This is a genomic window from Haloimpatiens lingqiaonensis (assembly GCF_901447495.1).
Classification (GTDB): Bacteria; Bacillota; Clostridia; order Clostridiales; family Clostridiaceae; genus Haloimpatiens; species Haloimpatiens lingqiaonensis.
Genome location: NZ_CABDWS010000004.1, coordinates 1 through 57,671, shown reverse-complemented (window position 1 = coordinate 57,671; position 57,671 = coordinate 1). Strand labels below are relative to the sequence as shown.

The 57,671-nt window shown below is 30.6% G+C and carries 45 protein-coding genes and 1 pseudogene; 12 read left to right on the top strand and 34 right to left on the bottom strand.

The genetic code is table 11. From position 1 onward, the window contains the following. Window positions 1–25 precede the first annotated feature (25 nt). The 3 genes from FGK85_RS01615 (at window position 26) to FGK85_RS01605 (ending at window position 2,040) form a co-directional block, all read left to right on the top strand. On the top strand, window positions 26–784 hold the full coding sequence (locus FGK85_RS01615; protein ID WP_138203131.1) for an ABC transporter ATP-binding protein: 759 nt from the start codon (window positions 26–28) through the stop codon (window positions 782–784). After that, the gene (locus FGK85_RS01610; protein ID WP_138203129.1) at window positions 781–1,581 is read left to right on the top strand and encodes an ABC transporter permease; all 801 of its coding nucleotides are present in this window, start codon (window positions 781–783) and stop codon (window positions 1,579–1,581) included. Before FGK85_RS01615 ends, FGK85_RS01610 begins: the two co-directional genes overlap by 4 nt. Window positions 1,582–1,689: 108 nt before the next feature. After that, on the top strand, window positions 1,690–2,040 hold the full coding sequence (locus FGK85_RS01605) for a tetratricopeptide repeat protein (protein ID WP_138203127.1): 351 nt from the start codon (window positions 1,690–1,692) through the stop codon (window positions 2,038–2,040). 301 nt (window positions 2,041–2,341) lie between these two features. On the opposite strand, the gene FGK85_RS01600 is transcribed toward FGK85_RS01605, so the two are convergent. From FGK85_RS01600 to FGK85_RS01585, 4 genes are all read right to left on the bottom strand, one after another. Next, the gene (locus tag FGK85_RS01600; protein WP_243122774.1) at window positions 2,342–3,562 is read right to left on the bottom strand and encodes a transglutaminase-like domain-containing protein; all 1,221 of its coding nucleotides are present in this window, start codon (window positions 3,560–3,562) and stop codon (window positions 2,342–2,344) included. A gap of 146 nt (window positions 3,563–3,708) precedes the next feature. Then, the gene (recX, locus tag FGK85_RS01595) at window positions 3,709–4,680 is read right to left on the bottom strand and encodes a recombination regulator RecX (RefSeq protein WP_138203123.1); all 972 of its coding nucleotides are present in this window, start codon (window positions 4,678–4,680) and stop codon (window positions 3,709–3,711) included. After that, window positions 4,680–5,927 carry a M16 family metallopeptidase gene (locus FGK85_RS01590; RefSeq protein ID WP_138203121.1) on the bottom strand — a complete coding sequence of 416 codons (1,248 nt, stop codon included), beginning with the start codon at window positions 5,925–5,927 and terminating at the stop codon, window positions 4,680–4,682. The genes recX and FGK85_RS01590 overlap by 1 nt, the downstream gene beginning before the upstream one ends. 244 nt (window positions 5,928–6,171) lie before the next feature. After that, on the bottom strand, window positions 6,172–6,471 hold the full coding sequence (locus FGK85_RS01585) for a hypothetical protein (RefSeq protein ID WP_138203120.1): 300 nt from the start codon (window positions 6,469–6,471) through the stop codon (window positions 6,172–6,174). A 162-nt stretch (window positions 6,472–6,633) separates the two neighbouring features. Here FGK85_RS01585 and FGK85_RS01580 point away from each other — a divergent pair, with 162 nt between their 5' ends. Continuing rightward, window positions 6,634–7,140, top strand: a complete 507-nt coding sequence (locus FGK85_RS01580) for a QueT transporter family protein (RefSeq protein WP_138203118.1) — start codon at window positions 6,634–6,636, stop codon at window positions 7,138–7,140. Between the two features lie 169 nt (window positions 7,141–7,309). Here the strand turns inward: FGK85_RS01580 and FGK85_RS01575 are convergent, their stop codons facing one another. From FGK85_RS01575 to FGK85_RS01560, 4 genes are all read right to left on the bottom strand, one after another. Beyond that, on the bottom strand, window positions 7,310–8,098 hold the full coding sequence (locus FGK85_RS01575; protein WP_138203116.1) for an ABC transporter ATP-binding protein: 789 nt from the start codon (window positions 8,096–8,098) through the stop codon (window positions 7,310–7,312). After that, window positions 8,064–8,996 (bottom strand): ABC transporter permease, encoded by a 933-nt coding sequence (locus tag FGK85_RS01570; protein ID WP_138203114.1) that lies wholly within the window; start codon window positions 8,994–8,996, stop codon window positions 8,064–8,066. The genes FGK85_RS01575 and FGK85_RS01570 overlap by 35 nt, the downstream gene beginning before the upstream one ends. Beyond that, a complete protein-coding gene (locus FGK85_RS01565; protein ID WP_138203112.1) occupies window positions 8,996–10,012 on the bottom strand; it encodes an ABC transporter substrate-binding protein in 1,017 nt (338 codons plus the stop codon). Before FGK85_RS01565 ends, FGK85_RS01570 begins: the two co-directional genes overlap by 1 nt. A gap of 458 nt (window positions 10,013–10,470) precedes the next feature. Continuing rightward, window positions 10,471–10,890 (bottom strand): HutP family protein, encoded by a 420-nt coding sequence (locus FGK85_RS01560; protein WP_138203110.1) that lies wholly within the window; start codon window positions 10,888–10,890, stop codon window positions 10,471–10,473. Between the two features lie 238 nt (window positions 10,891–11,128). On the opposite strand from FGK85_RS01560, the gene FGK85_RS01555 reads away from it, so the two are divergent. Next, window positions 11,129–11,836: a L,D-transpeptidase family protein gene (locus FGK85_RS01555; RefSeq protein ID WP_138203108.1), complete on the top strand. Its 708-nt coding sequence runs from the start codon at window positions 11,129–11,131 to the stop codon at window positions 11,834–11,836. A 60-nt stretch (window positions 11,837–11,896) separates the two neighbouring features. Here FGK85_RS01555 and FGK85_RS01550 read toward each other — a convergent pair whose 3' ends face one another. The 6 genes and pseudogenes from FGK85_RS01550 to FGK85_RS01525 all read right to left on the bottom strand — a co-directional run bounded on the left by FGK85_RS01550 (window position 11,897) and on the right by FGK85_RS01525 (window position 19,451). Next, complete coding sequence (locus tag FGK85_RS01550; RefSeq protein ID WP_138203106.1) at window positions 11,897–14,491, bottom strand: ABC transporter permease; 2,595 nt, start codon at window positions 14,489–14,491, stop codon at window positions 11,897–11,899. Continuing rightward, the gene (locus FGK85_RS01545) at window positions 14,491–15,171 is read right to left on the bottom strand and encodes an ABC transporter ATP-binding protein (RefSeq protein ID WP_138203104.1); all 681 of its coding nucleotides are present in this window, start codon (window positions 15,169–15,171) and stop codon (window positions 14,491–14,493) included. The genes FGK85_RS01550 and FGK85_RS01545 overlap by 1 nt, the downstream gene beginning before the upstream one ends. A gap of 593 nt (window positions 15,172–15,764) precedes the next feature. Beyond that, entirely contained in the window at window positions 15,765–17,015 is a 1,251-nt protein-coding gene (locus tag FGK85_RS01540) for a sensor histidine kinase (protein WP_171011297.1), read from the bottom strand. A gap of 39 nt (window positions 17,016–17,054) precedes the next feature. Further along, window positions 17,055–17,767 (bottom strand): annotated as a pseudogene (locus tag FGK85_RS01535) (response regulator transcription factor). A gap of 65 nt (window positions 17,768–17,832) precedes the next feature. Then, a complete protein-coding gene (locus tag FGK85_RS01530; RefSeq protein WP_138203100.1) occupies window positions 17,833–18,498 on the bottom strand; it encodes a helix-turn-helix transcriptional regulator in 666 nt (221 codons plus the stop codon). Window positions 18,499–19,073: 575 nt separating this feature from the next. After that, window positions 19,074–19,451 (bottom strand): RidA family protein, encoded by a 378-nt coding sequence (locus tag FGK85_RS01525; RefSeq protein ID WP_138203098.1) that lies wholly within the window; start codon window positions 19,449–19,451, stop codon window positions 19,074–19,076. Window positions 19,452–20,020: 569 nt separating this feature from the next. Between FGK85_RS01525 and FGK85_RS01520 the strand changes: the two genes are divergently transcribed. Continuing rightward, window positions 20,021–20,890 (top strand): YitT family protein, encoded by an 870-nt coding sequence (locus FGK85_RS01520; RefSeq protein ID WP_138203096.1) that lies wholly within the window; start codon window positions 20,021–20,023, stop codon window positions 20,888–20,890. A gap of 36 nt (window positions 20,891–20,926) precedes the next feature. Here the strand turns inward: FGK85_RS01520 and FGK85_RS01515 are convergent, their stop codons facing one another. The 9 genes from FGK85_RS01515 to map form a co-directional block, all read right to left on the bottom strand. Next, window positions 20,927–21,130, bottom strand: coding sequence for a heavy-metal-associated domain-containing protein (locus FGK85_RS01515; RefSeq protein WP_138203094.1), 204 nt, complete (start codon window positions 21,128–21,130; stop codon window positions 20,927–20,929). An 868-nt stretch (window positions 21,131–21,998) separates the two neighbouring features. Further along, window positions 21,999–22,424 carry a type II 3-dehydroquinate dehydratase gene (gene aroQ / locus FGK85_RS01510; protein ID WP_138203092.1) on the bottom strand — a complete coding sequence of 142 codons (426 nt, stop codon included), beginning with the start codon at window positions 22,422–22,424 and terminating at the stop codon, window positions 21,999–22,001. Between the two features lie 64 nt (window positions 22,425–22,488). Then, complete coding sequence (locus FGK85_RS01505; protein WP_138203090.1) at window positions 22,489–22,980, bottom strand: shikimate kinase; 492 nt, start codon at window positions 22,978–22,980, stop codon at window positions 22,489–22,491. 274 nt (window positions 22,981–23,254) lie between these two features. Next, window positions 23,255–24,352: a shikimate dehydrogenase gene (aroE, locus tag FGK85_RS01500; RefSeq protein WP_138203088.1), complete on the bottom strand. Its 1,098-nt coding sequence runs from the start codon at window positions 24,350–24,352 to the stop codon at window positions 23,255–23,257. A 291-nt stretch (window positions 24,353–24,643) separates the two neighbouring features. After that, the gene (gene larB, locus FGK85_RS01495; RefSeq protein ID WP_138203086.1) at window positions 24,644–25,390 is read right to left on the bottom strand and encodes a nickel pincer cofactor biosynthesis protein LarB; all 747 of its coding nucleotides are present in this window, start codon (window positions 25,388–25,390) and stop codon (window positions 24,644–24,646) included. A 20-nt stretch (window positions 25,391–25,410) separates the two neighbouring features. Further along, window positions 25,411–26,214, bottom strand: a complete 804-nt coding sequence (gene larE / locus FGK85_RS01490; RefSeq protein WP_138203084.1) for an ATP-dependent sacrificial sulfur transferase LarE — start codon at window positions 26,212–26,214, stop codon at window positions 25,411–25,413. Window positions 26,215–26,228: 14 nt separating this feature from the next. Continuing rightward, window positions 26,229–27,440 (bottom strand): nickel pincer cofactor biosynthesis protein LarC, encoded by a 1,212-nt coding sequence (gene larC, locus FGK85_RS01485; RefSeq protein WP_138203082.1) that lies wholly within the window; start codon window positions 27,438–27,440, stop codon window positions 26,229–26,231. A gap of 84 nt (window positions 27,441–27,524) precedes the next feature. After that, window positions 27,525–28,820 carry a hypothetical protein gene (locus FGK85_RS01480; protein ID WP_138203080.1) on the bottom strand — a complete coding sequence of 432 codons (1,296 nt, stop codon included), beginning with the start codon at window positions 28,818–28,820 and terminating at the stop codon, window positions 27,525–27,527. Window positions 28,821–28,882: 62 nt separating this feature from the next. After that, window positions 28,883–29,749, bottom strand: a complete 867-nt coding sequence (gene map / locus FGK85_RS01475) for a type I methionyl aminopeptidase (protein WP_138203078.1) — start codon at window positions 29,747–29,749, stop codon at window positions 28,883–28,885. Window positions 29,750–30,060: 311 nt separating this feature from the next. Between map and FGK85_RS01470 the strand changes: the two genes are divergently transcribed. Further along, complete coding sequence (locus FGK85_RS01470; protein ID WP_138203076.1) at window positions 30,061–31,407, top strand: MATE family efflux transporter; 1,347 nt, start codon at window positions 30,061–30,063, stop codon at window positions 31,405–31,407. A 959-nt stretch (window positions 31,408–32,366) separates the two neighbouring features. Here FGK85_RS01470 and FGK85_RS01465 read toward each other — a convergent pair. Both FGK85_RS01465 and FGK85_RS01460 read right to left on the bottom strand, forming a co-directional pair. Further along, a complete protein-coding gene (locus tag FGK85_RS01465) occupies window positions 32,367–33,308 on the bottom strand; it encodes an SPFH domain-containing protein (protein ID WP_138203075.1) in 942 nt (313 codons plus the stop codon). Window positions 33,309–33,365: 57 nt separating this feature from the next. Next, window positions 33,366–33,812 (bottom strand): NfeD family protein, encoded by a 447-nt coding sequence (locus FGK85_RS01460; RefSeq protein WP_138203073.1) that lies wholly within the window; start codon window positions 33,810–33,812, stop codon window positions 33,366–33,368. 1,067 nt (window positions 33,813–34,879) lie between these two features. On the opposite strand from FGK85_RS01460, the gene FGK85_RS01455 reads away from it, so the two are divergent. Further along, on the top strand, window positions 34,880–36,790 hold the full coding sequence (locus FGK85_RS01455; RefSeq protein WP_138203070.1) for an NAD(+) synthase: 1,911 nt from the start codon (window positions 34,880–34,882) through the stop codon (window positions 36,788–36,790). Between the two features lie 359 nt (window positions 36,791–37,149). Here FGK85_RS01455 and FGK85_RS01450 read toward each other — a convergent pair whose 3' ends face one another. Further along, complete coding sequence (locus tag FGK85_RS01450) at window positions 37,150–37,572, bottom strand: YaaR family protein (protein ID WP_138203068.1); 423 nt, start codon at window positions 37,570–37,572, stop codon at window positions 37,150–37,152. Between the two features lie 364 nt (window positions 37,573–37,936). Here FGK85_RS01450 and FGK85_RS01445 point away from each other — a divergent pair, with 364 nt between their 5' ends. After that, the gene (locus tag FGK85_RS01445; protein WP_138203066.1) at window positions 37,937–38,473 is read left to right on the top strand and encodes a chromate transporter; all 537 of its coding nucleotides are present in this window, start codon (window positions 37,937–37,939) and stop codon (window positions 38,471–38,473) included. Then, window positions 38,473–39,000, top strand: coding sequence for a chromate transporter (locus tag FGK85_RS01440; protein WP_138203065.1), 528 nt, complete (start codon window positions 38,473–38,475; stop codon window positions 38,998–39,000). Before FGK85_RS01445 ends, FGK85_RS01440 begins: the two co-directional genes overlap by 1 nt. Window positions 39,001–39,555: 555 nt before the next feature. Here FGK85_RS01440 and FGK85_RS15230 read toward each other — a convergent pair. Continuing rightward, the gene (locus FGK85_RS15230; RefSeq protein WP_171011296.1) at window positions 39,556–39,696 is read right to left on the bottom strand and encodes a hypothetical protein; all 141 of its coding nucleotides are present in this window, start codon (window positions 39,694–39,696) and stop codon (window positions 39,556–39,558) included. A 114-nt stretch (window positions 39,697–39,810) separates the two neighbouring features. Continuing rightward, window positions 39,811–41,133: an MFS transporter gene (locus FGK85_RS01435; RefSeq protein WP_138203064.1), complete on the bottom strand. Its 1,323-nt coding sequence runs from the start codon at window positions 41,131–41,133 to the stop codon at window positions 39,811–39,813. Between the two features lie 1,881 nt (window positions 41,134–43,014). Between FGK85_RS01435 and FGK85_RS01430 the strand changes: the two genes are divergently transcribed. Continuing rightward, a complete protein-coding gene (locus FGK85_RS01430) occupies window positions 43,015–45,672 on the top strand; it encodes a cation-translocating P-type ATPase (protein ID WP_138203063.1) in 2,658 nt (885 codons plus the stop codon). 320 nt (window positions 45,673–45,992) lie between these two features. On the opposite strand, the gene FGK85_RS01425 is transcribed toward FGK85_RS01430, so the two are convergent. The 5 genes from FGK85_RS01425 to FGK85_RS01405 all read right to left on the bottom strand — a co-directional run bounded on the left by FGK85_RS01425 (window position 45,993) and on the right by FGK85_RS01405 (window position 51,274). Beyond that, complete coding sequence (locus FGK85_RS01425; RefSeq protein WP_138203062.1) at window positions 45,993–46,481, bottom strand: GAF domain-containing protein; 489 nt, start codon at window positions 46,479–46,481, stop codon at window positions 45,993–45,995. 176 nt (window positions 46,482–46,657) lie between these two features. After that, window positions 46,658–47,161, bottom strand: a complete 504-nt coding sequence (locus FGK85_RS01420) for a gamma carbonic anhydrase family protein (protein ID WP_138203060.1) — start codon at window positions 47,159–47,161, stop codon at window positions 46,658–46,660. A gap of 265 nt (window positions 47,162–47,426) precedes the next feature. Then, window positions 47,427–48,782: an APC family permease gene (locus FGK85_RS01415; RefSeq protein WP_138203058.1), complete on the bottom strand. Its 1,356-nt coding sequence runs from the start codon at window positions 48,780–48,782 to the stop codon at window positions 47,427–47,429. A gap of 805 nt (window positions 48,783–49,587) precedes the next feature. Further along, a complete protein-coding gene (locus tag FGK85_RS01410; RefSeq protein WP_138203056.1) occupies window positions 49,588–50,016 on the bottom strand; it encodes an RrF2 family transcriptional regulator in 429 nt (142 codons plus the stop codon). Window positions 50,017–50,233: 217 nt separating this feature from the next. Further along, entirely contained in the window at window positions 50,234–51,274 is a 1,041-nt protein-coding gene (locus FGK85_RS01405; protein WP_138203054.1) for a hypothetical protein, read from the bottom strand. Between the two features lie 421 nt (window positions 51,275–51,695). Here FGK85_RS01405 and FGK85_RS01400 point away from each other — a divergent pair, with 421 nt between their 5' ends. After that, window positions 51,696–54,872 (top strand): vitamin B12-dependent ribonucleotide reductase, encoded by a 3,177-nt coding sequence (locus tag FGK85_RS01400; RefSeq protein ID WP_138203052.1) that lies wholly within the window; start codon window positions 51,696–51,698, stop codon window positions 54,870–54,872. 128 nt (window positions 54,873–55,000) lie between these two features. Here FGK85_RS01400 and FGK85_RS01395 read toward each other — a convergent pair whose 3' ends face one another. Beyond that, on the bottom strand, window positions 55,001–57,514 hold the full coding sequence (locus tag FGK85_RS01395) for an MBL fold metallo-hydrolase (RefSeq protein ID WP_138203050.1): 2,514 nt from the start codon (window positions 57,512–57,514) through the stop codon (window positions 55,001–55,003). Window positions 57,515–57,671: the final 157 nt, after the last annotated feature.

Genomic DNA, 57,671 nt, shown 5'->3' with positions numbered 1-57,671 from the left:
CTAAACTATGTAGGGGGTGTTATAAATGAGCAAATTGCAAATTCAAAATATATACATGAATTATCATACATTAGAAAATGAAACTAGTGCTTTAGTAGATATAAGTTTTAATATAGAAGAAGGAGAATTTCTAAGTATAGTAGGTCCCTCTGGTTGTGGTAAATCTACCTTATTAAACATAATATCCGGACTTCTTCCCCCTTCTTCTGGAAATGTACTAATTAATAATAAGTATATAAGTAAAGCGAAACCTCAAATAGGCTATATGTTTCAAAAGGATAATTTATTTGAATGGCTAACAGTGTGGGATAATGTTATTTTAGGTCTTAAAATTAAAAAAAACATCACAGAAGATAATCTAAAAAATGTAGAAAACCTTCTTCATAGCTATGGATTATGGGAATTTAGACATCATCATCCAAAACAACTTTCTGGAGGTATGAGGCAAAAGGTAGCACTTATAAGAACTCTAAGCATTAATCCTGAAGTTTTAATACTAGATGAACCTTTTTCAGCTATAGATTATCAAACCAGGTTAAATCTAAATGATGAGGTTTTTAAAATAATACACAAAGAAAAAAAGACTACTATAATGGTCACTCACGATTTATCAGAAGCTATTTCTATGTCTGATAGAATACTTATTCTATCCAAACGACCTGCAATAATTAAAGAAATTATTCCAGTAGAATTCGAAGAAAAATATAATTCTCCTCTTAAACGCAGGGAGGCACCTAATTTTAGATACTACTTCAATACTATATGGAAGGAGCTAAATTCATGATGGAATACAGTGATGAACACAAAAAATATATACAAGCCGTAAAAAAAAGAAAACATAAAATTATAATTGTAAGAATATTAATCCTAATTTTCTTTTTTGCCCTTTGGGAAATAGCTGGTGATTTAAGATGGGTTGATCCCTTTTTAACCAGCACCCCTTCTAGAATGGTAACTAGTTTAATAAAAATATTTAAAGAAGGTACTTTGTTTAAACACATGGGAGTAACTTGCCTCGAAACTATACTGGGTTTTATCTTTAGTACCGTACTAGGAACATTTATAGCTATTCTTCTCTGGTGGTCAGATTTTGCCTACAAGGTTCTAGACCCCTATTTAGTAGTTTTAAATGCTCTGCCTAAAGTTGCCCTTGCACCTATAATTATATTTTGGGCTGGAAATGGCTATGGTTCTATAATAGTAATTGCAATTTTAATATCCATAATAGTCACCATAATAAATGTATTGGTAGGCTTTAAATCCATTGATGAAGACAAAATCAAATTGCTCCAAACCTTTGGCGGAACTAAATTTCAAGTTTTAACAAATTTAATTCTTCCAGCTTCTGTACCAACTTTAGTTTCTTCCCTAAAAATAAATGTAGGGCTATCCTGGGTTGGTGTCATAATGGGTGAATTTCTAGTAGCTAAGGAAGGATTGGGCTTCTTAATAATTTATGGTGGGCAAGTTTCTCAACTGGATATGGTTATGATGAGTATTATAATCTTATGCATTCTTGCTTATGCCATGTACGAAGTGGTAGCTATTTTTGAAAAAAAACTCAACAAGAAAATTTATTAAATTATGTAAACAAATGAATATTTTTATAACCTCATGGATATTAATGTAATAACTAATATTCTAAAATTTAAATAGATTTTTTACAAAAGTATTCTAGGAGGTATATTAATGAACTACTTTCAAAAGGGTAATGAGCTCTACCATACCCAAAATTATAAAAAAGCCATAGATATGTATAAAAAATCTGCTAATGAAAAAATCAACGAAGCCTCTTCTTTATATAATGTAGCAGTATGTCTTATTAAATTAAAAAATTATAATAAGGCCATTTCATTTTTATGTTGTGCCATAGAAAAAGATGCTCAAAGTAAATATTTTTTTAATTTAGCCTACTGCCACTCAATGTTAAACAACAAACAAAAGGCTCTCCTATATTTTAATACCGCCTGGGCCTTAAATCCTGAAGATACCGACTGTGAAAAAGCCATAAATTTCATATTGAATCAATATAAAAAATAAACAGAGCTCTTAGCTTCAAATGGAGTTTTTACTCCATCTGAAGGTTAGAGATCGTTATCCAGGGACGTAGCTGCCGTTAACTCACACTTTGTTAGAAGTGGGAGTATTACGGCAGGTAGTCATCGGATAAAAAAATTAGTTGATCAGTTTTATCCCTTGAAACTATCAACTAATTTTCATTTTCCTTAATAATCCATCAACTGCCCCCTAATCGCTGGCACTCTAATATCTAGCACCCTGGACCTCTGGTCCCCTAGCCCTCTAGCACTCTAGCACTCTAGCCCACTGGCCCACTGGCCCACTAATTTTGCCATTCTCCTGCCACATTTGCATCTGCATGATCTATGGAAAATCTATTGCTATCAAAATAGTCCCCACCTTTAGCAAAAGTGGTATCTACATTTATCCATCTGCCCTCTTCCTTCAGATAAACTTGATTCCATGCATGTCCAACCCAACTTACTCCATTAAAGCCTCTGCCTGTTATCATTCTAACCTTAATGTTGTTTGCTCTGCACATGGCCACATATAAGCAAGAGTAATCAAAACATATGCCTTTTTTCGTATAATAGGTTGGTATGGCTCCAGACTTAATGTCGTATATATTCTTAAACACCTTTTCAGCCTTCTCATTATCATAAGCTATATTTTTTCCTATCCAGTTATAAATTTTTTGAGCCTTTTTCTCATCAGTACCATAGCCAGCAACTAAATTTCTGGCAAAATTATCTATATCCTCGTTAGATTTTATTCCTTCCTCCAATGTTATACCATTATAATATACTATTGTCTTACTAGTATTTTTTACATTTGAACTGTTGTATTTTTTGTCATCTGGACTATTATCATCTTTTATAACTATTTTAAAAGAATTATTAACTATATTAGGAAGCTTTTTTGCAACTTTAGAACTATTTATAGGTATTACTATAGCCTTACATATACTGTTATAGTATTTGGAATCTGCCAAATAGCTGTTTAAACCAGGCTTTATATTTACTATAGATAAAAAATTCAATAAGAAAGTCAAAAATATAACATAACATATAGCTCTAGGTATTTGAAATATTGCACCTAAAACTCTTCTAATTCCATTGCCCTTTTCCCTTATTTTCTTTTCTATGCCATCAAATATAGGATAAACAGTTATTTTATTTATTCCTACAATTATAAACATAAATAAATTGTGGATAATAAATACTGATATTGGAATTGCCACTAAATAAACCACTATGGGCTTTCTCATAACATACATTTTAGCTTCCTTAGGAATAAGCTCATATATACTTTTATATATTCCTTTATTGTGATTAAAAAATATATTTTTCATCCAATATATACCTAAAATTATGGATATTAAAAAAGAAACATTTGTTTCTACACCATTTACATCTTTTTTTAAATTCTTTGAAGAAAATTTCACTATGAAGCCTTTTAAAATAGGATATATAAAAATGGCAAGAAGTAATATATTTATAGGGTTAATATTCCTAATAAAATTTTGAAAAAACTCCCTATACACTCTATAACCTCCCATCCCGCCTGCTATAGTAAGCAGTATTCTATATATATTATTAATATTGATTCTTAACCACTCAACTTTCGCATATAAATTCTAAGCTCTACACTACACAAGGTAAAAAGTAAGGAGTATTACTTACAAAACCCCTAAACAATGTCACTTAATACTTTTTTTATTTCCTCATAAGAATATCCTCTTCTCATTAAATAGGAAGATAATCTTCTAAATATCTTAATATCATCACTTTCTGATTTACATATTATTTTATATCTTTTTAAAGCCAATTCTTTAAGCTCTTGATAACTTTCCTCCTCATCTTTTATAATTATATCCTGTTCTTCATTAAAGCTTTCCTCATTTGTAAATACATCTAGCCCTTTACTAAAATTCTTTTCACCTTTTATAATTCTATATTGTTCATTATTAAAATTTTCTTTTTCATTATCCTTTTGCAGATTTTTGTAACCATCTAAAATCTCTGAATTTCTCAATTGTTCTATTACACTATTTACCATATTATAATCAAACCCTCTTCTTATTAAGAAATCGCAGATTTTTTTATATATTTTATATATATTTTTTTCCACTTCTTTTTCTGTTTTAATTAAGGTTTTTAACTTCCCCTCTCCCAATGTATATGCTCTTTCATATTCATTTTGGCAGCTTATACTATATAATTTTTCAATTATGGAATCTTCATCTATACCCTTTTTTATAAGATCATATTTTATCTTATTCTTTCCGTATTTATTCATGCGATCTTTTATAAAAGCTTCAGTGTATTTATTATCATCTAAAAATTTATACTCTTTTAAAAAGCATATTATTCTATCTACAACCTTATCTCCATATTCCTTTTTATATAATTTATCCCTAATTTCTTTTTCTGTTTTATAGGTCTTTTCTATTACCTTTAGAGAGTAATTTTTGCCATTTAAATAGTTATCTTCCTCCACCACAGATTTCAAAAATTCTAAATCTACCTGCTTGCCTTTCTTTAAATCATAAGTATAAACTAATTCTGCATTACATCCAAAGGCAAATTCTTCATTAATATATATATTAACTCTATTTTTATCCCTTTTTTGTACTTCTATCTTTGTTATTACAGAATTCACTAATTCTCCTCCTCGCTTAATAAAACCTGCACCGTTGGATTATTAAACACTTCTCTGGCTACTCCATATATGTGTTCTTTAGATATATTATTTAATTCTTCTATATGTTTTTCAAACTCATAAATATCCTCTTCTTCAAGAACTTGTCCTAAAACATAGGAGCATAGTGCAGTGGAATCTTCTATAGTTGCTGCTATAGATGTCTTTAGTATTTTTCTCATTAAATCTATAGCTTTACCATCAAATATTATTTTTTCCTCTTTTACATCATTTATACATGAGTCAATTATTTTTAATGCTTCATCCACATCTTCTCTAGCTACAGATGTATATATGTATAGATTTTTTACTCCCTTGGTCAAATCTAAATTAGTATACACATCATATGCCAGTCCTCTTTTTTCTCTTAATTCTCTAAATAATATGGAATTTGAACTCTCACCAAATCTATGGTTTAAAATTTTTAAAACTAATTCTTTATTTTTTTCTAAATGGTGAAAAGTGTACAAATACATTATAGTACTTTGTTCCATATCATTTTTAATTACAAACTCCCTTATGGGATTATTTTCCTCTATAACTATTTCTTTCTTTTTTATACTTTTCCTTCTCCAACAGTTAAAATATTTTCCCACTAAATTTATTATTTCTTGGTGCTCATAGGAAGACACCACTACTATACAGCAATTATTTGGCACATAATAGCTTTTATAGTAATCTATAAGATTTTCTCTTGAAAAATTTTTTACAGTCTTTTCTTCACCAATAGTATCATATTTAAGTGGACTGTGCTTAAAAGCCGTATAATTTATAGCTCTAAAACTAAAGTCCTCTATATCATCGTTGCTTGTCCTTATTTCTGCTAATATAACTCCTCTTTCCTTTTCTAATTCCTCTCTATCAAAGTTAGAATTTATAGCCATATCAGATAAAAGCTCTACAGCTTTAGGTAACTCCTCACAAAGGGATGTTACTGTATAAACAGTACTTGTATAATCAGTATAGGCATTATACTCTCCACCTAACTGCTCTAATTCATCATTTAATTGTTCATTATTTCTATTATCAGTGCCCTTAAAAAGCATATGTTCTATGAAATGACTTAATCCTCTTTCCTTTTCCTCTTCATATAGTGAACCTATTTTAACTGCTAAATTAACACTGGCAATCCTAGTATTTTTCTTTATACTTATTAATTTTAGACCATTATCAAAAATAGTCTCCTTAGTATCGAAATATTTCTTCATACTTAAACTCTATTCTCCTTTTTATATACTTCTAAATAAAATCCTCACCAAATAGGTAAGGATACAACTATTATAATTTATATATACTCAAATTAAAAGGGATGAGCCACCAAAAGTTTTAGTGAAATCCGCCCTTTAATATTAAAGGTTAATTCAATTATAAACAGAGCTCTTTAAATTTACTTTATCACAATTTTATGAAAGTTAGCCATATTATAATAGTATAAATATTATTTGGTGAAGTTTAATCAACATTATTGCTTTTTCTATACTGATATTCATTACTTATTAAACTTACAAGATCATGGGTAAAATTAGATCCCCTAGAAATTAAAATTGCCGTCAATATTTTACCTACTCCATATCTCATATTTACACCAAAAAAATCAATAATGTCTATATTGCTCACAAATACTACCACCAAAGCTATAATGATAGTACCTACTCTATCTTTTGATACCTTTCCCTTAACCACAATATTTTTCAATGTTTCCCAGACACTTTCTATTATAAAAGCCATAACTATAAAAATATATCCATTCATTACTATCTTTCCTTTTACATTCTTATATATAATATATATTCAATTTGCGTAATAATATGAACTGTTGTTACTAGTTGACTTGAAAGATTTTCTGTGCTAAATTTATACGGGACAGTTCGTAGCGACCTGTCTAAAAACAAAACTACGGAGGTATTAATAATTATGAATTCATCAAAAAAAGTAAGAGGCCTTGTGTTCGCCTCAGTAATTGCTGCAATTTATGCAGTGCTTACCATATCATTATCTTTTATGTCCTTTGGAGTGGTTCAATATAGAATTGCTGAAGGGCTTACAGTTTTACCTTTCATAACACCCTATGCTATTCCTGGACTAACCATTGGATGTTTAATTTCCAATATTATTAGCCCTGTGGGCACTGTGGACATGGTTTTAGGAACCTTTGCCACATTAATCGCTGCTATAGCTACCTATTATATAGGTAAAACTAATTTTAAATACAATAAACTTTTAGCACCATTACCAGCGGTTATATCCAATGCAATAATTATAGGTCTTATGCTAAAATATCTATATGTACCGGATATGCCACTATGGCTTATATCCCTTGAAGTTGCCTGGGGTGAAGCCCTTTGTTGCTACGGATTGGGCCTTCCACTATTAGAAGTTTTTCAAAAGAATCCTGTATTGAAAAAGTTTATAGGTAAGTAAGAGTTAAGTACGAGGTAAGAACTAATAAGTAAGAGTTAATAAGTAAAAGTTAAGGATAAAACTCTAGGGGTTTTTATAATTAATTTGTAAGTAAGAGATACTGAAAAAAATTCAGCTTTGCTGAATTTTTTTCAGCACCTAGCACCTAATTCTACATACCATACCGTGTTTATGCAAACAAAACACTGTCGCTTATGGCATTTTCAAGTTTTTTAAATTCATCTAAAAGCTTATCTGCAGTTAAATTTTTCTTTTCATTTCCCCTTATATCCATAACCACCTGTCCCTTATGGATCATTATAAGCCTGTTTCCCATTTTTATGGCATCATTTAAATTATGAGTTACCATTAAAGTAGTTATTTTATTTTTTTCTACTATGTCACTTGTTATATCCATTATTATCTCTGAGGTTTTAGGGTCTATAGCAGCAGTGTGCTCATCTAGTAATAAAAGTTTAGGCTTTGCCATTACCGCCATTATAAGAGAAAGAGCTTGTCTTTGACCTCCAGATAAAAGTCCTACTTTATTGTGTAATTTGTTTTCTAAACCTATGTTTAATTTTGAAAGAGTTTCCTTAAACATATTTATGTTATTTTTATTTATAGCAAAGGAGAAATTAAATTTCTTTCCCTTATTATACGCCATGGACATGTTCTCTAATATAGTCATATTTGGTGATACACCTAGTGAAGGATTTTGAAATACCCTGCCTATTTGCTTAGTTCTTTTATATTCAGGTAATCTAGAAATTTCCGAACCATTTAATATTATGGAACCTTCAGTTAAATCTATATTTCCAGACACTATATTTAAAAGGGTTGATTTACCTGCCCCATTACTGCCTATTATACTTATAAAATCGCCCTCTTCTACCTTTAAGTTAAAATTATTAAATAATACATTTTCATTAACTGTCCCCTTATTAAACACTTTGTATAGATTTTTTATCTGAAGCACTAGAAGCACCTCCTTCTTTACACTTAAATGCCTTTATTAAGCTGAATCCTGCAAATCTTAAACTAAAATTTCTACAACTTATATTATTAAGGGATAAAGCTATTACTACAATAACAGCGGTAATTAGTTTTAAGTCTGTAGGTGGAAGTCCTAGTTTTAAAGCCAAGGCTATTACACCTTTATACAATACTGCACCAAGTATTGCCATGGTACTTCCCTTTACAAAATTAAATTTTTCTAAAATAGATTCTCCCATAATAACTGAGGCTAGTCCCATAACCACAATACCTGTACCCATACCTACATCTGAAAATCCCTGATATTGAGCAGTAACAGCACCACATAGGGACACTAATCCATTAGAAATCATAAGTCCTACAACCTTAATAAAATCCTTGTTTACCCCTAGCAAAGTTACTAATTGTTCATTATCCCCTGTAACTCTCAAAATAAATCCCAATTTAGTTTTTAAAAATAAATCCACTATAAGTTTAGTTGCCCCTGACAATATTAAAATTATAAATATAGGTGCTAACGATAAGTTAAATATAGTTTTTTGACCAAACAAAGGTATATTAGATTTCTCCATTATCCTCAAATTTATGGAATAAAGAGATATCATCACAAGTATTCCAGACAAAAGATTGGTAATTTTAAATTTCACATGAAGTATGCCTGTAACAGCCCCTGCCATAACTCCACCTAATGTAGCTAACGCACATGCTGCAAATGGATTCATGCCTTTAAGTATTGCCACTGCCGCTATGGCTGCTCCTAAAGGGAATGTGCCCTCTACAGAAAGATCTGGAAAATCTAAAATCTTATATGTTATATAAACACCTATGGATGCCATGGCAAATATAATGCCCTGCTCCAAAATATTTAATAAAAAGTCCATTAATGTACACCCCCAGTAACTATCTGAGCCTTTTCTTCAAGTTCTTTAGGTATACTGATATTAAGTTTTTCACATGCGTCTTTATTTATTACAGTACTAGTATCTTTAGATGTCTGTATAGACATTTCTTCTACATTTTTACCATTTATAATGTCCACTGCCATAATTCCTGTTTGAAAACCTAATTTATAATAATCTATTCCATTGGCAGCCACAGCTCCTGCCTTAACATGAGCGCTTTCCGCCCCTATAATAGGTATATTTCTTTTATAACATTCATTTACCACTAATGGCATAGAAGAAACTATTGTATTATCTGTTGGAACATATAATACATCTATCTTTCCCACTATTGAATTTAGCGACTGAGCCACTTCATTTACATTAGTTACTCCTGATGTTTTAATATTAAATCCAAATTTCTCTGCAGCTTTTTTAATATCTTTCACTTGAAGCTCTGAATTTTTTTCACTGGTATTATATACAACCCCAATGGTTTTTGCCCTTGGAATTATATCTTTTATAAGCTGTAGCTGTTTATCTATAGATACGCTATCTGAAGTACCTGTTACATTTGTTGAAGGTACCTCTAAAGATTTCACTAATCCAGATTGTACAGGATCTGTAACTGCAGTTATTAATATTGGTTTTTCTTTTATAACATTAAATGCTGATTGTGCACAAGGCGTCGCAATTGCAAAGATTAAATCTTCATTTTTAGACGCAAAATTTTGTGCTATGGTTTGAGTTGTTGCCATATCTCCTTGGGCATTTTGAAAATCCACTTTGATATTCTTATTTTCCTCATATCCCTTGGACTTCAATGCATCCATAAATCCCTTTCTAGCAGATTCCAAAGCTGGATGCTCCACAAATTGAGAAATGCCAATGTTTATAATCTTTTTATCCTTTAAAGTTTTTTGTGATTGAGAGGCGCCTATGTTTTTGCATCCTCCTAAAAATGACAGGCTCACCAAAAAAGCCATAAGACATGAAAGTTTTTTCTTTCCTACCATACTACCATCCTCCAAATATAAATTTTTTTATAAAAAAAACTCTCTATTAGAATTAGAGAGTTTATTTATCATATACAAACAAAACCCTATACTATAAGGGCTTAATTGCAATTTTTACACCTTACCATACCTACCTGCAACATTAATTTGCACATTAATTTCATGGTGACATTAATTTTATAGCGGTTTAATTACAATTCTAATAAAACAATAAATTCTCCTACAATACTACAATCCTACAATATTAATTTAATCCTACAAAATCTACTTTCTCCACAGGCTAATAAGAATTTATTCCTGAGAGAGCTACAATTCTAATTTTATATTTAATCCTTCATCCATTTGCTTCTGCTAAAGTGAAGACCTTTTAATTAAAAATTATGTTTATTATTCTATAATATTGTTTCAAAATTGTCAATATTATATTTTTGAACTCTACCATTGATAATATATTTTTACTACTCTTTTGGTATAGCTCTGTGCCCAAGTCCTATGGCTATTTCATTTAAATGCAAAAGTCCTATACTCATAAATATAGTGACACATAAGTGTTCTCCACTTCTTGCTATGCCAATTTTACCGCCCACATTCAATCCACTAGCCTTTTGAAGCACTTGAATTAGTGCTTCCTTAGTGGCACCTATTACGGCTCCGTCATATAGATGAGAATTTTCTGGAATCAAACCACCCTTTTTAGAAGCTACAAGAGCTCTCTCTATAATTTTAGACATGGTATTGTTTATATTACCACCAATATTTACAGCTGTAGTTAGTATATCTTTTTTTCTAAATATATCTTCCAGCTCTTTTTCTTCTTCCCTTTTAGATATGCTCATTTCAATAGCTGCCTTTGCCACATCCATACTATCTAAATCCATAAATTCAACCTCACAATTCTTTTTTAATCAAATTTCGTACATAAATTTTAAACTATATAATGTTTTTCAACTACGAAAGTTCAATTTATATTATAATCCAATAATACAATAAATCCTATGGTAATTTTATAACCTTTAAATAAATAACAAAATTTCACTTAAAATTTATATTACAAACTTAATTTAATTATAATTTTACTCTTTAACACCTCATATAATTATATGGGGGTGTTAAAGGGTGAAGAGATTTAAAGGTTATTTTGTATTTATAATTATAATATTAATTATAGTTTTATCTTTTTTTATATTTTTTAAGAAAAATTCTAAAAAAGTTTCTGGGGTAAATATAAAAGGTTATGAGTCTAAAAAACCTATAGTTATAGTGGTGGATTTAGAAGCTAATACTTTAGGGGTTTTTCAAAAGGATAAATTGTTGAAAACTTATACAGTAGCTGGCGGTAAACCCTCTACCCCATCTCCCATAGGTACTTGGACTATCATAAGTAAAGATACTTGGGGAGAAGGCTTTGGGGGGCGCTGGATGGGTTTCAATGTTCCCTGGGGTAAATATGGTATACATGGTACTGATAAACCAGGCTCCATAGGCTGGAGTTCCTCCCATGGATGTATAAGAATGAGAAACAACGATGTTAAGGAGCTTTATAAAATAACTCCTCACGGCACCAAAGTTATAATAAATGGTGGTCCTTATGGAAATTTTGGTTCCTATTTAAGGCCTTTAGAGCCTGGCATGAGAGGCTCCGATGTGTATGAAGTTCAAAAATATTTAAAGGAAAAAGGATACTATAATGGAAATCCTGATGGCGTTTACGGTGAGAGAATGAAAGCAATAGTCCATAAGTTTCAAAAGGACAATAAGCTTCCCATATCCAATATCATAAATGCTGCATTTTATAAAAAATTAGGCATAGAGCTTGAGGAATAACTAAAAAAACAATAAGTGGCTGTGGCACTAAAAATTAAATTCTTTAATGCCACAGCCCCGTTATTCTTCCATCCTTATATTTTCAATTAAACTTTCATTTTTTATACGTCTTAGAGGGAAATAAGATGAAATTAAAGCTATGAGCATAGCACCTGCTGCAGCTATACCTATGAATTTCCAAGGTATTGTCCACTGGAACCCTCTTATATTGCCTATCATTTTTCCTAGAGCATAACTTAAGCCGCTTCCTATGAAAGATCCTAGTATGGCACTTATAATACCATAAAGAACTCCCTCTAAATAAACCATCTTTTTCACTTGTTTTGCTGTCATTCCTATGGCTTCTAAGGCTGCAATTTCTCTTTTTCTAAGCATTAAATTAGTACTTATAGTATTGACTATATTTAAGCTGCTTATTAAAGCTATTACGGTTATAAAACCATATAAGAATATTTTCATTATCAAGTCTGATTTTCTCATATTCTCCAGCATTTCCTTTGTATCCATAAATGACACCCTTTTATCTGCTTTAACAAATTCTTTAAGGCTTTTTGTAACACTATCTCTATCAGCATTTTTATCTAAAATTATGTCCATAGAATGATAAGTATTGTCTTTTTTAATTTCTTTAAACAATTTTTCTGTAGTTATTACAACTATTCCTCCATCAGGCACAAATTTACCTATTGGACTCTCTTTTAATATTCCAACTACCTTTACCTTATTGGTATTATTTGAATTGGTTCCACCATATTTTCCTATTTCTATTTCATCTCCAACCTTAAAATCAGTAATATTAATCATAGAAGTTTTTTTAGCTTTTTCATCATATACCACTGAATTTTGTACTACTAATACTCCTCTTTCATCATTCATTATTTTTTCATCTATTTTTCCGCTAACTAATTTTTCCTTACAAAGTTTTAACTGTTCATTATCAAATCCCTTAAATGTTGTAAATACTTTAGCATTCTTTCCTTTTTCCTCTTGATCATGTCTATTATTTAAATAAATTTTATTTACTTTTTCTTTTGAAACTTCTGTAAAATAATTATTATCTTCAAATAATCTATATACTTTATCCACTCCAGTTATACTTTTTACCTTTTCATATTCCTTATCTGAAAATCCCTTATTAGTTGGCGCCTGTATAGATAATGTATAATCTTGATAAGAATGCTTTTTAAAACTGTTAAATTCTTCGCCAAAATCCAACATGCTACCAAATACTATGAATAAAACTATACTTATAATCATAGAACCTATGGTTACAATAAATCTTTTTCTATTTAATTTAATATTTTTATAGGCTATTTCACCTTCTACTTTAAATATCTTATTTACAAGAAAATTACTTTTTATCCTTCTTACTTTTCCCTTTTTATTGCCTAAATTGTTTCTTATAGCCTCTAGAGGCGATATTCTAGAAGCAGTTAAAGCTGGTTTAATTGATGATATATACACTGTTAGCAATGCAACTAATGAACTTATTATCAATACTTTAGGTGATACCACTGTTATAAACTCTATATTTATCATATCTCCTAAAATCATCTTAATTACTATAAACAATATTTTCATAGCAAATATTCCACTTATAAGTCCTATAGGAATAGATACTAAACTTAAAACCGATGCTTCCCTAAAAACAATCTTTCTTATTTGTTTAGGTGTAGCCCCCATAGATCTCAATATACCAAATTGCTTTATCCTCTCTATAACAGATATTTGAAAAATATTGTATATAACCAAGATAGTACATACAATTATTATAGAAACTATAAAAGCAACTATGGTAAACATGGATTTATTAATATTTTTATCCTTGCTTCTTCCTTCTAATGTCAACAAATAGTGATTATAATTTACTTTTTCATCCTCTTTTTCATCACTAGATAATTTTAAATTACTCATAATCTCTTTTACATATTTTTCAACATCTTTTTTCTTCTTTACTTGTGTAAACGCATTGTACTTTTTATCCTTTTGGTAATCATCAATAAAAGTTAATCCCCTGGCTCTTTCATTGTATTGTGAATAAAATTTATCACTTATTATACCTGTTAATATAAAATCTTTTTTAACCCCTTCTCTATACTCTCTTTCAATTGGAACTCCCTCTTCTTCTTTTGAAGGATTTTTCTTTTCAAGAAATCCACCCAAATCCAAAGTTATCTTATCTCCCACTTTTATCCCCTTTGGAAGATACTCTAAAGCCCACTCCTCAATAGCAATTTCATTTGAATTTTTAGGAATTCTTCCTTCTTTTAATTCAGTAGGCAGCATATTTAATGCTTCCTTATCAACTGCCTCAATTTCTATATATTTATATTGAGGCATTGCCTCTTCTTCAACTTCTTGTTTTGTAGCTTGATAAATTTTACTCTTTCCTAATTCTCCTACAATACCAACTTTATCTGTATCCACATGATTTTTTATCTTATTAATCTCATCATAACCTACATCTTTAAACATCACATGATAATCAGCTTCATTCTTTTTTATAGATTCTATTTCACTTTGCCTAAAACTAACTAAAAGCGTTCCCACTGCACATATTAAAGCCACTGAAAGTATTATTCCAACAGAGGTCAATATGGTTCTTTTCTTTTGATTTTTTAAATATCTTTTAGTTATGTCTAAATAACTCTTCATTACCTTACCACCTCATCTTTAACTATAACCCCATCTGCCATGTGGATAATTCTATCTGCTTGGGAAGCTATATTTAAATCATGAGTTATGATTATTAGGGTTTGATTATATTTTCTTACAGAAAATTTCAAAAGCTCTATAATTTCCTTAGAATTTTTACTATCTAAATTTCCAGTAGGCTCGTCCGCAAGTATTATAGAAGGCTTGTAGGCTAATGCTCTTCCTATGGACACCCTCTGCTGCTGCCCCCCTGATAATTCTGATGGCAAGTGATCCAATCTATCTCTTAATCCTAATATATCTATTAATTCATTCATATACTTTTCATCTGGCCTTTTATAATCCAATAAAAGTGGCATCATCATATTTTCCTCAGCTGTTAAAACAGGTATTAAATTATAAAACTGAAATATGAATCCAACCTTCCTTCTTCTAAATATAGCTAGCTTCTCTTCTTTAAGTTTAGAAATATTAACCCCATCTATAATAATTTCTCCTTCTGTTGGCTTATCTACTCCCCCAAGCATATGAAGAAGAGTACTCTTTCCAGAACCACTAGCCCCTACTACTGCTACAAATTCTCCCTTGTTTATGGTTATATTGGCATTTTTTAAGGCCTCTACTTTTATTTCCCCTTTTCCATAGGTCTTAGTAAGACCCTGTGTTTTTAAAATTTCCATGAATATTCCTCCTGCTCATTATTTTCTCTTAACCTTATGCTTCTATGATAACAGACATTTCTTACATATAAGTGAATTTATTTCTTACAATTTTGTAAGAAAGGGAATATGTTGTGAAGTAAGTGCCGTAGGAAAAAACTGCCTTTAATTCCGTGATAAAATTGAAATTTTGGACTGTGAACAGTACGCTAAGAACTAAGGAACAAGGGACAATTGAAAATTGACAATTGACAATGGACAATTGAGAATTAAGTAAGAAGTAAAAGATTAGGTACTGGGTACTGGGTACTAGGTACTAGGTGCTAGGGAAAATATAGAAATATCAAATATCAATTATCAATTAATGTTGAAATTCCTATGGAATTTCTTAAATTTAGAATTTATGGGGGAAGCACGAATTGACAATTGACAATTGACAATGGACAATGAAGGAAGTTTTTCTTACAGAAAAACTAAAATTTTAAAAGACCTAAACATAGAATTTATCTATATTTAGGTCTTTTTCTGTTTTTAATTTTAGTTTTGCATTAGCAAAACATCCATAATTGTCAATTGTCAATTGTCAATTATAAGAATGTTGCGTCGCAACATTCTTATATAGTTCCTTTAAGAAACATTATGGTAAATTCACTGCCTTCCCCCTCCTGGCTTCTAACCTGAATGCTTCCATCTTGCCCTTCTATAATACTCTTTGAGAGCGCAAGTCCTATGCCTACACTGTCACTATTCTTATTTCTCCTACCTTTGTAAAATCTTTCAAATATATGAGGCAAATCTTCCTTTGCTATTCCTGATCCGTTATCACTAATTACCAAGCTGGTATAGATGGGAGTTTCTGATGCTATTATGTTTATTTCTCCGCCCTCTTCAGTGTGCTCTATGCAATTTTTAACTATATTAGTTATACTTTCTGCCGTCCAATTAACGTCATGTTTAAGTTTTACATACCTATTTATATCTACATTTACCCTTTGATTTTTTGATTCCCACTTTACCTTTAATGGCTCCAAGGCCTTATTTACTGTAAGTAAAATAGGATTATATGTTTTTTCAAATTCCACAGCATTAGCTTCAATCTTGGCTATCTTCAATAAATTTTTAATAAGCCACTCCATTCTTTCCAATTGAATTTTACTTTTAATATAGAATTTATTTTTTTCTTCCTCACTTTTTATAGAACCCTCCAAAAAAAGTTCGTTAAAAAGCATAAGAGACGATAGGGGTGTTTTTAATTGATGGGATATATCAGAAATTATTTCCTTTAAAAAATTTTTATCTTTTTTTAGATTTTCTATGCTGTTTTCTAGTCTTACAGACATTTGATTAAACTGATGTGCTAATATATTAAATTCTCCTTCTTTGCCCTCTAATATTTTTACAGTAAAGTCACCCTCTACAACTTTTTCTGCAGCTTTGCTTATAACTTTTATTTTTTTAAAGATATATTTATATTCTCTCATTATTATAATTATGGTAAATACAAAAATCAGTACTATACTAAATAAATTAATTTTTGAGAAAGTACTGTACATGTGATTAATAATAGGCATTTTTTCTAAAGGGGTTCTTATACTGTAGCCATAGCTCTCTAGCATTTTTTCTCCCTTAGCTAATATTTCTTTAGTTGCCCCATTGGTGTAACATCTAATCAAATCTTCCTCCAAATCTGGATGCTTTTGAAGAGCTACACCCACCACTGCAGCATTTTGATTTACTATTTCCCTTGACAAGATCTTTACTTTATTTTCAGTATAAAAATATGTTCCAATTAAAAATATTATATTTAAAGCAATAAGCATTACGGTAATTCTTTTAACTTCATAATTTCTATAAAATTCCCTCATAAAATCCACCCTTTTCATATAATTCATTATTTATATATTTTATTGTTGACTCCACTTATATCCTATCCCTCTAACCGTTACTATAGATTTTATATGGGAATCATTATCCTCTATTTTTTTTCTAAGCCTTTTTATATAAACAGACAAAGTATTGTCATCCACAAATTCTCCCGAAGAATCCCAAAGTTTTTCTAGTATAACTTCCCTCTTTAAGGTTATATTGGGATTCTGAATAAATAAACACAAAAGCTTATATTCTACAGGAGTAAGAAAAATTTCTTTTTCCTCTTTAAACACCTGTGTCTTTAAGGTATGTATTTCTATACCATTTGACTGTATTATATTTGACGATGCTTCAGATTTTTTCTCCACTAATTTTTTATCAGCTGCAAAGTTCTTTCTTCTCATAACTGCCTTTATTCTAGATATCATTTCTCTTAACCTAAAAGGCTTAGTTATATAGTCATCTCCACCCATATCTAATCCCAATACAATATTTACTTCATCATCACAGGCAGTTAAAATATTATAGGCACCTGGCTTTTTTCCCTTATATATTTACATAAATCATATCCATTTCCATCAGGCAAAGTTACATCTAGTAATATTAAATCTATTGGATTTTCCATAAAAATTTTCTTGCTTTCTTTTATAGTATTTCCTACATAAACATTAAAATCTTCATTTTTTAAACTATATTCTATTCCCATAGCTAAAGCTTCATCATCTTCCACTAATAAAATAGTCGCCATTTCAAGCCTCCTCTAAAAAAAAATCAGTTCACCTTTATAATACAAAAGTAAAACTGATTCTTCAACTATTTTAACTTGTTTATATATCTATATATAGTAGTATCTGAAGCCCTTAAGCTTTTAGCCACTTCACTTACTCCACCTTTTAATAAAAATACACCCTTTTCATTTAACTTTTTAACTACTTGCATTTTTTCCTCTAAACTCATTCTTTCTGGTGGTATTGAATATTCCTCCATTACACTATTTATTATGGAACTAATTACATCCTCAACATTTTTATCTAGATTTTCAAATACAGATACTTCCCCAGATTCCTCTGATTCCTTTTCAGTATCTTCCTCTTCTATAAATGCAAAGGCATCTAACATATCTTTTACCTTTATAATATTGGTAATATCCGTATTAATACATATCATTCCTATTAACTTTCCATTATCATCTTTTATAAAATAACTAGAGGATTTCAACGTTTTATTATCTCTAGAGACTCCCTTATAATTACATATATAATTTTTCTCTTTATAACTTCCATCCTTTAATATCTTTAAAACCAAATCTGTAACGGGTCCCCCAACAGTTCTACCACTTATATGCCCATTAGCTATTGCCACTATAGAATTATCTAAATTATTTATATCATGCAAAACCACTTCAGAATTTTTTCCAAGTACTTTTCCCATGAACTCCACTAGTGGTATATATTTTTTTAATTTGTCTCTACTACTCATTACCTTTTCTCCTTAAAACCTTAATCTATAAAAGGGTCATCTTAAGCCCAAAACTTAAAATAACCCAATTTATATCTAACTCTTTATGTTATAAACAGAGCTCTTAGCTTCAGATGAAGTTTTACTCCATCTGAAGGTTAGAGATCGTTATCCAGGGACGTAGCTGCCGTTAACTCGCACTTTGTTAAAAGTGGGAGTGTTACGGCAGGTAGTCATCGGATAAACTATTTTTATGATTTTCCCACCAAAATATCGAATTATGAAATTTCTCTGGAATAACTTGCATAAGAAGCAAAGGAACTATTTAAATTTAATTTTAGAAATTCTTCTTTTAGACAGATAAAATTATCGTAAGCCTGGCAAGGACGCCAGGCTAGCGAACCTGAGGCACGACGCTGAATGTGAGCGTTAGATAATTTTATCTGGCTAAAAGATTAGAATTTCTTAAATTAAATTTATTGTTCCGAGCTTCTATGCAAGTCATGGAAGAGAAATTTCATAATTCCACCGCATTGTACCTTTTTTGAGGTTTAATCTTTTTTATAGCTATATAACATATTTTAAATATCCTTGTATTATGCTATAGCTACTACTTCTATTTCAACTAAAGCATCTTTAGGTAATTTAGCTACTTGGAATGCACTTCTTGCTGGATAATCAGCTGTAAAGAATTGTGCATAAACTTCATTCATTTTACCGAAGTTGTTTATATCGCTTAAGAAAACAGTAGTTTTAACAACTTTGCTTAAGTCACTACCTGCTGCTTCTAATATAGCTTTTACATTTTCTAATGATTGTTTTGTTTGCTCTTCTATAGTAGCTGGCATTTCACCTGTTTTAGGATCTATTGGAAGTTGTCCTGAAGTATATACTAATTCTCCTATTTTTATTCCTTGAGAGTATGGTCCTATAGCACCTGGTGCTGCATTTGTTGAAATAACTGATTTATTCATATTTTTTCCTCCTCGATGATAATTTTTTTTCATGGTACTAATTTTTTTTCACATTAAATTAATTATAATATATATATTTTTGCATTTCAATAGAATTTATATTCCTCTTTTATTATTTTCTTATTAATTTTTAACAATATTTTAGTATAGCAAATTTTATTATTTAAAATTCTATAATTACATTTAGTAACTAGTAAAAAAATTAATATTAAATTAAAAATATAGTTGTAAATATTTCAAATATTTAAACTTCATTTAGCACTTTAAAACTAAGTATTGATATTTTTATTAAAACATTGTAATATATAGTTGAAATTTGCAAATTTAAACTGAAATTTAAATATAACTTAAAACAAAAGATACAGAATGTTCTTCTCTGTTGATTATACCTCTTAGCCTTTGGTTAAGAGATTTTTTTATGGAAAATAATAAATTATTAATTTTTAAATAATTTAGTAAACTATAACTGAGGCAAACAACAAAGATTTTTGCCAATTTTCTATAAAAGTCCATAAAATATAAAATATAAAAATACTTATTAGATAAAAAATTTAAGGGAGGTTTTAAATATGAAGAAAGTTTTTAACGCTAAAGAGTTTTTAAAAGAAATGATTTTACTCCATATTGGACTTATCATAACTGCAGCTGGTACATATTTCTTTCTAGTTCCAAATGATATCGCTGCCGGTGGCGTTAGTGGTCTTGCTATGGTAATTCAACCTTACATTCCAAATTTAAGTATAGGTTTATTGATGACTTTAATGAATTTGGTTTTATTTGTGGTAGGATTTGTATTTATAGATTCTAGTTTTGGAGCCAGATCCGTTTATGCAAGTTTTGCATTTTCCTTAATGGTATGGATTATGGAAAAAACTATGCCTATGTCTAAACCATTCACAGATGATTTATTAATAGAATTATTATTTGGTTCTCTATTATGTGCTGTTGGTATAGCTATAGTTTTTGAACAAAATGCATCTACTGGTGGTACTGATATAGTTGCTAAAATACTTAATAAATATGCTCACATTGAATTAGGAAAAGCTCTTTTAATAGTAGATTTAGTAATAACTATATTAGCTACTTATACTTTTGGAATAAAAAAAGGTATGTACGCTTTATTAGGAGTAATAATTCTTGGCATAATAATAGACGTGGTAATCAGTGGATTAAATGACTACAAAAAGGTAGAAATACTAAGCACTGAAGGAGAAAAAATAAAGAAATTTATAATTGAAGAATTGGATAGAGGTGCTACTCTATATATAGGAAAAGGTGCCTATACCAATGAGGAAAAAGAAATCATAAATACAGTATTAGATAAAAAACAATTTATAAAATTAAAAAAATTTATACATGAAACTGACAGAAAAGCTTTTATAATAACTTACAATGTTCATGAAACCCTTGGTGAAGGATTTAAGAGCTTATCAAACTAAATAATTTCAATAAGTAAAATAGACAAGTTTTCTTGTCTATTTTACTGTATATCCAGTGTTCTCTATGCATTTAATTATCTTTTCCTTAGTAGCTGGACTGTTGTATCCTATTTCTATGGTTCCTCGTGCTAAATCTACTGCCACTTCTTGAACTCCTTCTATTCTGTCTAATGCATTTAATACTTTGGTTTTATCCTGTGAATTCCCTAGACCTGAAACCTCATAATGGCTGTTTTTCATTAATAGCATTCTCCTTTCTTTTCATTTTAAGTGAACTACCACCACTTATAGAAGCTAGCGGCTTCGTGGTCAATCTTTCTAACTAAACAAGTTTACCCACGCCATGAAGGTTATTCCATCCTCTATATTAATTTTTATAGTATAAAAGGCTAATCAGAGCATCTAATTAGCCTTTTATCATGGAACTTAATATATAATAAATGTGTGTACTTTATATAGGTTATTATGCCCACTGTTAAAAAAATTATAACTAGGTACTCATTCTAGGTTCTAGGTTCTAGGTTCTAGGTTCTAGGTTCTAGGTTCTAGGTTCTAGGTTCTAGGTTCTAGGTTCTAGAAATGTTGAAATTCCTGTGAAATTTCAACATTTCTATTTTCTAGTACCTAGCTCCTAGCACCTAGTACCTATATCTTAGTACCTATCTACTAACTAAGAATTATCACTAATTTTTAAAGGATTGAGGACTGTGGACTAGGGATTGGCGACTAAACGAAGGCTACGCCTAAAAAAGATTATAAGCGCTTTTTTATTTATAAATTAAAGATTTTCCATAGCAAAGCGGAGGAAAATCCTCCTTTCGTAGGCCGCCTTCCTCCCATAAGCAATGTACGTATGACCTGAAAAAACTGCCTTTAATGGAGTGATAAAATTGAAATTTTGGACTATTGAACTAGCTTTAGAACTTCTATGTTTTGAAATTTAACTCCCCGTTAAGAAGCCTTCATTGTCTGAGCGAGGAACGAGTGAGTTTGAAGGCTTTAGGGGATTTAAATTTCAAAACATTTAGAAGTTCTTAGCGTATTGTTCACAGTCCAAAATTTCAATTTTATCACGGAATTAAAGGCAGTTTTTTCCTACCGTACTTCCTTAACAATTCTTTAATGCCATTAATGCCATTACATATCCATATGTGCCAAATCCACTGATTTGGCCAATACATGCAGGAGCTATGACAGATTTTCTTCTAAATTCTTCCCTGCTATGTATATTGCTAATGTGAACCTCAACAGTTTTTATATTCACTGCTTTTATGGCATCCATTATAGCTATACTATAGTGAGTATAGGCAGCGGGGTTTATTACTATACCATCATACTTTCCATAGGCCTCTTGTATGAAATTTATAATTTCACCCTCTATATTACTTTGAACCACCTGCACTTCTAAACCTAAATCTTTACCCTGCTCTTCTATATAAGCACATAAATCTTTATAATTAGTATTTCCATATATATTTTTTTCTCTTATGCCTAAAAAATTTATATTAGGTCCATTTATTACTAAAATCTTCATAATAACTCCCCTTTCTTTCAATATAACTTTAACATATTACCATCAAGTGGCAATTTCTAATAACTTAAGAAACTATCTCTAAAATGCCTTTTATAGCTGCTTTCTCATCCTTTGAGTTTTCTAATCTATAGTGGCAACTTTTCATGTAAAGTTCGTATCTCTCATTATATAATGCCTTTAATTTTTCTTTTCCTTCTTTTAATAAAGGTCTATTTTTTATTTCAATATCCTCCATTATTTTTTCTAACGGCCTATCTATAAAAATAACTACACCACTATTTTTCATCATATCTATATTTTCATGTTTTTTTATTATGCCGCCTCCTGTGGCTATTATACAGGGTTTATCATTGCAAACTTCACTTAAAACTTCACTTTCTATTTTTCTAAAACTTTCTTCTCCATTTTTAAATATATCTTGTATACTTTTCTTTTCTCTTTTTTCTATGTATTCATCTAAATCATAAAATTTCATATTTAATTCACTGCTAAGTTTCTTTCCCAAAGTAGTTTTTCCACAGCCTGGCATACCTATTAATATTATGTTCTTTTTCATTTTAAACACCTATTTCCCAACTTATTAATTAACTCAAACTTTCTTAAACTTATATTTATCAAAAACTCTAAAGGAATTTTGTCTTTCATTTTCAACCCTCAACTCAAAATAGCTACTAAAAAATTTTTCTCCTTTTTTCTAAATTTTCAAGTTTACATTTTACCTTTATATTTATAACTGCGAAGGTTGAATAATTAATATATTTAAATCTCTTTATTTAATACAACTTAATGAAATTACATATTTGTTTTTTCACTTTAAATTTAATTTCTATCTATAATTTCTCTTTTAAAACCTCATATATTTCATCAATTAATCCTTCTTCTATCTTTATTTCATTCCATATTTCCTCTGCTGCCACAGCTTGGGCTGCTAGCATGTATAGCCCATTTACATATTTTATTCCTTCTTCTCTGGCATACTTTAGAAATACGGTCTCCTTGGGGTTATATATAAGATCCACTGCCCATTTAAAATTACTTAAAAATTCTCTAGGTACTGGAGATTCCTCTATGTTTGGATACATACCGCAAGGAGTAGTGTTTACTATAATATATTCATCCCTTAATTCATCTTTTAATTGGTTTAAATTTTTATATTCTACTATATTAGCCCTTGGGAAAGTCCCTTTTTTATTCACTGCCTCTCTATTTCTAGTTACAATAGTTATATTATACACCCCTTCTTTTAACAAGCAATAATAAACCATAGAGGCAGCTCCACCACTGCCCAAAATCACAGCATTTTTACCTTCTACATCTATAGACCATTTTTTCAAAACCTTTTTAAATCCAAAATAATCTGTATTATACCCTATGGATTTCCCATTACAAAACTTTACAGTATTTACTGCCCCTATTTCTCTGGCTTCTTTACTTATTTCGTCCACATACTGCATAATATCTACTTTGTAGGGAATTGTAACATTAATTCCTTTAAACCTTAATTTATCCAATTCATTTAAGACTTCTTTAATTTCTTCTTTTTTTAATTCTAAAATTTCGTAATATCCATTTATGGATTTTTCCTTAAATATATGTTCATGTATCTCTGGTGATAAGCTATGTACTAATTTTTCTCCTAAAAGTCCATATAGACTTTTATATTTAATAAAACAATGCTGATATTTTTTACTTTCATCCATTATCCTTTCAAATATTCCCGCAATATATGGAGAAAACTCCTTATTATTAACATAATCTAAATTTTTATTTATAACTTCTTTCTCTCTTTTAGTATCTAAAAAGGGCATATCTTTACTTTTCTTATATAAAGCTATTTTTTTTACTATCTTCATTCTTTTTTCCATAAGTTTAGCTATCTCTTTATCTATATTATCTATCTCATCTCTTAATTCTTGTATATTGTACATAATTTCCTCCCTTGTTTTGGAATTAATCCTACAACTTAATTCATTTCCATCTAAAAAACTCTATTTATAATATCACTTATTTAGGCAATTATCTAAATAATTATAAAATAAAGTACATCAAAAGCGCCCACCCCATACGGAGTGAGCGCTGCCAACATATCATCCTGCTTTTTTTGTTTCTTTTGCTCCTTTTAACGGTAACTATAATAACACCTATATTAATATCTCATAGAAATTTTTATCTTTACCAATTATAATTATATCCTTTAAAAATACTTATGTCAACAATATTTAAAGTTTATTTATCACACTTGCCAAATATCCTGCACCAAATCCATTGTCTATATTTACAACACTAACTCCACTGGCACAACTATTTAGCATAGATAAAAGAGCTGCTAATCCATTAAAACTTGCTCCATATCCTACACTAGTTGGCACTGCTATTATAGGTTTGTCCACCAGTCCTCCAACCACACTAGCTAAGGCACCTTCCATACCAGCAGCTACAATAATAACCTTGGCACCTCTTATTATTTCTAATTTATTAAATAACCTATGAATACCGGCTACACCCACATCTATTATTCTTTCTACTTTATTTCCTAAAAATTCTGCTGTAACCGCTGCTTCTTCTGCCACAGGCATATCTGAAGTTCCTGCAGTAACCACCGCTATGTATGTATCCTTTTTAGGTATTTCTCTTTTTTCTATGGTTATTATTTTAGCCATGCTATTGTATTTAGCCTCACCGCAAACTTCCTTCACTGCCCTAAACATTTCCTCAGTGGCACGAGTAGCTAATATATTGTTATTTTTAGTATTCATAAATTCTACTATACCCCTTACCTGTTCCACAGTCTTTCCTGCACAGTATATAACCTCAGGGTATCCTACTCTTATTTCTCTATGGTTATCTATATTGGCATATCCTAGATCTTTAAAAGGAAGTTCCTTTAAATTATCTAATGCCTCTTCTACTTCACAATGACCATTTTTTACATTTTCAAGTAATTCTCTTATTTCATTTTCATTCATGAAATAACTTCCTTCCTCTACTATTTTTTCAATTCCAATCCGCTCATTCGGTATCCTTTTACATCTAAGGTTACGTATTTAAATCCGTATTCTTTAAGTTTATCACCTATAACATCTAAAAGTTCTTCTTCCAATATATTTTTAAAGTCATTTTTATCTACTTCTATTCTAGCTAAATCACCATGACATCTAACTCTTACAGCCTTAAATCCAATATTCATAAGATATTTTTCTGATTTCTCTATTTTCTTAAGATCCTCTATTTTTATATAACTTTCATAAGGAATTCTTGAAAGTAAACAAGCATAAGCTGGCTTTTTCCAAGTGGATAAACCTAGTTCTTTTGATAAATCCCTTATGTGCCTTTTGTTAAATTCCATATACATAAGAGGGCTTTTTATACCCAATTCCTTTAAAGCCTTCATTCCAGGTCTGTAGTCTTTTGTGTCATCATAATTTGTACCATCTACAACATGTTTATATCCTTCTTCAGAGGCGAGTTTTTTTATGGCAGAAAATACTTGTTTTTTACATAAATAACATCTATCTATAGGATTATTCTTTATTTCATCCATTATAGGAATATTTATAAATTTATGCTTTACCTTTAACTTTTTTGCAAAATCTTTTCCTTCTTTAATTTCCCACCTAGGAATATATGGTGTGTCTATAGTAACTGCCAAAACATTATCACCCAAAGCATCAATACATGCCTTCAATAAAAAAGTACTATCCACTCCTCCTGAAAAAGCCACCACACAACTATCTAATGTTTTAATATATTCCAAAAGCTTTAAGTACTTTTCTTGTAAAGAATTTTCCACCTGCTATCGCCCCTTTACTTTATGCTATTGTAAACTTCCCTAAGTACTTTTCTTATTGGCACATTATATTCTAATGCAGCCTTTTTACAGTCATCATATTCAGCTTTTACCTTAACATCCTCTTCATCTACATAGGCCTTCTTAACTCTAATATCCCCATAAGAAGTTTTTACCACAGAAAAATCCCTCTTTAGTACATCTCTAACCATGCTGCACTCTCTAACTCCTAATGTAGAGGTTTCCTTGAATAATATCTTTTTAAGTTCTTCCTTATTATCCTTATGACAAAGTACACTTAACTTTACCCCAGGACGACCTTTTTTCATCATTATAGAAGTAATAAACACATCCAAAGCTCCCTGTTTAAAGAGCTTATGGTATACATAATCATAAATTTCTGGATTCATATCGTCTATATTACATTCTAATATAAAGCAGTTTTCTTTAAAATAAAACTCCTGCTTTTTCTCTACCCTTCCTAAATAAACCCTAAGCAAATTAGGAATCTCCGTATCCCTATTCCCTACTCCATAGCCTATAGCCTCTACAATAAATTCTTTTTCCTCAGTAAATTTGCTAACCATGGTCTTCAATATAGCTGCCCCCGTTGGAGTAGTAGTTTCAAAAGGCACTGCCCCCATCTTTACAGGCACTCCTTTTAAAACCTCCATAACAGCTGGAGCTGGTACAGGTATTACCCCATGGGCGCACTTTACAAATCCTCCACCTAACTGCACTGGAGAGCATAAGATTTTATCCACATTTAAATATTGGAAGCATATGGCTGCTCCAACTATATCCACTATAGAGTCTACAGCACCAACTTCATGAAAATGCACTTGGTATAAATCCTTATTGTGCACTTTTCCTTCTGCTTCTGCCAGCTTTCTAAATATACTTAAACTTATAACCTTAACACTTTCTTCTAGTAAGCTTTCATTTATTATCTTCTCTATATCTTTAAAACTTCTGTGATGATGCTCTCCGTGGTGGTGCTCCTCATTATGGTGATATCCATGTTCTAATTTATTTAAAATAACATCTACTTTGGTGCCACTTATTCCTTTTCTTTCATCTTTTTTTATTTCTATACTGAATTCCTCATTTATACTTAATTTATTAAGTTCATTAATTAAATAATTCTCATCCACGCCTAAATCTATCATGGCACCTAGGTTCATATCTCCGCTAATACCTGAAAAACAATCATAATATAATACCTTCATCTTTTATCTCCTAACTGTTAAATATCATATTAATAATATAGCATAAGAATGCTTTTCAGTATAACAACTTTTTATACAAAAAAACTAAAATAAAACCATAGTATCATCAACTATTTTGAAAAATCCCTTATAGCTTTTCACTTTATTTTCTTTTATATCTATTACATTAATTTTCTGCTCATTCCACATGCTATCTTCACAAGCTATTATATATCTATCCTCTACAAGCTCCTTCATTTTTCCTAATTTATGTGGATAAGTATATTCCACCTTACCTCTTAATAACTCTTTTACGCAATAAGTTTCATTATCCATATACTTATAAGCAATTATATTTTTATTTTTTCCTGCTAAACTATATTTTATATCTACGTTATCCTCAATGTGCTCTATACTTTCTGCACTTTCCTCGTATTTATTATCCATTTTTATATTATACATGGTCTTTTTCATAGTCTTTCTGTCTAAAAAAGTTACTATTTCCTCATTAGGTTTTTCAAAATCCTTTATGGCAAAATATATATTGTCCTTGTCGATCCCTGAAAATATTTCGTAACCCTCAAAACCCTTATAAGCTATACTATTAAAAGTCAATTCTTCTTTTCCTTCTTTTACTTCTTGAATAAATTTTTCCACAGTAGTATATTGCAAATGGTCGTTAAGATAAAACTCATCTTCAATATTTTCTATATCATCAGCTTTTATATATTTATACTTTTTCTTATAATAAGTATTATATATATCTTCTATTGTCCCTGGATCTAAATAATTTTCCTCATAAACAATACATTTTTCTCCTGCTAATTCCGTTCTAAAGAAAACTTGGCTAAATCCTCTTAAAAAATCTTTATCCTTTATTTCCCATTGTTCTCCTGAGTTTATATTAAACATATATCCCTTTTGATACCCATATTGTTCTTCACTATCTTTTAATTCTAATTGCTGTCCTATACTCATAACATTTGGTTCACTTGCAAAAACACATATATACTGATGGTTTATCATCTCAAATTCCATATCAGAATATTGTTTTTCCAAGTAAAAATTAAATAAAGTATACTCCTTGCCTAGTCCCTCTAAATCAACTCTATACAAAGTATATAGATCTCTATTCTTTTCCCTGTCCCTTGTTACATAGTATATACAGTCCTCACCCTCAATGAACTTATTATAAACTACTCCTTTGTATAAACTATGCGAATTACTTGTTAGTCTTCTTAATTTTTTAGTTTCCAAATCATAACCATAATATCCAAACACCCTGTGATCTGGAAACATATGACCTACCTTTTTTATTTTCTCAAAAATTATTTTATCACTCACCCTCTCTATTGGATTGAATATTACATCACCATTATTTCTCATATCCAATATATCCATATATACCCTCCTAAAATTTATTTATACCTATAGTTCTATCCATTTTGTGGATATTTTAAACATTAGGTTAATATTTCATAGCCTTCTCTTGTAACTAGCACTGTGTGCTCCCATTGAGCTGAAAGTTTTCTATCCTTAGTAAGCACTGTCCAACCGTCTTTTAAAACATCGTACTCATAAGTTCCCTGGTTAATCATAGGCTCAATGGTAAATACCATACCTGGGAATAAAACCATATCCCTTCCTCTTTCACCACAATGAGCCACAAAAGGGTCCTCGTGGAAATCTAATCCTATACCGTGTCCACCATAATCTCTTATTACAGAATATCCATTTTTCTCTGCATGCTTTTGCACCGAATATCCAATATCCCCCAAGGTAGCAAAAGGTTTAACCTCCTTTATACCCTCATATAAACACTCCTTAGCCACCTTCACTAATCTTTTTGCCTCTTCACTGCCTTCACCAATTATATACATTCTGCTAGAATCAGAATAATACCCGTCTAATATAGTGGTTACATCTACATTTACTATGTCACCATTCTTTAAAACTGTTTCTTCATTAGGTATACCATGACAAACCACTTCATTTATAGAAATACACACACTTTTAGGATATCCCATATAATTAAGAGGCGCTGGTATTCCGCCATGTTCTACAGTAAACTGATGCACCCAATTATTCACCTCTTCAGTAGTAACCCCTTCTTTTATTTTTTCTCCTACCATATCCAATATAGCCTTGGTAAGTCTACCACTTTTTCTTATACCTTCTATTTCTAAATCTGTTTTTATCATATCTCTATCAGGCACTATATGCCCCTCTGCCGCTAAAGCTTCTAATCTCATATCTAAATCCAAATGACAATCCTTATATTTTTTTCCACTTCCACACCAACATAATTTGTTCCAAAATTCTTTTTTCAAAAAAACACCTCCAACTTTTTTATCACTATTAACTATTAATAATTAATTATTAATTTCCACCATATCTCTATTATACACCAATTAATAACTTTTCGTTAAAAATACTATTCCTTCGTTGCAAATGTACTTTATAAAATGTTATAAATATATTATGCCTTGATATATCTTGTATTTATTATTAACTCAATTTCCAAAATTTTAAATTACTATTATTTTATAATTTACATATAATCATAAATAAAAAACATAAAAATTAAATAAAAAATAACTTATATATTATATTTATTTTTTTCAAAGAAAGGAAGAATTACATGGACAAATCTAAACAATTGGGTACAGAAAGTATTGGAAAATTATTAGTTAAATTTTCCATACCCGCTATTATTGGTATGCTGGTAAATGCTCTATACAGCATAGTTGATAGAGCCTATATAGGACATATAGACAAAATAGGTACCGATGCCCTTTCTGGGCTAACTAGCACCATGCCCATATCCACAACCATAATGGCCTTTGGAATGTTAGTGGGCATAGGTACTTCAGCTCTTATTTCTATAAAGCTAGGAGAAAAAAAGAAAGAAGAAGCAGAAAGAATACTGGGCAATGCAGTATTTCTTGATGGATTAATATCCTTAATAATAGGTATTTTAGGAATTATATTTCTTGATAAACTATTAATACTATTTGGAGCTGGAAAAGAAAGCATTCCTTATGCTAAAACATATATAACCATAATACTTTTAGGTGCTCCTCTGCAAAATATAGGCTTTGGTATAAACAACAGCATTCGAGCAGAAGGAAATCCTAAGATGGCAATGCTTACAATGATATTTGGAGCCCTTATAAATATTATTCTTGATCCAATATTTATATTCTTATTTGGCATGGGAATTAAAGGTGCTGCCATTGCCACAGTAATTTCTGAAACCTTTAATACTATATGGGTTATGTATTATTTTACAAGCAAAAGAAGTGGAAGTATTTTAAAAGTAAAAAAAGAAAACTTAAAACTAGATTTAAAAATTGTAAAATCAATATTCGCTATAGGTATGTCCCCTTTTGCAATGCAAATAGCTGCCAGCGTAGTAGTAGTCTTATACAACCGTGGCCTTTATACTTACGGTGGAAATAAAGCTGTAGCTGCCATGGGTATAATAAATAGTATATCAATGCTTATTTTTATGCCTATGTTTGGAATAAATCAAGGTGTTCAGCCTATTATTGGCTATAATTATGGAGCTAAAAATTACAAAAGAGTTAAAAGGGCATTAAAATTAGCCATATTAGCTGCCACTATCATAGCTACCCTTGGCTTTTTATGTGTTCAAATATTCCCTAAAACATTAATAAGTTTATTTACAACAAAGGACATAGAACTTTTAAATATAGGGACTCGTGGTCTTAGAATAGATTTGATTTTCCTACCTATAATAGGTATGCAAATTGTAGGTTCTAACTATTTCCAAGCCATAGGTCAGGCTAAGACTGCTATGTTACTAAGTCTTCTTAGACAAGTGGTTATTCTAATTCCACTTATATTAATACTTCCTAATTTATTTAAATTAGACGGCCTTTGGATGTCACAACCTTGCGCAGACGTAATTTCCTTTATTCTTACAGCAATTTTCCTATTCAGAAGCATCAAAGAACTAAAATAGGAAAATTGTGACGGAAGTGGCATAAGAAAAATCTGCTTTTAATTCCGTGATAAAATTGAAATTTTGGACTGTGAACAGTACGCTAAGAACTTCTAAATGTTTTGAAATTTAAAGCCCCTAAAGCCTTCAAACTCACTCGTGCCTCGCTCAAGCAATGAAGGCTTCTTAACGGGGCTTTAAATTTCAAAACAAAGAAGTTCTAAAACTAGTTCAATAGTCCCAAATTTCAATTTTATCACTCCATTAAAAGCAGATTTTTCAGGGTATGTGTATATCGTCACGGTGAGGGACCAGCCTACTGGCGATAGCCAGGCTAAATATATAAATATCAGATATTAAATATCAAATATCAATTAATGTGGATTTTCTTCATTTTATTCAGAAAATCTTTAAGTTATAAAAAAGAAAGAGCTTATAATATTTTTAGGCGGAGCCGTTCTTTTAGTATGCAATCTCCAAATAATTTAGTGTAATTCTTAATTTTTAGGTACTAGGTTCTAGGTTCTAGGTACTAGGGAAGGATAAAACTCCTGAAGAAGTTTTAAAAAAATATAAATTCAAGAAATTCCATAGGAATTTCAACATTATTTGATATTTGATATTTGATATTTGATATTTATTATTTAATATATGTAGTTTGCCTATCTCCAATAAAAGATTTTTTAAGCCTTAAAGAAAAGATATAACCACTTCATTTAATGAATCAGTTATACCTTTTCCCACTATACCATTGCTTATATTCAATTAAAGATTTTCCGTAACGCAGTGTAGGAAAATCCTCCTTTCCTAGCACCTAGTACCCAATCTTTTACTTCTTACTTAATTATCAATTGTCCATTGTCAATTGTCAATTTTCAATTGTCCCTTAGTTCTTGGCGTATTGTTCACAGTCCAAAATTTCACATTTATCACGGAATTAAAAGCAGATTTTTCCTATAGCACTTACTTCACAATCTATTCTATTTGTTCATTTTAAGTGTGTCTGCTATGGCAGCTATGTTTCCTAATGAAGATAGGGTTTCATTTGGAAGTATAAGCTTGTTAGCAGGGTTTTTAGCCATTTCTTGAAGAGCCTCCACTTGTTTAAGTGCAATTACTCTTTCATCAGTACCAGATTCGATGATAGCTGCATTGACTCTTCTTACAGCTTCTGCTTGAGCCTCTGCTATAGCTCTTATAGCCTCTGCCTTACCTTGTGCTTCTAAAAGTTGAGATTCTTTAAGACCTTCTGCACGTCTTATATTAGCTTCTTTCTCAGCTTCTGCTCCAAGTATTCTAGCTTGCTTTTCTCCTTGTGCCTTTTCTATTTGGCTTTGTTTTTGTCCTTCTGCTTGTAAAATTGTAGCTCTCTTATCTCTTTCTGCTTTCATTTGTTTTTCCATAGCATTTTGAATTTCTGCTGGTGGTATTATATTCTTAATTTCTACTGAAAGTATTTTTATACCATAAGCATCTGTTATTTCATCTACTATTTGTAGAAGTTTATTATTGATTCTATCTCTTCCAGATAAAACTTCATCTAAACTCATATCTCCAACTATGTTTCTCATATTTGTAATAGTTGAATAAACTATACCTGATTTATAATCTTCTATATTGTAAACTGCATCCTTTGCATTTAAAACTTTATAAAAAATAACATTATCTATAGATATATTTACGTTATCTTTAGTTATAACTGTTTGAGGTTGTATATCTAATATTTGTTGCTTTGTAGATATTTTCTTTCTTACATAGTCTGCAAATGGGATTACTAAATGCCAACCTGGTTCTAATATCCTATGAAATTGTCCAAATCTTTCAACCAAAAATACATAACCAGTATTTACAACCTTTATAGAACTCAATAATGTACTTATAACTATAAATAATATAATTATTGTTATAATTTTTCCTGCCATAACTTAAACACTCCTTTTTATATTTTTTTTAATATTGGATTGAGATCATCTTAATAATTATTCTTCCGAAGGTTTTTTTATCTTTTGTATTATAAGTTTATTGCCTTCAATTCCTATTATTTTTAATTTATCACCCCTTTTAATATATTCTCCTTTGTTTTCAACAGTCCAATATATACCATCTAATTTCAAATTTCCTCTAGCTTCTATATCATTTTCAGCTAATAGTTCTCTTCCTATATATCCTTCTTCCATAGTTTTTGTTTTAGGTACAGTTTTTTTGATATTCTTTTTTATAATTGGATAACCTGTGCCCATAAATAAAGCACTGACTACTATAAATACTATGAGCTGGGTAGAAAAAGATAATCCTAATGTTAAACATATTATGGCTGCTATAGCTCCTGCGGTAAACCAAACAAATAAAAATGCACTAGTTAATATATCTATTAGCAGCGTTCCAATTCCAACTATAAGCCATATAACCAGTAAAAACCAATCCATAAAATTCAACCCCTTTCATAAATTATTTTTAAATACCCCTAAGTAAAGTTTCAATATTAATAACTCAACTTTCGCATATAAATTTTAAGTTCTACACTATACAAGGTAAGGAGTAAGAAGTAAAAAATATTACTTACCTACAAATGTTATATTTTAGCACCTAGTACCTAGCACCTAGTACCTAACCTAAGTATTACTTAACTGCAAATTTTATATTTTTATTTTATAACTGTGAAAGTTGAATTAATAATTATTAAATGTAAAATTAACACTTATTTCATAAAATATATATTCTATATTGTTAATTTATATCCTCTAATATATTATGTTATATTAAAATTTATGACATTTATTTAGGAGTATTTCTGCTAAACTTTGATTTATTCATATTATACAGTATGAAACAAAAGATTAAAAGTTTATTCACATTTGATTAAACGTTAATTATTACTATTTAAAGCGTTTTTAATAATTGTACCTATGTTTTGCTTATGTTTTCTAATGTTTTTATCAATTATACTAAACATTAAGTGATTAACCAACTTTCACTCATAAACTTTGAGCTTTACATTATTTTCTTAAATTTAAAATATTAAAACCTCAAAGGAGTTTTTTCCTTCATTTAGTAGGCCATCTCCACCCACAAAGCAAGTACTCTTTAACTGAAAAATCTGCTTTTAATGAAGTGATAAATGTGAAATTTTAGACTATTGAACTAGCCTTAGAACTTCTTTATTTGTCCATTTAAAGCACCGTTAAGAAGTTTTCATTGCCTGAGCGAGGCACGAGTGAGTTTGAAAACTTTAGGGGCTTTAAATGGACAAATATTAGAAGTTCTTGGCGTATTGTTCACAGTCCAAAATTTCACATTTATCACGGAATTAAAAGCAGATTTTTCCTACCGCCTTAATTCTCAATTCTCAACTCTCACCTAGTCTACCAACTTTAATATAAATATGTAGGTAACTTTTTCTTATGTACCATTACATGTTATAATTATAGAAGAATTGATGAAAATACTTATTAAAGTGAAAATAATATTTACTTATAGAATTGGAGTGAGTTCAATGTGCAATGGATTTATAAAATTATCCACCGCCTGCCCTATAACCAATGTAGGCGATACAGATTTTAACTTAAAAAATATAAAATCGTGTATAGATAAAGCTTTAGAAGATAACTCTAAAATTGTAGTTTTCCCTGAGCTTTCAATAACCTCATATACTTGTGCTGATTTATTTAATCAAAAAAAATTACTAATTAAAAGTGAAGAAGCTATAGAAAACCTATGCTTATTTTCAAAGGATAAAGATATATTAATAGCTGTTGGAGCTCCACTATACTATAATTCATGCCTATATAATTGCGCATACATTATATTTAAAGGAGAAGTTCTAGGTATAGTTCCTAAAAGCTACATACCTAATTACTCGGAGTTTTATGAAAAAAGATGGTTTTCTGAGGGACTTGGAATAATAAATAAACATGTTAACTTAAAATTTCAAAATGAAATTCCCTTTGGAACAAATTTAATTTTTACTTGTGGAGATTTAAAATTTGCAGTAGAAGTTTGTGAAGACCTTTGGGTTACAATACCTCCTAGCAGCTATTTAAGTCTGCTTGGCGCTAATATTATAGGAAATCTTTCCTCTTCTAATGAATTGGTTAGCAAAGCTTCCTATAGAAAAAATTTAATTTCCAATCAAAGCGCTCGCTGCATGTGTGCCTATGCCTATGCATCCTCTGGAGTGTTTGAATCCTCTACAGATTTAGTTTTCGGAGGCCATCTTTTAATAGGTGAAAATGGAAATATCCTAAAAGAAAATAATAGATTCAATAGAGAAAATGAAATTATAACTTCTATAGTAGATCTAGACAGGTTAATAGCTGAAAGACTTAAAAATATATCCTTTAGAGATGGAATTAAATTATGTCCCTTTGATGCTTTAGAAATTCCTTTCCAATTTTCAAATTTAAATTTAGGTGAATTTACAAGGTACATAGATAAGCATCCTTTTGTACCTAAAAACATTGATGAAAGAAGTCTAAGATGTAGTGAAATTTTTAATATTCAAACTGCTGCCTTAGCTAAAAGATTAGCTCATACTAACTTAAAAAAAGCTGTAGTAGGTATTTCTGGCGGCTTAGACTCTACTTTAGCCCTTTTAGTTGTATTAAAGACTTTCCGTCTTCTAGGAATTCCAAGTGAAAACATAATAACTATTACTATGCCTGGCTTCGGAACTACAGATAGAACCTATAACAATGCAGTATCTCTTTGCAAAAAGCTGAAAACAGATTTTAGAGAAATTAATATAGTGGATGCTTGTGTACAGCATTTCAAAGATATAAATCACCCTGTAGAAAATCACGATGTAACCTATGAAAATGTTCAAGCAAGAGAACGAACTCAAATACTTATGGACATTGCCAATAAAGAAGGCGGATTACTAATAGGTACTGGAGATTTATCTGAATTGGCTTTAGGCTGGTGCACATATAATGGTGATCATATGTCCATGTATTCTGTAAACTGCTCTGTGCCTAAAACACTGGTTAGATATTTAGTAAGATATGTAGCAGAAAAGGAAGTACCTGAGGATATATCTAATATACTTATTGATATACTAGAAACTCCTGTAAGTCCTGAACTGCTTCCTAAGGATAAAAATGGTGAAATAACTCAAAAAACAGAGGATATAGTAGGTCCTTATGAGCTTCATGATTTCTTCCTATATCATTTCATCAAAACAGGAACTACTAAAGAAAAATTGCTATTCCTTGCGGAAAATGCATTTAAAGAAGATTATGATAAAGAAACTATAGATATGTGGCTAGAAAAATTCATAAAAAGATTTTTCACTCAACAATTTAAGCGTTCTGCCCTACCTGATGGTCCAAAGGTAGGTTCCATAAGCCTTTCACCTCGAGGCGATTGGAGAATGCCATCCGACGCCAGCTTTAACAGCTTTCTATAACTATTAGTTAACCCTTAAAACTTATAAAACCACCCTTGCCTTTTCCACTGAACCATAACTGGAAAAGGCAAATTTCTTTACCCACCTATCACTCTAGCTTCCCTAATCTCTAGCCAACTAGCCCACTAATTTCTGGCACTCTAGCACTCTGGCCAACTAGCCCACTAAATTCTAGCACTCTAGCACTCTAGCCAACTAGCCCTCTAATTTCTGGCCCTCTAGCACTCTGGCCAACTAGCCCTCTAATTTCTGGCCCTCTAGCCCTCTAGCCAACTAGCCCTCTAATTTCTGGCACTCTAGCACTCTGGCCAACTAGCCCACTAAATTCTAGCACTCTAGCACTCTAGCCAACTAGCCCACTATTTATACAGGTCTACCACCAACCCAGTTATCTCATCAATAGTACTAGCTATATTTAAATTTTCAATTTGCTCATTCAAAATAGCATTAGTAATTTCCTCCAACTTCATATCCACCGTTTCCACAGTTATAAAATATTGAGTTTGCCAAAAGCTTATGTCCTTTTCTACCTTATACATATGTGATAACACTGATTGTAAATATTCCTTTATAAGATTTTTATAAGCCTTCACATCTCTATAAGATTTAGTAATGGCCAATCTATTCCCTTTTTTCTTTATATTATCAAGTAGTTCTTTCATTTCCTTTTGGGATTTTTGCTGCCTTGCAAAATTAAAATTTTGTGAAAAATCCTTTTTACTTTTAATCTCGTGTTTTTCTTGTGAAATTCCTACATTTCTTCCTACTCTATTTATCTCCACAATTTCACCTCTATTCTAATATATTCAACTTTCACAGATATAAAACTACAATCCTTCTCTAAATAATATTCGTATTAAACATAAGTTTCTTCACTTACTAAATTGATTATTCAACTTTCTTAGTTATAAACAGAGCTCTTAGCTTCAGATGGATGAGTTTTTACTCCAACTGAAGCTAAGAAATCGTTATCCAGGGACTTAGCTGCCGTTATCTCCCACTTTGTTAGAAGTGGGAGTGTTACGACAGGGAGTCATCGGATAAAATTTATATGCGAAAGTTGAGTTATTTAAAAATAAATTAAACTTCTAATCATTTGCACATATAAAAACTGCAAGGTATAATTAATTCTGTGAGGTGAATTTTATGAAAAAACTTTTAACCATGTATTGGACCTTTTTCAAAATAGGCGCCTTTACCTTTGGCGGGGGCTATGCAATGATTCCCCTTATAGAGGCTGAAGTTGTCACTAGACGAAATTGGATCTCAAAAGAAGAATTTGTAGATATAATTGTAATTTCTCAATCCTTTCCAGGGGCTCTTGCAGTAAACTGCTCCACCTTTATAGGATATAAACTAGGCGGTCTCATGGGAGCAATACTTGCTTTACTTGGGGTCATAATGCCTTCATTTTTTATTATACTTGTAGTGGCTGCCCTATTTGTGGAATTTAGAAACAACTACATAATTGATTTAATTTTCAAGGGTATAGGTGCTGCTGTACCAATCCTAATATTAGTGGCCATAACCAGTCTGTTCAAGTCAGTAAAAAAAACCTACATAAATTATATAATTATAATATTATCCATTATTGCCATAGCTGTATTTAAAGTAAGCCCTATATGGGTGGTAATATGTTCTGCACTATACGGCATAATTTTCTTAAGAAAGCAGGTGGAATAATGAGATTATTAATAGACATATTCTTAACTTTTTTAAAGATAGGTGCTTTTAGTTTTGGCGGTGGATACGCCATGCTTCCATTGATTCAAAAGGAAATAGTTGAAAACCATCATTGGATTAATTTTGATACATTTAAAGATATAATAGGCGTATCTCAAATGACTCCAGGTCCTATAGCAATCAATTCCGCCACCTTTGTAGGGTACAAAGTAGCTGGAATAAAGGGAAGTTTTTTTGGAACATTAGGTGTTATAACTTTTTCTTTTATATTAGTCACCATAGCCACTCATTATGCTATGAAGTTTAAAGATTCCGCTCTATTAAAGTCAGCCCTTTTAGGTATGCGTCCTGCTTTAGTTGGGCTTATAATCGCAGCATTTATCCAACTAGGCAAGGATTCTTACGTTGAAATACGAGCTATTTTAATTGGAATTATAATAGCTGTTTTATCTTTTAAAACAAAAATTCATCCAATTTTGATTATAGTAATTTCAGGAATACTAGGCGTAATTCTCTATGGAATATAAGAATAATTGTGACGTTGTCACAATTTTCAGTGGGCCAAAATTAGTGGGCTAGTGGACTAGTGGGCTAGTGGGCTAGTAAAAGATAGCTAACATAATTTCACGTTGTGAAATTGTGTTAGCTATCTTTTAGGCTTAAATTAAATCTTTTATTGGCGACAGCCAGACTAAATATATAAATATTAAATATCAAATATCAAATAATGTGGATTTTCTTCATTTTACTCAGAAAATCTTTAATTTATAAAAAAGAAAGGGCTAGTCAGCCCGCAGACCGATAGATTGCAAAAATAGTTATACTTTCACTTATCCCATAGAACCTTAATAACTTTAATAAATAATTTTCAATTGCATTTCTATTTTAAGTTTTCACGAAAAGTAGGTTACCCCAACCATCTTCTATAATAAATCTTTCATTATAAATCAGCGGGCTACGCAAAAAAAACTTTCTAAATGCTAAACTTCTGACTTTTTACCTATTACTTAATTCATGCTTCCTCCACAAATTCTAATTTAAGAAATTCCATAGGAATTTCAACATTAATTGATATTTGATATTTAATATTTGATATTTAATATTTCTATATTCTCGCTGGCTATGGCCAATAAAAGATTTTTTAAACCTAAAAGAAAAGATATAACTACCTTGTTTGATAAAACAGTTATATCTTTTCTTACTATACCCTTATTCATATTCAATTAAAGATTTTCCGTAACGCAGTGGAGGAAAATCCTCATTCACTAGCCAACTAGTCCACTGGCACACTGGCACACTTAAGTCATAAATTGCGGCACTTATGCCGCAATTTATGCTTATGCTGCTTGTTCTTCTGTTTTGTTTTCGTGTTGTGGTCTGTTGTATTTCTTCATAAATACTACCAACAACATTACTGATGCTATTGTATATATAACTGCTGTAACATAGTAAGCTTTTGAATATCCGTTTGGTTGTAAGAACAAGAATTGTTTTCCAAATATTCCAGCTACTACTTGTGCGATACCTTGCGCTACATATATAACCGCATTATAAACCGGTCTAGCTTCTTTAGTTACAAATTCCATTGGTAGAGCCTGTTGTACTGGCTGAGATGCATTCATGAATCCTGATCTCAAGAATAAACCAGTTCCTACTGCCATTACCATATGACTTCCAAATGCTGCTCCATTTGCTATAAGCAACATAAATGGTATTGATATTAATGCTAGTCCACCTAGAGACACAACTCTTCCCATTTTCTTAACAATCCATGGTGATACAAATATAAATATTACCATTGCAAAATATTGATAAGAAATAAGTGATGAAATAGTTGCTCTATCTATTCCCATTCTGCTTAAGAATACTGAGAAGTAAGGAGTTATTAATGATGCTCCAAGTCTTATTAAGAATGAGAAAAGTACAAATAATATAATATATTTATTTAAGAATGCTTTCCAATTCATTTTTTCTTTTGTTTCCTTCTTGACTTTCTTATAGTCTTGAGGAACTTCTTTTATTAATAATATTGGTATAAGTGATATTGCTGCTACTATTGCATATATTAATAAAGCATCTTTATGAGCTCCAACATATGCCTGTAATTGTGTAGGATTAAATTCAGCTATTTTTTCTGTTAGTGCTTTTGCCTCTCCGTATCCTACTCCTAATCTAGAAGCAAATCTATTAGCAATTAATTTTCCACCTGACCATGTTCCAACAACCATACCTGCTATGTTTGTCCATAGTGTTGTTGAAAATATTTTTTCTCTATTTTCTTCTGTAGTATAACAGCTTAAGAATGGTGATAATATAGCATCAAACATACATACACCTATCATTATTATTGATGCCGCTATAGCTACTAGCATAACTGAACTTGACTTAGTTATTAAGAATGTACCACCTATAAAAGCTATAGGTGAAAATGCTAAAACTTTTTTGTATCCCAATTTAGGTACTATTAATAATAGGGCTGCTCCACCGTAGAAGCCTATTCCCATTATTATTGACATACTAGCAGCTATTCCCTTTGTAGCTGCAGATGCGTCAAGGAATGTAACCATTGTATCAAGAGCTACTCCACCTAGAATTCCCATAAATATGTAGGATATTATAAACATCCAACTATTAAAACTAGATCTTTTTCCCATTTCCATGTTTTTGCTCCCCCCCGATTAATCTTAACGATTAAAATCTTAAAAACATTTATATATTTAATTTTTCATATTAAAGGATTTATTGTAATAATTTCAACTGCATAATATTTGGTTTCATAATTCCATGTTAGGCCTAAATGTGAATCCTGAAATCAATTACAATATAATATATTTTGTTTAGAAAAGCAACACTTTGTCAAATAGTAGCATAATTGATTTTACAAAGTTAGACACATGCTTTTTTCTAAAAATATTTTAATATTGAATAAAAGTTTAACAACTATTATCCGTTGGTGGCATATATATAAAAGATATTGTTTTCCTTATAAAAACACACCTCCTACACAAACTCAGTAAATCCAAAGCAAACTTTCTTAAATCTTTAACGATAATTCCACAAAAATAAGTGCTTTACTATTGAATTATACAAATTCACCTATTGCAAATTTGTTATTTTTTTTCGAATTTATTACAACTTTTTTACAAGAAATATTAACTTATATAAAAAATTTTAAAAAAACTTTGTTGTTTTTAATTCATTTATATATTTTTTTAACAGTAATAAGCAAAACTCATACCTTATTCTTACAATTTTTTATGCTTAATAAGCAAATTTAAGAATATTGTGACGCTGTCACAATTTTCAGTGGGCTAGTGTGCTAGAGGACCAGAGGGCTAGAGAAGGATAACATAATTTGACAACGCGAAATTATGTTATCTTTCTTTTTGGACTTAGCTTAAATCTTTTATTGGCGATAGCCAGACTAAATATATAAATATCAGATATCAAATATCAAATATCAAATATCAAATATCAAATATCAAATATCAAATATCAAATAATGTGGATTTTCTTCATTTTATTCAGAAAATCTTTAATTTATAAATAAAAAAGCGCTTATAATCTTTTAGGCGGAGCCTTTCGAAAAGTTATATGATACTTATTAAAATAAAATAGTAATTAAAATTCCATTCATTTTGCCGTAAGGCATTTGTTTGTATAAATCTTTCATTATAAATCAGCGGGCTACGCCAAAATAATTTTTTAAGTGCTCAACTTTTTACTTCTTACCTCTTACTTAATTCTCAATTGTCCATTGTCACTTCTTACTTCCTCCACTAATTCTAATTTAAGAAATTCCATAGGAATTTCAACATTAATTGATATTTGATATTTGATATTTAATATTTCTATATTTTCGCTGGCTACCGCCAATAAAAGATTTTTTAAGCCCTTAAAAGAAAAGATATAACTACTTCATTTAATAAATCAGTTATATCTTTTCCCACTATACCATTGTTTATATTCAATTAAAGATTTTCCATAGCAAAGCGGCGGAAAATCATCCTTTAGTAGGCCGTTCTCTCCCGTGACGATATATGCATGAACTGAAAAATCTGATTTTAATGGAGTGATAAATGTGAAATTTAGGACTATTGAACTAGCCTTAGAACTTCTTTATTTGTCCATTTAAAGCACCGTTAAGAAGTTTTCATTGCCTGAGCGAGGCACGAGTAAGTTTGAAAACTTTAGGGGATTTAAATGGACAAATATTAGAAGTTCTTGGCGTATTGTTCAAGTTCAAAATTTCACATTTATCACGGAATTAAAATCAGATTTTTCATATGCACTTACTTCACAATATATGCATAATGTGTTATAATTACCTAAGTTGTTATATACAAAGGGGAGTAGCAAAAGTAGCAATACTTTAAACTGTTCGTCATTACGGCTTAGCCCGGACAGTTTACTCTAACACTCGAGTTTGCAAGACCTTTGTCCTAATACTCCTTAGGACAAAGGTCTTTTTTATATAACAAATTAAAAATTTTATAATAAATTATCCAATTATATTAAATAATATGAAAGAGGTGAATTATATGTGGTACAAAAAAAGTAAAGAGGAAACCATAAAAGAACTGGATACAAATATTTCTACTGGTCTTTCCTCAGAAGAAGTCGAAAAAAGAAAGGAAAAATATGGTTTAAATCAGCTAGCTGCTAAAAAACAAAAAAGCCTTTTCAAGATGGTTTTTGAACAACTGAATGATATATTAATATACATACTTTTAGCTGCTGCTGTAGCCTCTGGTTTTTTAGGGGAAATAAGCGACTCTATTATAATAGGAATAGTTATAATAATTAATGCAGTAGTAGGAGTTATTCAAGAATCTAAAGCTGAAAAAGCTCTTGACGCTCTTAAAAAACTTTCCACCCCTAAGGCCTTGGTTAAACGTAATGGAGAAGTAAAAGAAATTTCTTCCACAGAAGTAGTTCCTGGTGATGTGGTAGTACTTGATGCTGGTAGATTTATCCCTTGTGACTTAAGACTTGTGGAAACTGCAAACCTAAAGGTTGAAGAATCTGCCCTTACAGGAGAATCTGTTCCAGTAGAAAAAAATGCTGATCTTACATTAAATGAGGAAGTTCCTTTAGGTGACCAAAAGAACTCAGCATTTATGTCCACACTTGTAACCTATGGAAGAGGTCTTGGCGTAGCTGTAGGTACAGGAATGAACACTGAAATAGGTAAAATAGCAAAAATGCTTGACGAAAGTGGAAATGAGCAAACTCCTCTTCAAAAGAAACTTGAGGAATTGGGAAAAGTTTTAGGTATAGGTGCTCTAGCTATATGTGGAGTTATGTTTGTGGTTGGATTGCTTCAAAAGAGACCTGTATTTGAAATGTTTTTAACCTCTATAAGCTTAGCTGTAGCAGCTATTCCTGAAGGACTTCCTGCTATAGTTACCATTGTACTTGCTATGGGCGTTCAAAAGATGATAAAGAGAAACGCTATAGTTAGAAAATTGCCTGCAGTAGAAACCTTAGGTTCAGTAAACATTGTTTGCTCAGATAAAACGGGTACTTTAACTCAAAACAAAATGACTGTTACAAAATTCTTTGCAGATGATTCATTATACAATATTGAAGATTTAAACCCAGAAAATCCTGTGCAAAAACTTCTTATGGAAAACTTAGTGCTATGTAATGATGCTACTTTCTCTACAGATTCAGAGACTGGAGACCCAACAGAAATAGCACTACTAGCTGCAGGAAATAAATTTAACATACTTAAGGAAGATTTAGATGCTACTCATACAAGAGTAAATGAAATTCCATTTGATTCTGATAGAAAATTAATGACTACTGTAAATAAATACGGTGACAAGTATTACGTAATGACTAAAGGTGCTATAGATAATTTACTTACTATAATTAACAAAGCATATATAAATGGTGAATTAGTAAACCTTACTGAAGATCTTAAAGATCAAATAATAAAAGCTTCCTATGCAATGTCTGAGGATGCTTTAAGAGTTTTAGGAGCAGCTTATAAGGTTATAGATTCTCCTGATATATCTATAGAAGATTTAGAAAAAGATCTAACATTTATTGGTCTAGTAGGAATGATAGACCCTCCAAGACTAGAAGTTAAAGATTCTATAGCTTTATGTGAAAGTGCTGGCATTAAAACTATAATGATTACTGGTGACCATAAAAAGACTGCTTTTGCCATAGCTAAAGAATTAAATATAGCTACAGATGAAAGTCAATCCATATCTGGTATGGAGTTAGATAAACTATCTCAAGAAGAGTTAAATGAAAAGGTAGATAATTTAAGAGTATTTGCAAGGGTTTCCCCAGAACATAAGGTTATGATAGTAAAAGCCTTTAAGTCAAAGGGCAATATAGTTTCTATGACTGGTGACGGAGTAAATGATGCTCCTTCATTAAAAGCTGCTGACATAGGTGTTGCTATGGGTATAACTGGTACAGACGTTGCCAAAGGTGCTGCAGACATGGTACTTACAGATGATAACTTCTCTACCATAGTTAAAGCTATTGAAGAAGGTAGAAATATATTTAATAATATTAAAAAATCAATATTGTTCCTGCTTTCATGTAATATAGGTGAGATAATAAGTATATTCCTTTCAGTACTTTTAAAGTGGCCTACTCCACTTATACCAATACACATTTTGTGGGTTAACCTTATAACTGATACATTACCAGCTCTTTCTCTTGGTGTTGACCCTGGTGACCCTGGAGTTATGGATTATAAACCTAGAAACCCTAAAGACAGCTTGTTCAAAGGTTCTACTGTAAGCTTAATAGGAAATGGAATACTTATAGGCTTGTTAACATTAACTGCTTTTGTAGTAGGAATTAAAGTTTACACTAAATCTGGTGTTTTATTCCCATTACTACCAGAAGTTATTGACCCAGATGCACTAGAGCATGCTCAAACTATGTCTTTTGTTGTGTTAAGTGTATCTCAATTAGTTCACTCATTAAATATGAGAAACGAAAATAAATCCATATTCCAAATAGGATTATTTACAAATAAACTTTTAATAGGTTCAATACTTATAGGTATATTCCTACAGGATGTTATAATAACAGTTCCATTCCTTGCTAATATATTTAAAGTACATGACCTTAACGCTATGGATTGGTTATTTGTATCCATACTAAGCTTAATGCCTCTACTAGTTAATGAAATAGTTAAAGCGGTTAAAAGAGCAAGAAATAAATAACAAAGACTTAGATAAAATATCAAAGAATAAATATCAAATAACAAAGTTAAAATATAAAATTTTAATAATAAAATTAAAGTTCAAAAATTAACTATTAAATAACGGAAAATCAAATAACTAAAAATAGGAAATATGTTTTGCCAAATTCACTAAACATCTCTACATATGTTTAGAAATGATCCCGCAAAATATATTTCCTATTTTAATTATTAATTCAATTTTCGCATATAAATTCTATATAAAAGTAAGGTACTAAGTGCTAGGTACTAGGTACTAGGTAATAACTCAATTGTCACCTGTCAACTGTCAATTGTCAATTGTCAATTCTCAAAGCTTTCCTCCAGCGCCTTCACAAACTTAACCAAGTACTCTTCCTCTAAATCTCCAAACCTATTTAACTCCGGACTATCTATATCTAAAACGCCGAAAACTTGGCCATTTTTCATTATAGGAATTACTATTTCTGAATTGCTTTGACAATCACAAGCTATGTGCCCAGGGAAATTGTGTACATTTTCAACTCTTACAACTCTTTTTTCCTGCACTGCAGTACCACATACACCCTTGCCAACTTTTATTCTATTACATGCAGGTCTTCCCTGAAATGGCCCTAAAACCAATTCACCATCCCTCATTATGTAAAATCCTGCCCAGTTTATCCTATCTAATATAACATTAATTATGGCTGAAGCATTGGATAAATTAGCTATTAAATCCTCTTCTGAACTAATTTGTCCTTTTAATAACATAACCATATATTTATATTTTTGCTCTAAAGTCATCTTTTCAATTCCATCTAATTTAAACATGAGTTAGCTCACTCCCCTTCTATAAGTACATATTACTCTATTAAGTACATTTTGCTATGTTCTTAACAACTAAAGGTATCCTCCTTATAGTGAATTCTTCTTCCACTTGCTTACCTAAAGTGGGGTCTTTTGATTAAAATAATTGCAAATAATAATATAAACTTTCATATAAAATACTAAATTCCGTACTCCTTAGAAAGCTCCACATAATGCTGTGCTGACTTTTTAATACCCTCTATTTCCTCTTCTGTAAGTTCTCTCACTACCTTTGCAGGAACTCCCATGCATAAAACTCCTGAAGGTATTTTCTTATTTTGAGTCACTAAACTTCCAGCTCCTATTATGGTATTTTCACCTATTTCAGCGCCATTCAATATGGTAGCACCCATACCCACTAAAACATTATCTTTTACTATGCATCCATGTATTATAGCTCTGTGTCCTACAGTAACTCCATCCCCTATGATGCAAGGTTTATCCACATCCACATGAACTACAGAATTATCCTGTATATTTGTATTCCTTCCTATGTAAATTTTATTAGTATCTCCCCTTAAAACCGCTCCATACCATATATTAGCGCCCTCTTCTATGGTTACATCACCTATTATATCCGCTGAAGGAGCTATAAAAGTTTCATCCTGTATATTAGGATTTTTGTCCTTAAAATTAGTTAACATACATATTCCCCCTCTCCTAAAATCTTTTAATTAATTCTAATATATACAAAAATCTTTTACAAGGTATTTATTATTTATTCAACTTTCGCAGTTATAAAATCATAATTATCTTTTTAGTATTATAACAAAAGATATGAGCAATGCTCAATGTAATAATGATACTTGATTATTGGTCATTGATTTTAATAACTTATTTACTATTATATCTATAAAAAAAACTAGAGCATTACATTCAAAATAAATGCCCTAGTTTTATAGTTTAATTTTAGCAATCTGTTATTACTGAATTTACAGATTCCTTTACTCTCTTCTTCTTTTGAACATATATATAAAAAGGAATTCCCATCACTGCAAGTAATAATCCGTATAAACATACTTCCATGCCTGAACCTGCCATAGCCCAAAATACATATATTAATCCTAGACAAGGTATTATACACTTTTTAATAATTGTTTTTAAATCCATTGCTTTATTTTCTCTTATCATTAATTTTATTTCTGCAGCTGCTGCAAAAGCGTAAACAGGCAAGTATGCCACTGTAGCCAAGAGCATTATGAAATTAAATGCAGAAAGCATAGATTTTGTATAATTCATAAGTAAAAGTATATTTGTAAGTATAGATCCTATTATTAAGGAAGCATGTGGTGTATTGTATTTTGGATGAACCTTTGCAAATATAGGAGGGAATATTCCACCCTGTCCTGCTGCATAAGAAACACGAGCTGTTGCAAAAATCCAACCAGTGGTAGTACCTATCACACTTATAATAGAAGCTACTAATATAAATTTAGTAATTCCACTGCCTAAAAATCTAGAAAATATTTCTATAATAGGTGCTGAGCTTTTAGCTAACTCTTCTTGTGGTATAGCCCCCATAGCTCCAATGCTTATAAGTATATATACTACTATAGCTATTAAAATTCCAAAAATAGTACTTAATTTAATATTTTTCTCAGGATTCTTTATTTCACCTGCTGCTACAGAAGCACTTTCAAAACCTGTAAAAGCCCAAAGTGTACATGCCATAGCTGCTGGTAAAGTATTAATGCCTCTTCCTTGTGGAAAGGCTGGTTTTAAAAATTCTGGATTAAAGTAGTACGCTGTTATAACTATAAATACAAAAAATAAAGCTATCTTAAATATAGTAATGGCTGTTTGAATTGCACTAGCCTTTTTAACTCCCATTATATTAATTATTGTAAATATCCATAAAATGCTACTTGTATATATAAAAGATAAAAATGCATTTCCTGATATAGCCGGTATTAAAGCTCCAGTATAACTAGCTACTGATGTTATTATAGCTGCATTACCTATCCACGAAGCATTCCAATATAACCATGCATTTAAAAATCCAATAAAATCTCCAAAAGCCTCTTTTGGATATTCGTAAGGTCCACCTGTTTTAGTTATTTTAGATCCTAAATTTGCATAGGATAAAGCTAAAAATATGGAACCTATACCTGTTAATATCCACGCCAGTATAGTTGCACCTGTACCTGATGTATTTGCCAAAGTAGCAGGAAGCATAAATATACCTGAACCAATCATATTTCCTGCAACCAACATAGTAGCAGTTAAAAGACCCATTTGTTTTTTAAGTGACATTTCCTTTTTCATCTTAAGCTTATCAACCTCCGTATTTAAAAATTAATATGCTTAATTTATCACAGTAAAGTGCCCTATGTCAATAAAAAAATGCATATTTTTTCACTAAAAATTATAATTATAATTTGAGGATAAATGAGAGGTAAAAAGTAAGAAGTAAGAGTTTAGGATAAAACTCAAAGAGTTTTTTTATAATTAATTTTTTAAGAACTCTTGCTTAAAGGACTGATAATTACGCAGACCGATAGATCGCAAAAGTAGCTATACTTTCACTTACCCCATAAAACCTAAATAAGTAATTTCAAATTGCATTTTTATTTTGAGTTTTTACCTATTGTCTTGTTTTACCATTACATTTATTTAATTAAAGATTTTCCATAACACAGTGGAGGAAAATCCTCCTTAACTCTTACTTCTTACTTTTACCTTTTACCTATTACTTAATTCTCAATTGTCACTTCTTACTTTCTCCACAAATTCTAAACCTAAGAAATTCCATAGGAATTTCAACATTAATTGATATTTGATATTTGATATTTCCATATTTTACCTAGATATCGCCAATAAAAGATTTTTTAAGCCCTTAAAAGAAAAGGTATAACCACTTCATTTAATGAATCAGTTATACCTTTTCCCACTATACCATTTATTTAATTAAAGATTTTCCGTAACGCAGTGGAGGAAAATCATCCTTCACTTTTACTTCTTACTTTTTACCTTTTACTTAATTCTCAATTGTCAATTGTCCATTGTCCATTGTCAATTGTCCATTGTCAATTCTCAATTGTCCATTGTCAATTCTCAATTTTTACTTCTTTTACCTATAGCAATTCATATCCGTTTCTTCCTTAAGCTTTTTAAAATTAACTTCTTCTAACTCTCTAATGAGTTTTTTTTGAACTCCCATCAATGCATGATGTACTGCACATTTTCCATTTTTGTTGGCATTGCATTCCTGTGGGGAATAAGTGCATCTATTTATGCATATGGGCCCTTCTACCGCTTCTATAACATCTTTTAAAGTGATATTTTCTGGAGCTCTTCCTAAAGAATATCCGCCCTTTACGCCTCTATAAGATTTAACTATACCTGCACTCTTAAGTTTCCTAAGCAGTTTTAATAAAAATCTCATAGGTATGGATTGTCTCTCTGATATAACCCTTGCTTCTAAAATTTTCCCTTCCCCTGCTACAGTTAAACATAACACTGCTCTTATAGCGTAATCTGTTTCTTGAGTTATATTCATATTTTCACTCCTATTTAACATAATTATATGGAATTCACAATCTTCTATAAGTTAGTGGCTCAAATTTCGCATATAAACAGAGCTCTTAGCTTCAGATGGAGTTTTTACTCCAACTGAAGGTTAGCGATCGTTATCTAGGGACGTAGCTGCCGTTAACTCCCACTTTTTACCTATTACTTATCTGCAAATTTTATAACTGCCAAAGTTATAAAGATAATTATTCAAATAGATTAGACATCATTTCAAACATAAAGTCGTAAAAATCCTTAACTTTGCTATCTTTTTCTGGAATTTTTATTTCCATTTTCTTATCTAAATCAAAAAGTACCATGTCTATGTTATAATCCATTCTCATTTCTTCTAGTATTAAATCCATACTTATCTTTTCACTAACTACATAGTTATCCTTAACTCCAAATTGAACCGTAACTCCCTTTTCTCCTATAGTTTTAGGCATTTTATCTACATTTTCTAAACTTTTTTTGTAATCAACCTTACCCTTATCATCTTTTACAAGAACCTTATCTAATACAGATTCTAGTTGTGTTCTTCTTTTTTTATCTGATAAAAAGGCTTTTAAAAATTTCTTAAAACCAGCATCATCTATTTTCATTTGGTATACATCAACCTTTTCCTTTTTACCATTTATATCTATTTCCTTTTTTCCTTCATTTGTAAGTATTTTTTTACCATTTTCATCTATATATCCCTTTACTAACTGGCTTAATCCTTCTTGTAAATTTGTCATGCTTTCAGCCATGTCCTTGATTTCGTTTTGAGGCATTGCTGATGCTGCATTTCCTGCTTCCTTATTCATTTTTTCTATAGTATCTTTACCTATATATAAATAATCTATATTTTTCTCCTTTAACTTCATTTCAGTTTTTAATTCTTCTGGAAGCTTTATGAATATTTTATAATCTTCTTTATCCATATCCACAGAGGATATCATATTAAGTTTTATCTTTTGTCCTAAAATATTATAGTCAATATTCATATCCATTTTTGCATTTTTATTTTTTTCTGTAATTGTACGACCATCTATTTTCATATCCAAATTTTGTAAAGCTTCCATACCCGCAGCTGCATTTTCCTTTGCTGAAACCTTAACCTTATAATCCGCCTTAAAAGCATAGGATTTTAGATTTGAAGTATTGTCTATTGCTTTAAATAATTTATCACCAGCTCCACATCCTCCTAATAAGAATGTAACTAATGATAAAATAAGCATTGAAGTAATTAACTTAATCTTTTTCATGAAATTTCCCTCCTATTTCGTATATAATTACAATTATACCAGAATAATATATAAATACATATATATTTTAAAGTTTTTCTAATTCTATATATTATATGTGAAAATTAAAATAAAGATTTTTAATTTTCATTTTTTATATGCTCACTGCAAAAGTTAAATTAATTACTAATATGATTTGGAAATTAATTACTATCACATATCTATTATATACTTCAAAAATAAAAGATAATAATAGGTATTTATAATAAATTCTCTATAAATTCTTGTTTAATAAAACCTTGCTAATTTGAAATTGTATTGTTTCTATCTTATAATACAACATATGGTATGTTTTTTTATGCTATTTACTATATATAGTATAAAATCCGGGTATAATAAAGATATTAAATGGAGGTGAAAAGCTGGTGATACCAGCTATTGTATGAATGATATAAAAGATTTATTTAAAAGAGTATTTACAAAAGATTTGGAAAACAATAAGGATAAAAATGTTTACGACCTTTTTCAGTGGAAAAAAACAGATGTAATTTTAAAGGATCACAAAAGCGGCAAAATATTATTGGAAATGAAAGACCTAGAGTTTCCAATACACTATTCACAAAATGCCTGCGATATTATAGCTTCAAAATATTTTAGAAAATCAGGCGTTCCTAATAAATTAGGTTATGAAAACAGCATGAAGATGCTTTCCCATAGATTGGTAAGCTTTTGGTGTGAATCTTTAAAAGAGGAAAAAATTATAGAAACAGAAGAAGAAGCCTCCATATTTTATGATGAAATGGTCTTTGGACTTTTAAATCAAATGTATGCCCCTAATTCTCCTCAGTGGTTCAATACTGGCTTATCATTATGCTACGGAATCAATGGAAATAAGCAAGGAAATTATTATTTTGATAAAACATTAAATAAAGTTGTAGAAAGTGCGGATTCTTATACTAGAACCCAAGCTTCTGCATGCTTTATATTGTCTATAGAGGATAAACTTCTTGGTAAGCGCTCCATTTCAGATCACTTTGTAACTGAAACTAGATTGTTCAAAGGCGGTTCTGGTACTGGAACTAACTTTTCTGCTATAAGGGCTAAAAATGAAGAACTTTCAGGCGGCGGTGTTTCTTCTGGTCTAATGAGTTTTTTAAAGGCCTTGGATAGAAATGCAGGAGCCATAAAATCTGGCGGTACCACAAGACGTGCTGCTAAAATGGTTTCCCTAGACATAGATCACCCTGAAATTATGGACTTCATTAATTGGAAGGCAAAAGAAGAGCAAAAGGTAAGAGATTTAGGTAAAATGGGCTATGACACTAGCTTTGAAGGAGAAGCTTACGAAACAGTTTCAGGTCAAAACGCCAATAACTCCATAAGGTTCTCAGATTCCTTTATGCAAAAGGTTGAAAACTTAAATAATAATCCAGAGGCAACCATAGAATTAAAAGGTAGGGTGGATGACTCCGTTAATAAAGAAGTATTGGTTAAGGATTTGTGGAATTCCTTTAATAAATGTGCTTGGGAATGTGCAGAACCAGCTTCCCAATTTGACGACACCTTCAATGCATGGCATACATGTCCTGCAGGAGAAGATGGTAAATTTGGAGCAAAACATAATAGAATCAACGCCACTAATCCATGCGGAGAATATGCTTTTTTAGACGATACCTCCTGCAATCTAGCCTCTATAAACATATATAAATTTTATGATCATAATAAAAAGAAATTTAAAGTGGATGAATATATTCATTTAGTAGGTCTTATACAATTACTATTAGAGGCATCAATAAATTGGGGACAGTTTCCTACAGAAGAAATTGCCAGAAAAACTCATATGTTTAGAACCACTGGCCTTGGCATTGCAAACATAGCTTCCCTATTTATGGTTATGGGGTACCCCTACGATTCAGATGAGGCTAGACATATGTCCTCTGCCCTTACAGGTATATTAACGGGACATTCCTATTATGTATCCTCATTGATGGCAAAAAAAATAGGAGCCTTCCCTAAATATGAAATAAATAAAAAATATATGCTTAAGGTTATAAGAAATCACTGCAGAGTTGCTGGTGCCTTAAAAGATAATTTTGAAGACTTAAACTATGTACCTTTTAAAGTTAATCATGATATTTTAGAAAAAATGGGACTTGATTATATAGGTAATAATTTAAAGGATAGCTTTAAAAAAGCATTAGAATGTGGTGAAAAATTCGGCTATAGAAATGCTCAGGTATCTGTCATAGCGCCTACAGGTACTATATCCTTGGCTATGGATTGCGGTGCAACTTCCATAGAACCATATTTTAGTCACTTTGTGTATAAAAAGCTTTCTGGCGGCGGATACATGACCATTGTAAACCCTGTTATAGAAGATTCTCTTGAAAGCTTAGGATATTCCTCTAATGAAATAAAAGAAATTATAGATTATATATTGAGAAAAGAAACGGTGGTAGAAGACGGATTCCAATATGAAAAAATAGTGGATGGAAAAATAGAAGGCGCACCACATCTTAAGGAAGATCATTTACCTATTTTTGATACAGCCAATGTTTGTGGCAGCGGAAAGAGATATATTTCCTACAGGGGTCATGTGCTTATGATGGCAGCCTTAACTCCACTTATTTCCGGATCCATATCAAAAACCGTTAATCTTCCAAAGGAAGCTTCAGTGGAGGATATTAAAAATGTAATATTAAAATCCTGGAAGCTTGGGGTAAAAGGAATTTCTATATATAGAGACTCCTCAAAGGTAAGCCAGCCTCTTAACAACACTCTAACGGATTCCAAAGAAAAATCCTTAGAAGACCTAAATTACCAAGAGTTGTTGCAAAAGGCAAAAGGTTTAACTGAAGAAATAGACACTTTAAAATATGAGCATAAATATTCCACAAGACATAAACTCTACGGAATACGTCAAGGTAAAACTCATCCTGCTCAAATAGATAATGTAAAAATTTACACCACAGTAAATAGAAATGAATACGGTGAAATATCAGAAATATATATAACCACTGATAGAGAAGGTACTACCATAATGGGACTTTTAAACTCTCTTTCAAAGTCCTTATCTGTAATGCTTCAATATCATGTACCACCAAAGGATATTTCTGCCATGTTAAGGGGACAGATATATGAACCTTATGGATTTGTACAAAAACACCCATATATAAAATACGTATCCTCTATTTCAGATTTAGTAAGTAAAATAATCGATATAGAAGTAGGCGACTACAGCAGATGTCAAGTAAAACCAGAATACTTAGATAATGACACTTCTGAGGGCTCTAAAGGACTTTTAGGAAGTTTAGACTTAAATGCCCTTGGCGGTAAATCTAAGTCTGGCTTAGACGTAAAAGAAAATAAATCAAAGGAAATTAATACTGCAAAAACTAGTGATGAAAGCTTAAACTCTAACAACTTAGAAAATATAAAATATAATCTAAAAAATATAAAAACTAATAATAATGGAAGTGATCAAACCTCCAATGATGCTAAAATAGAAGGTGAAAGACTTTATACAGAAACCTGCCCTAATTGCTCCAGTAACCGAATGGTTCAAAATGGAACCTGTAAAGTATGCCTAGACTGCGGATCCACTACGGGATGCTCGTAGAATTGAGAATTGACAGTTGACAATTAACAATTGACAATTGAGTAAGATATAAAAAGTAAGAGGTATAACTACCTCTTACTTTTTACTTAATTATTAATAATTAATTATTAATTATTAATTATTAATTGCTAATGAATCTCACACCCTGTCTTATGTTCAAATATCTTCTTAATTTCCTCAAACACTTCTAAATCTATGGCCTCCTGTGGCTTTAAGGTTACTGACAAATTAAATGGACTAAAGGCTGGATTCTTTTTTAGCAAAATTCCTCTTTCATTACAAAGTTTCAATGCTATGGTGATAATTTCATTTTGATTGCAGGAAGTTGATATTTTTATATTCCAGCCTATGTTTTCTGAAATATCCTTTAATTTATCTAAATATCGCTGCCCTACCATAGGAGTTATAAAAACCAGCTCCATATACCTTTGATTTGATATATTTTTTATGCTCTTTTTATAGGGTCTAAACTCTTCATCCATAAAACTATCATCTAAATACTTTATAGCTGCATTTTGTTCCATTTCATTTTTATTTGATGTTTTTATTATATCTTCCATTTCAAGTTTATCTTTGCTACCATTGAATCCAGTTTTCATTTCTAATTTCATACCAGTATTTTTATTAAATTCATCAATTTTATTCTCAATATCCCTTTCACTATATTTTTGCATAAATAAACTTTCATTATATAAATCCAATATAACCTTATGCTCATCTAATTTATAGGATATTTTTTTTATATATGAAGATTCAAATAAATTTTTTAATAAAAATTCTACTGCATTAGTATTAACGCTATCACCTATGGTTATATCCCAAGAAAATTCCTCTTTAAAATCCTCTATTAATTGATATATATCCTTTGAAACGGTATTGGGAAAATTAAAATAAAGCACAACTTTCTTTTTATCCATTATTAAACCAGCTTTTTTATAATTAAATTTTCCAAACCTCTCCTGAATCAGTTGTGATATTTCATTAGGTTTTAATCCTTCCTTTTTTAGGCTTTTCTCCACATTATCTAAACTTTCAGCCTTAAATAAAAATAGTCTTCTTTCATCTGGTTCAAAATAAGGGGAATTTAAGATAAGCTTTTGTACATTGACTATTTTATCTTCCATAAATGCTTTTTTTCCTGTCCAAATATAATAAAGCTCTTCCACTGTAAAAAGTCTATCTTGGTATATTTCTCTTACATATTCCCAAAGCTCTTTTATATTATCTTCCCCTAAAACTTCATGATTTTTCATAGCTTTTAAAGGAGCCCTTTGAAGCTGCTTTCTTTTATTTTTAATATCTATATTATAGGTTTCTCCGCTTTCTGGAGTGTATATTCTCCCTCTACTCTCCTGCATAAGTTCTTTTGCAAAGTTTCCTATTATTTCTCTTTCACCGTGAACTAAAAAAAGTTCCTTAGGCTGCAATCTCTCTACTACTCCTTTAATTTCACTCTTGTCTCCATGAGCAGACAAGCCTACCTTCTCTATATGACACTTTACAGGTAAGATTTTACCATTAATTTCAAGTTCCTTCTCTTCCTGCTCACTTAGTAAATTTAAAAGCCTTCTTCCCGGTGACTCCTCATCTTGATACCCGCTTATAACTATATATCCATTTTCCATAGAACATATTTTTTCCGCATAAACAGGACTCCATCCACCAGTCAACATGCCCGAGCTAGCAATTATTATAGAAGCTTCACTACTATTTAATATGCCCTCCCTAATTTCTTTATTATCCACGGCAATTATATTATCATCATAAAAAGGCTCTGTACCCCTTAATATCTTTTTTCCTAAAGAATTTCTAAGATATAGAGGATTTCTTTTGTACACAGCATTTATATTTTTCACCATACCATCCACATAAATTTTAGCCTTCTGAATCTCTCCTTTATTCATAGCCTTTTTAAGCATCAGTATTATTTCCTGTGCTCTACCTAATGCAAAGGATGGAATGAGCATTTTACCCTTATTTCCTATACATTCTTTGGCTAAATCTACAAGTCTTTTTTCCTCTACCTGCCTATTAGAATGAAGTTTGTCCCCATAGGTACATTCTAAAATAGCTACATCGGGCCTAAGCTTAGGAAATTTTGCCCCCTCTACAGTATTTTGTGAAAACAATGAAAAATCCCCTGAATAAAACAATGCCCCTTCAGGTGTCTTAATGTACACACAAGAAGCTCCTGCTATGTGTCCAGCATTGTAAAATACTATTTTAATATCTTCAAACATTTCAAATTCTACACCATAATTTATGGTAAAAATTCTATCAAGCATATCCTCCACATGATTTTCTGCATAAAGGGGAATCTCACTTTCTCTGCTGTTCATAATCTTTAAACTGTCATACAAAAGCACTCTAGTTAAATCTTTTGTCATATTATTCATATATATTCTGGCATTAGGGTATTCATTGCTTATTATTGGCAGAGAACCTATATGGTCCATATGTGCGTGACTTATTACTATAGCATCTACCCCGCCTTTTTCCTGTATAGTTCTAAAATCAGGTAATGGATCCTTGCTGGCACTTTGTCTTATACCACAATCCAGCAATATATTCTTATTACAAACCCTTAAAAGTATAGAGCTAGCACCTACTTCACCAGCTCCTCCTAAAAAGCTAATATTCATAAAATTTTTCTTCCTTCCCTTCTATAGATACTTATATATATTTATTAAATTTTTAACTTTTCCAGTATAAATTTTAAAATTAAATTTAAATAAATAAAATTTTACTCATAAAATTTTATAGTAATTAATAATTATGTACATTTTTTTACATTATTAT

What these genes read in the sequence shown, in the direction of transcription:
- FGK85_RS01455 (WP_138203070.1), top strand. Translation starts at nt 34,880, where the DNA reads ATGTGCAATGGATTTATAAAATTATCCACCGCCTGCCCTATAACCAAT.
- FGK85_RS01530 (WP_138203100.1), bottom strand. Translation starts at nt 18,498, where the DNA reads ATGAGTAGTAGAGACAAATTAAAAAAATATATACCACTAGTGGAGTTC.
- FGK85_RS01460 (WP_138203073.1), bottom strand. Translation starts at nt 33,812, where the DNA reads ATGGATTGGTTTTTACTGGTTATATGGCTTATAGTTGGAATTGGAACG.
- FGK85_RS01430 (WP_138203063.1), top strand. Translation starts at nt 43,015, where the DNA reads ATGTGGTACAAAAAAAGTAAAGAGGAAACCATAAAAGAACTGGATACA.
- aroQ (WP_138203092.1), bottom strand. Translation starts at nt 22,424, where the DNA reads ATGAAGATTTTAGTAATAAATGGACCTAATATAAATTTTTTAGGCATA.
- FGK85_RS01415 (WP_138203058.1), bottom strand. Translation starts at nt 48,782, where the DNA reads ATGAAAAAGGAAATGTCACTTAAAAAACAAATGGGTCTTTTAACTGCT.
- larB (WP_138203086.1), bottom strand. Translation starts at nt 25,390, where the DNA reads ATGAATGAAAATGAAATAAGAGAATTACTTGAAAATGTAAAAAATGGT.
- FGK85_RS01570 (WP_138203114.1), bottom strand. Translation starts at nt 8,996, where the DNA reads ATGGACTTTTTATTAAATATTTTGGAGCAGGGCATTATATTTGCCATG.
- FGK85_RS01590 (WP_138203121.1), bottom strand. Translation starts at nt 5,927, where the DNA reads ATGAAGAAATATTTCGATACTAAGGAGACTATTTTTGATAATGGTCTA.
- FGK85_RS01465 (WP_138203075.1), bottom strand. Translation starts at nt 33,308, where the DNA reads ATGGCAGGAAAAATTATAACAATAATTATATTATTTATAGTTATAAGT.
- FGK85_RS01400 (WP_138203052.1), top strand. Translation starts at nt 51,696, where the DNA reads ATGAATGATATAAAAGATTTATTTAAAAGAGTATTTACAAAAGATTTG.
- FGK85_RS01515 (WP_138203094.1), bottom strand. Translation starts at nt 21,130, where the DNA reads ATGAAAAACAGCCATTATGAGGTTTCAGGTCTAGGGAATTCACAGGAT.
- FGK85_RS01580 (WP_138203118.1), top strand. Translation starts at nt 6,634, where the DNA reads ATGAATTCATCAAAAAAAGTAAGAGGCCTTGTGTTCGCCTCAGTAATT.
- FGK85_RS01395 (WP_138203050.1), bottom strand. Translation starts at nt 57,514, where the DNA reads ATGAATATTAGCTTTTTAGGAGGAGCTGGTGAAGTAGGTGCTAGCTCT.
- FGK85_RS01420 (WP_138203060.1), bottom strand. Translation starts at nt 47,161, where the DNA reads ATGTTAACTAATTTTAAGGACAAAAATCCTAATATACAGGATGAAACT.
- FGK85_RS01545 (WP_138203104.1), bottom strand. Translation starts at nt 15,171, where the DNA reads ATGGAAATTTTAAAAACACAGGGTCTTACTAAGACCTATGGAAAAGGG.
- FGK85_RS01610 (WP_138203129.1), top strand. Translation starts at nt 781, where the DNA reads ATGATGGAATACAGTGATGAACACAAAAAATATATACAAGCCGTAAAA.
- FGK85_RS01435 (WP_138203064.1), bottom strand. Translation starts at nt 41,133, where the DNA reads ATGGAAATGGGAAAAAGATCTAGTTTTAATAGTTGGATGTTTATAATA.
- FGK85_RS01615 (WP_138203131.1), top strand. Translation starts at nt 26, where the DNA reads ATGAGCAAATTGCAAATTCAAAATATATACATGAATTATCATACATTA.
- FGK85_RS01520 (WP_138203096.1), top strand. Translation starts at nt 20,021, where the DNA reads ATGAAGAAAGTTTTTAACGCTAAAGAGTTTTTAAAAGAAATGATTTTA.
- FGK85_RS01445 (WP_138203066.1), top strand. Translation starts at nt 37,937, where the DNA reads ATGAAAAAACTTTTAACCATGTATTGGACCTTTTTCAAAATAGGCGCC.
- FGK85_RS01470 (WP_138203076.1), top strand. Translation starts at nt 30,061, where the DNA reads ATGGACAAATCTAAACAATTGGGTACAGAAAGTATTGGAAAATTATTA.
- FGK85_RS01565 (WP_138203112.1), bottom strand. Translation starts at nt 10,012, where the DNA reads ATGGTAGGAAAGAAAAAACTTTCATGTCTTATGGCTTTTTTGGTGAGC.
- FGK85_RS01550 (WP_138203106.1), bottom strand. Translation starts at nt 14,491, where the DNA reads ATGAAGAGTTATTTAGACATAACTAAAAGATATTTAAAAAATCAAAAG.
- FGK85_RS01480 (WP_138203080.1), bottom strand. Translation starts at nt 28,820, where the DNA reads ATGGATATATTGGATATGAGAAATAATGGTGATGTAATATTCAATCCA.
- FGK85_RS01505 (WP_138203090.1), bottom strand. Translation starts at nt 22,980, where the DNA reads ATGAAAAAGAACATAATATTAATAGGTATGCCAGGCTGTGGAAAAACT.
- larC (WP_138203082.1), bottom strand. Translation starts at nt 27,440, where the DNA reads ATGAAGGTATTATATTATGATTGTTTTTCAGGTATTAGCGGAGATATG.
- FGK85_RS01585 (WP_138203120.1), bottom strand. Translation starts at nt 6,471, where the DNA reads ATGAATGGATATATTTTTATAGTTATGGCTTTTATAATAGAAAGTGTC.
- FGK85_RS01405 (WP_138203054.1), bottom strand. Translation starts at nt 51,274, where the DNA reads ATGAAAAAGATTAAGTTAATTACTTCAATGCTTATTTTATCATTAGTT.
- FGK85_RS01440 (WP_138203065.1), top strand. Translation starts at nt 38,473, where the DNA reads ATGAGATTATTAATAGACATATTCTTAACTTTTTTAAAGATAGGTGCT.
- FGK85_RS01410 (WP_138203056.1), bottom strand. Translation starts at nt 50,016, where the DNA reads ATGAATATAACTCAAGAAACAGATTACGCTATAAGAGCAGTGTTATGT.
- FGK85_RS01525 (WP_138203098.1), bottom strand. Translation starts at nt 19,451, where the DNA reads ATGAATAAATCAGTTATTTCAACAAATGCAGCACCAGGTGCTATAGGA.
- FGK85_RS01425 (WP_138203062.1), bottom strand. Translation starts at nt 46,481, where the DNA reads ATGTTTAAATTAGATGGAATTGAAAAGATGACTTTAGAGCAAAAATAT.
- FGK85_RS01540 (WP_171011297.1), bottom strand. Translation starts at nt 17,015, where the DNA reads ATGAGGGAATTTTATAGAAATTATGAAGTTAAAAGAATTACCGTAATG.
- FGK85_RS01605 (WP_138203127.1), top strand. Translation starts at nt 1,690, where the DNA reads ATGAACTACTTTCAAAAGGGTAATGAGCTCTACCATACCCAAAATTAT.
- FGK85_RS01560 (WP_138203110.1), bottom strand. Translation starts at nt 10,890, where the DNA reads ATGGATTTAGATAGTATGGATGTGGCAAAGGCAGCTATTGAAATGAGC.
- aroE (WP_138203088.1), bottom strand. Translation starts at nt 24,352, where the DNA reads ATGTACAATATACAAGAATTAAGAGATGAGATAGATAATATAGATAAA.